The following is a 55,556-nucleotide window of genomic DNA, read 5'->3' on the forward strand; positions in this document are numbered from 1 at the left end:
GTTCAGCGGCAGGGAAGGGATGGGGCCCGAGGCGAAGCCCACCACAAGGTAGCGGCCGCGCCAGGCGATGGAGCGAAAGGCCGGCTCGGTAAAGTCGCCGCCCACGGGGTCGTAGATCACGTCCGGCCCTTTACCGTCAGTGAGCGCCTTGATCTCATCACGCAGGTTTTTTGTGCTGTAGTTGATGGTGGCGTCCGCGCCTATGGAGGCGCAGAGCGCGCATTTTTCGTCGGTCGACGCGGCCGCGATCACGCGGGCGCCGGCAGCCTTGGCAATCTGGATGGCGGCCGTGCCCACGCCGCCTGCCGCGCCGAGCACCAGCACGGTTTCCCCCGCCTTGAGCTGCGCCCTGTCCATCAGGGCGTGCCAGGAGGTGGCGTAAATCATGATGAACGCGGCCGCATCCACATATGAAAAGCCGGGCGGTAGCGGCATGCACAGGGCTGCCGGCGCGATGGTGTGCGTGCCGAAGCCGCCGGTTCCTGAGAGGCACGCCACGTTCTGCCCGGCCTGCAGGTGCTTGACGCCTTCGCCCACCGCCTGGACCACACCTGCGTATTCGGAACCCGGCACAAAGGGCAGGGGCGGCTTGATCTGGTATTTGTTCTGCACGATCAGCAGGTCCGGGAAATTCAGGCTGGCCGCCTTGATTTCAATCAGGACTTCGCCGGCCTTGGGTTGTGGCGTGGGCAGTTCTTTCCAGGTCAGGGCGTCTACGCCGGTGGGGTTTTCACAAAGCCAGGCTTGCATGAGATGTCTCCGATGAGGTGAGGATGTGAGTGCGGCGGCGCGAAAAAGGGCGGAAAGTGGGAGAGGGCGGCGCCTTGACTGCATCATAGGCAAGCCGGCGCCTTTCATGAGACCCAAATACGCCTGGGCTGTCACGGCCGTGACCGTAAAATCATTCCCATGAAAATTCTCATCTGCAACGACGACGGTTACCAGGCTTCCGGCATCATCGCCCTCTACGAAGCACTTAAAACCGTTGCGGATGTCGAGGTGGTGGCGCCCGAGCAGAACAACAGCGCCAAGTCGAACGCGCTGACCCTGCACTCGCCGATGTATGTGCAGACCGCCGCCAACGGCTTTCGCTACATCAACGGCACGCCGGCCGATTGCGTGCACATCGCGCTGACCGGCCTGCTGGGCTATCGGCCCGATCTGGTGGTGTCGGGGATCAACAATGGCGCCAACATGGGCGACGACACGATTTACTCCGGCACGGTGGGGGCGGCCATGGAGGGCTACCTGTTCGGCATCCCGTCCATCGCGTTTTCGCAGACCGAAAAAGGCTGGGCGCATATCGACGTCGCGGCCAAGCGCGCGGCCGAACTGGTGCAGCAGCTGATTCCTTCCCTGGAGACTCTGGCGGAGGGCGCGGAGCCCACGGTGCCGCCATGGCTGCTGAACGTGAATATTCCCAACCTGCCCGACGACGAGATCCTCGGCGTGAAGGTCGCCCGGCTGGGGCGCCGCCACGCGGCCGAGCGCGTCATTGTGCAGACCAGCCCGCGCGGCGAGTCCATGTACTGGATAGGCGGCGCAGGCCCCGCGAAGGAGGCTGGCGAGGGCACCGATTTTTATGCGACCAGCCAGAAGTTCGTCTCCATCACGCCGCTGCAGGTGGATTTGACGGATCACGAGCGCCTGCCTTACTGGGCCCAGACCGCCGCCAGGTTGACCCAGTCGCACTGAAGGCCTGACGCATGAAACCCAGCCTCAAGCCGCCTTTTAATCCCTCTGCCAAGGCACCGAAGGCGTCTGACCCGGTGCCGCGTCCGGCTTTTCCGGTGCGGCTCAAGCCTGATGCGGGTGTTCCGTCTGCGACCAAATTGCCGCTTGCCAAGGCCCGGCCAGTGGTGGCCGCAAGTGCCAACGCCCTGAAGAAGCCAGCGCCCGCCGCTTCGGCGAGGCCTGGCGGTGTCGGGCTGGATTCGCATGCCGTGCGCGCCCGCATGGTGTCAAAGCTCGCGGCGCAGGGTGTCAGCGACGCGCAGGTTCTGGGTGCCATGGGCCAGGTAGAGCGCCACCGTTTCGTCGACTCCGCACTGGTCAACCAGGCCTACGAAGACACCAGCCTGCCCATAGGCTTGGGCCAGACCATCTCCAAGCCCAATGTGGTGGCCCGGATGCTGGAGTTGCTGCGCCATGGCTCAGCCGGTAAAGAGGGCAAATTGGGGCGGGTGCTGGAGATCGGCACCGGTTGCGGCTATCAGGCCGCCGTGCTCAGCCACCTCGCCACGGAGGTCTACAGCATCGAGCGGCTGCGCGGCCTGCACGACAAAGCCAGGGAGAACCTGCGGACTTTAAGGCTGCCCAATGTGCACCTGCTCTTTGGGGATGGCATGATGGGCTATGCCAAGGGCGCGCCTTATGCGGCCATCATCGCGGCGGCGGGCGGCGAAGCTATTCCACCCGCCTGGATCGAGCAACTGGCCATGGGCGGCCGACTGGTAGCGCCCATGCAAACTGCCGGTGGCGCGCAAGCGCTGGTGGTGGTGGACAAAACCCCCCAGGGCGTGCGGCAGACCTTGCTGGAGGCCGTGCACTTTGTGCCTTTAAAATCGGGGACAAGCTAAAGGCCGCGCCCCGCACAGGCCGCGGGCAGGCCTCTACAAGATAAGCCAGATTAACCACACAAACCCAATGGGTCCATGGCCCAGGCCATTCAGTCAAGATTGAAGACGAAGGAAGCAATGAATCAAACCGTACGGTCGAACAGGGTAGTGCCACTGCTTGCCATCCGCGCAGGCCACGGCGCCCGCTCCATGCCCGGCAGGCTGGCCTTGTCCTGCATGCTGGCGGCTGCGCTGCTGGTTGCCGCGGGTTGCGCCTCGCGTTCCCCCACCAATGCGCCTGTGGAAGACCGCGGCACCGGCGTGCTGCGCCCTGTGCCGGGCGCCGTCGATGCCGGCAACGTCAAACAGCTTCCCGGTTTTGAGAACGCCGGCAAGCCGGGTTACTACACCGTCAAGCCCGGTGACACCATGATCCGTATCGGCCTGGAAAACGGCCAGAACTGGCGCGACATCGTGCGCTGGAACAACCTTGAAAATCCCAACATCATTGAAGTGGGGCAAGTGCTGCGCGTTGTGCCGCCGACCAGCGACAACCCCTTGGTGGTGACCCGGCCTGTGACGCCCGGCTCGGCGCCCGCCTCCAGCACGGCGCCCGCGCAGGCCGCCAGCGCCGCGAAGCCCGCATCGGCCCCCGCCGCCGCCAGCCCTGCGCCGGGACCCGCCGCGGCGGGTGAGGACGACATCGCCTGGATCTGGCCTGCACAGGGAACCATGGTGGCGGGGTTTGACGAGGCCAAGAACAAGGGCCTCGATATTTCCGGCAAGGCCGGCGATGCGGTGGTGGCCTCGGCCGACGGGCGCGTGGTGTATGCAGGCGCCGGATTGCGCGGCTACGGCAACCTGATCATCCTCAAGCACAACAACACCTTCCTGACGGCCTATGCGCATAACCAGACGCTGCTGGTGAAAGAAGACCAGAGCGTCAAGAAAGGCCAGAAGATCGCCGAAATGGGCAACAGCGATGCGGACCGCGTGAAGCTGCATTTTGAAATCCGCCGCCAGGGAAAACCGGTGGACCCTGCCAAATACCTGCCCGCCAAGTAAGCGTCTCGCGCATTCATAAAAAAGGAGCCGTCATCGGCTCCTTTTTCTTTGTTCCTCTGTTTTTCTCCTCAATGAGGATGCAGTATTTCGTCGTAGCCGCGGCCCTTGAATTCGAGCACATCCAGTCCGTGGCCGAAAGGGTCGGCCAGTCCGGCGATGCGGCCCCAGACGCGCTCGGTGACCGGCATTTCCAGCGCCGCGCCGTATTGCTGCAGCCGCGCCACGGCGGCGTCGATGTCTTCCACAACGAAATCCAGATGAACAGGCGTCCAGTGGCGCCCATAGTTGCGCACGCTCTCGCTGCCGGGGCCGCTGGCAATCGGCTTTGAGCCGGGCGCATTGAAGAGCAGATCAATCGGGCTGCCGGCGCCCAGGAGTTCCACGAAGTCGCTCTTGAAGCGGCGGCCTACCTGCAGCCCCAGCCCCTGCGTGTAGAACGCGACGGCGCGTTCCATGTCGTCAACGTCGATGCAGATACGAAGTTCCATAGGGTCATTCCTTTGCGGGTGTCCGGAAAATGGTACCCCAGCCTGAGACAATTGGTGCATGACAGAAGAAAGCCTCATCCAGACGCCTCCCGCAGCGACCGACTATCCGCCCGACATACTTGAGGTCGAGTCGCTCGACATCGAAGCCCAGGGCATCGCCCACAGGGCCGACGGCAAGGTGGTGTTCATCGAGGGCGCATTGCCCTTCGAGCAGGTCACGGCCAACGTCTATCGGAAGAAAAGCAGCTTTGAAAAAGCGGTCGTGATGGCGATCCACCGCGAATCGTCCCAGCGCGTGCGCCCGGCATGCCCGCACTTCGGCATGCATACCGGCGCCTGCGGCGGCTGCAAGATGCAGCACCTGCATGTGGGCGCGCAGGTGGCCGTGAAGCAGCGTGTACTGGAAGACAACCTGCGGCACATCGGCAAGCTCAGGGCGGACAACCTGCTGCGTCCGATTGAAGGGCCGGCGTGGGGCTACCGATACCGCGCGCGGCTGTCGGTGCGCTATGTGCGCAAAAAAGGCACGGTGCTGGTGGGTTTTCATGAGCGCAAAAGCAGCTATGTGGCCGACATGAGTGAATGCCACGTGCTGCCCCGCCATGTCAGCGACATGCTGGTACCACTGCGCGAGCTCATAGGTGCCATGGACGCGAAGGAGACCCTGCCGCAGATCGAACTGGCCTGCGGCGATGACGTTACCGCCATGGTGTTGCGCCACATGGAGCCGCTCAGCCAGGGCGACCTGGCGCGCCTGCGTGCCTTTGCCGCGGTGAATCCGGGCCTGCAATGGTGGCTGCAGCCCGGCGGGCTGGAGACGGTGACGTTGCTTGACGACGCCGTGCAGCAACTGAGCTACGGCCTGCCCGAGTTCGGCATCACCATGCCTTTCAAGCCGACCGATTTCACCCAGGTCAACCCGCAGATCAACCAGGTATTGGTCTCGCGCGCCTTGCGCTTGCTCGCCGTGCAGCCGGACGAGCGTGTGATCGACTGGTTTTGCGGCCTGGGCAATTTCACGCTGCCGCTGGCAACACGCGCCCGGGAAGTGCTGGGCATTGAGGGCAGCGAAGTGCTGGTGGCCCGGTCCCGCGAGAACTTTGAGAGAAACAAAACCGCGTCGGCCGCCCGCAGCGCATTGGCCCCGACCCGATTCGTCGCGCGCAACCTGTTTGAGATGACCCCGGCGATGCTGGTGAAAGACGGCGCCGCCGACAAGTGGCTGGTGGACCCGCCGCGCGAAGGGGCGTTCGAGCTGTTCAAATCCCTGGCGGCACTGCAGCAGCAGATTGCGAGCGGTGTTCCCTGCGACGACGGCGATCAGCAGCAAAGCCTGTCCCTGGACGGCTGGACGCCCCCCACACGCATCGTTTACGTGAGCTGCAACCCGGCCACCCTGGCGCGGGATGCGGGCGTACTGGTGGAAAGCGGGGCCTGGCGCTGCACCGCGGCCGGCGTGGTCAACATGTTCCCGCACACGGCCCACGTGGAGTCGATTGCGGTGTTCGAGCGGACATAAAAAAAGGAGCCGGAGGCTCCTTTTTGGTGAGCGCGAACGCTCAGTCTCTTTCGCCGCCAAAGATACCGAGCAGGGCCAGCAGGCTCTGGAAGATGTTGAACAGGTCCAGGTAGATGGCCAGGGTGGCGCTGATGTAATTGGTTTCGCCGCCGTCGATCACCTGCTTGAGGTCATACAGCAGGTAGGCGCTGAACACCGCGATCGCCAGCGTGCTGACCACCGCCATCAACATGGTGGAGCCGACAAACACATTGATGACAGCCGCCACCATGATGACCAGGGCGCCGGCGAACAGCCATTTGCTCATGCCGCTCAGGTCGCGCTTGATGACCGTGGCCAGGCTGGCCATCACGAACATGACGCCTGCCGTACCGGCAAAAGCCGTCATGACCAGCGATGCGCCATTGCTGAAGCCCAGCACCGCGGCGATCATGCGCGAGAGCATCAGGCCCATGAAGAAGGTGAAGCCCAGCAGCACGGGAACGCCAGCGGCCGAGTTTTTGGTCTTCTCAATGGCAAAAATGAAGCCGAATGCACCGCCGAGGAACACGATCAGGCCCAATCCGCCTGACAGTGAGCGGGTGATGCCCGTCGCCACGCCCAGCCAGGCACCCAATACGGTGGGCAGCAGGCTCAGGGCCAGCAACCAATAGGTGTTGCGCAGGACCTTGTTGCGTTGCTCGACGCTTGTGGCAACGCCATAGTCGAGGGTTTGAACATTGTCAGTCATGAGAATCGTCTCCAGGGCGCCAGCAAATGCAGGCAAGATTATTTTAGGGTGCATTGCTGTTTTTCCAGCCCTCACCCCCTACTTTTTGTAAGGGTTCTATAAGCCAATTTGACGGCAATGGATTGGAAGGGCGCTTCCAAATTTGCGTATGCTCGGTATCTTTGCCAACAAATCCGGAAACCCTGAAGACCATGAAATCAAAAGCAGTGCTTGAATTCGCCGACGTCAAAACCATCGCCGCCGCTGCCGAGGCAGAAGCCGCCAAGAACAACTGGGCAGTGACCATTGCCATCGTTGACGACGGAGGCCACCTGTTGCATCTGCAGAGGCTGGACGGCGCTCCGCCGATTTCTTCTCACCTTGCGCCCGCCAAGGCCAATACCGCCGCCATGGGCCGGCGGGACAGCAAGGTATACGAAGACGTGATCAACGGCGGGCGTATGTCCTTTCTGTCGGCGCCGTACCTCCAAGGCATGCTGGAGGGTGGGGTGCCCATCATCAAAGACGGGCAATGCATTGGTGCTGTGGGCGTAAGCGGCGTGAAATCAAGCGAAGATGCGCAAATAGCCCGCGCGGGCATGGCCGCCATCGGTCTCTAACCCGCCAGCCGAGTGCGTGAAAAAGCCGACCACAGGGTCGGCTTTTTTGTCGGCGTGAGCAGTGCATCTGGAAAAAAAGCCTGGCTAAACAACTCCGGGGAGTCTATGGCTGGCTAAAAACGATCTTGGGAGCTTTGTAGCCCCGGATCGCCCCACGATGAAACTCTCAATGAAAAGGGAGCAGGCGCCTGCGTTATTTGGTCAGGATCAATTTGCCCAGACGCGTTGCCTGCAGGCGGTAAGTTGAGCCGTTGTGGTTGATTTCGACAGCCTTTTGCCCGCGCAGGATTTCGGTGCTGTTGACGCTTGCAGCGGAGCTGCCCTGGCCGCTCGAAGCGGTCTCTGCGTGCGCGGGAGCGCGGGCGGGAAGGCTCAAAGTGTTGGAGGCGGGCAATGCAATGGACATGATGATTAAACCTGTTTGGGCTTCGTTGAGTTAATGATAACCATTCTCATTTGAAAGTCAAGCGAATTTGGGCCGCAATGTATTTTTTTACGTCCAACGAAAAAAGCCTGCCGGCGTTGCTGCGGGCAGGCTTTGATCAGTTCTTGGGCTCGGTGATGAAACCGATCTTGCGCAGGCCGGCTTGCTGTGCCGCCGCCATCGCCTGCGCCACGCGTTCGTAGCGCACCGACTTGTCGCCGCGAATATGCAGTTCGGGCTGCGGGTTCTGCGTCGCCGCGGTCTTGAGCTGGGTGACCAGCTCCTCATCGGTGATTTTGGTCTCGTTGAGGAAGTAGCCGCCCTCGGCGTCCACGCTCAGGCGGATCGTTTCCGGTTTGATGTTTTGCGCTTCGTTGGAGGCGCGCGGCAGGTCGATATTGACGGAGTGCTTCATCACGGGGACCGTGATGATGAAGATGATGAGCAGGACCAGCATGATGTCCACCATGGGCGTCATGTTGATCTCGTTCATCACCTCGTCGCTGTCGTCTTGGGTTCCAAAGGCCATGGTGCTTCTCGATCACTGAATAAGGGGCCTCGCCACTTCTGGCGGCGGGGCCGGATGGGGGTAAGGTGTTCAGGCCTTTTTCATGGCAACGACGTTGGCCTGGCCGCCGGCGCTTACGCGTGCGCCGGTCACGAAGTAGGCATGCAGGTCATGTGCGAAACGGTTGAGTTTTTGCAGCACGCCTTTGTTACCGCGCACCAGCGCGTTGTAGCCCAGCACTGCGGGAATCGCCACAGCCAGGCCCAAGGCCGTCATGATCAGCGATTCACCGATGGGGCCGGCCACCTTGTCGATGGTCGCCTGGCCGGCTGCGCCTATCGCCAGCAACGCATGGTAGATACCCCACACGGTGCCAAACAGGCCCACGAACGGCGCGGTGGAGCCGACCGAGGCGAGTATGGCCAGGCCGGACTGCAGCTTGCCCGTGAATTCGTCGATGGTGTTGCGCAACGTGCGCGTAACCCAGTCGCTGACATCCAGGGCGTCATGCAGGTGCGCCTTGGTGTTGCGATGGTGCAGTGTGGCTTCACGGCCTTCAAGGGCCAGTTGGCGGAAGGGATTGGTGGGGTCGCCGCCGAGTTTTGTCAGGCCTGCTGCGAAATCCTCGCTGTGCCAGAAGTCTTCGGCCACGCGCGCGATGCGTTTGTATTTGATCAGGTCCAGCGATTTGATGATGATGACCATCCACGAGGACAGCGACATGATCAGCAGAAGCAGGGCCACTGACTTGGTGACGATGTCGCCCTGGCTCCAGACGTTGGCAAGGCCGAATTGGGAATTCATGAATCAATACTCCAGGTTCAAAAAAAATTCGTTTAGTCTTTCAATGTCCAGTCAATGGGAACAAGGACGGACATCGCTTCGGGAACCCCATTTCGCTTGCCGGGCACATAGCGCCAACTCATGACAGCGTCGTAGGCGGCTTTGTCGAGGCGGGAAAAACCGCTAGAGGTGGCGAGTTCAGCGCGTTGGGGCTTGCCGTCGATGCCAATCCATACTCTGTGCGTCACCTTGCCCTGCTCGTTCATACGCTTGCTTAAGACGGGGTAGGATGGTTTGGGGTTTTGCAGGTAGTCGGCGTCGCTGGAGGGCAATTGCACGGCCGCCGGTGCGGGCGGTGCGGGCGGTGCGACAGGGGCCACGGCCACCGGTGCGGGTGGAAGCGGCGGTGTGACGACGCCAGTCGGGGCGTTCGGTGACGGTGTTGGATCTGTGATAGCCAGGGGTTGCGGCGCCGGTTGCACCGGTGCTTTTGCTACGGCCTTTTTTTGCACGGTCGGCGTCGGCGGAGTAGGCGGTACCGGCTCGACTTTGGGGGCGGGTGGATCGATGAATTGCGCCAGGACTTCAGCGGGAACCACGATTTCGGCCGCACGCATCAGCAAGCCGCTTTGCAGCGCCCATATAAAGCCGACATGCAGGCCCACAACCGCCAAGGCGATCACGGCATTGCGGCTTAAGGGCTGGCGCGGCGCGGGGGCGCGCGGGGCGCTGGAGAAGGCAGGGGCGTTCATCGAAGAATGGAAGAGTGGTGAATGGCCGCGCGCGGGTCGCGGGTTCAATCAGAAGTTTGATCAGGATCAGCGGCGAAAGATCCACCAAACGGAGCCGATCACCAGGATCAGGCTGAAAGGAAGGGCCGCGATCAGGGTTGAGGAGAGTGTTGCGAGATGTTCCATGGGCTGCCTTCCATTGTGCGGGTGGCGAGCTGGATGTTGGCGGTCGGGCAATTGGCGCTGCACTGCGCGACCACGTCGCGGGCGCAACCTTCGCACTGGCCGCATTGCGTGGCCACGCCGAGTTCGAACTGGATCTCGTCAAAGCCCAGGCCTGCACGGGCGTGGCGGGCAATTTCGCGGTCGGAGATTCGGCGGCAGACGCAAACGATCATGGAGTGGCTTGGCTGGTGATTGATTCAATCGGTGTCTGGATTATAAATGCGAATCTATCGCATTTGCAATGGTGAAGATGCTTATTTTCCGCGCTTGACTGCTGGATCGACTTCCAGGCTGGCGGTTTGGGATACGGTAAACCGTTTATGCCCGCCAGATGGGGATTCGGCGCTATTAACTCCATAGCGGTCGCCCGGTGAAAACCGCCGGGGCGGCGGCTTCCGGTATCAAAGACCTCCCAGCCACAGGGGATGATGCTTTAAAGCGCCTAAACCTCAGCCCACATGCGCAGCAGGTTGTGATAACAACCGGTCAGCCGCACCACCTCGGGGGCCTCGGCTGCGCCCTGCGCCGCGCGTTCCAGGTCTTTCTGGCGCAGCGAGGTGATAGCCATGTCCATCTCGTACAGCAGCCGGCGCTGGTCATCGGAGCGGACCATGCTTTCAATCCAGAAAAAGCAGGCCAGGCGCTCGCCGCGCGTGACCGGCTCGACGCGGTGCACTGACGTGCCCGGGTACATCACCAGGTCGCCGGCCTCGAATTTGATGCGCTGCTCGCCGTAGGTGTCCTGCACCACGAGCTCGCCGCCGTCGTAGCTGGCCGGCTCGCTCAGGAACAGTGTGCAGGAAATGTCGGTGCGCACATGGCGCGCCGTGGCGGCGTGAGTGCGCACAGCGTTGTCGATGTGGTTGCCGAAGTTGTTGGCGTCGCCGCCATAGCGATTGAACAGCGGCGGATAGACGGACTTGGGCAGCGCCCCGGTGACGAACATCGGGTTGCGGGCCAACGCCACAGACACGATGTGGCGTGCCTGCTGGGCTGCGGGCAGTTCTTCGGGCAACTGCAGGTTGTTCTTGACGGTGCCGCTCTGGCTGCCGGCCGTGATGCGGCCATCGGCCCAGTCGGCACCCAGAATCAGCTTGCGGACCTGCGCGAGTTCGTCTGGCTGGAGTGCTTGGTGAATGCGAAGCAGCATGGAGAAATTCCCGGAATAGGCGCTGAAACAAAAATGGGCACCCGGAGTATCCCCCAGGCGCCCAAGACCTTGAAAAAACTCTCTTTGTAATCAGAACTTGCTGGTCAGCGTCACACGCACGCTACGCGCATCGCCAGGCGCGACGAAGCCGCGGTACAGGGTGTTGTAGTAGACCTTGTCGAACAGATTGTCGATGTTCAGTTTGATGGTGTTGCCCTCATTGATGCGGTACTCCACCAATGCATCAGCCTTGACATAACCCGGCGCGCGGTTGGTGCTTGTGACGCTGTTGGCAGGCTTGTTCGTGCTGACTGCGGTAAAACCGCCGCCAATGCGCCACTTGTCGCCTATGCGGTAGGTGGTGAACAGGTTGGCCTGGCGGCTTGGGCTCAGGCCTGGATTTTCTCCGACTTCGGCAAGACCCGCGGCATTGGAGCCGGACTTGTCAATCTTCGCTTTCAGGAAGCCAATGCCCGCAAAGACATCCCACTGCGGCGTGATGCGACCAGCCACCTCGAATTCCAGGGCGTCGGTATGGCGCTTTCCGGACAACAGGAAAGAATTGGTGTTCGTGTCGATGTCGGTGTTGCGTTCGTTGTACTTCTCGGTGCGAGCCAGCGCGGTGCGCAGCGACAGGTCGCCGCCGAAGAGTTCCCACTTGGCGCCGATTTCCATATTGCGGCTGCTCTCGGGTGCCGTGTTGGCCGAGTTCGGGTCGAACTGATAAAGGTCTCCAGAAGTGTTGAACGACGTTCCGTAGGCTGCGTAGTAGCTGACCTCGTCGGTCGGCTGGTAGATCACGCCAAGGCGCTTGCTCAACAGGCTGTCGGACCTGGCGAGCGTCCCGTTGTTGGGGGGTACGCCTGTGGGCCGCTGGTAGTCGGCTTTGAAGTTGTCGACACGCAGGCCGGCGACCAGCTTCCAGTAGGGGGTGAGGTCGATCGTGTCCTGCATGTACAGGCCCAGCGTGGTGGCCTTGAATGACGTTTCCAGCCTTTGCGTGTAGTTGCCGCCGATACCGGTGCTGATCGGATTGCCGACGGTGGTGCCCGGCTTCGTCCCCGTCAGGAAAGGGTAGCTGAGACGATCGGAATTTTCCACGGCGTATTCGGCGCCGATCAGCAGGCTGTTTTTGCGGCCAAACCACTGCGTGGTGGTGAGGTAGTCGGTTTGCAGGAAGGTATGGTGCTCGTTGCCCGCCTTGGCATTGCCGGCGCTGGTCGCGCCGCGGCTGACGCCGGTGTTCGCATTCAGGTTGGCCACAGTGGTGCCGGCGGCAAAACTGGCCTGCGTGGCGCGCAGTGTGCGCGAGTAGTAGCCGTCACGCACGGTGGTTTTCAGGCTGCTGCCGTCGGCCCAGCGGTGGGTATGGCTCAAGGTGACGGCGTCGGCCTTGTCGTTCTGGAAGTCGGTGTTCAGCCCGTACCAGTATTTTTCGGTCAGAGGTGCCGGGCGGCTGTTGAACCACGCAAAGCCCCAGTCGGGCTTGTCGTTGTAATGCAGGTGGTAATAGCTGATTTCAAATTCGTTGGCGGTACCGATGCCGAAGCGGTAATCCATTGCCAGGCCGCGGCGGTGGGTGGAGGCGCTGGCGTTGTCACCGCGGCCGTCGCTGTCGGTGGCCATGGCGTTGATGCGGAATGCCGCGTCATCGTCCAGTTTGAAGTTGAAGTCGCCCTGGTAGCGCTGGTAGCCTTTGGTGCCGATGGTGGCGTTCACCTCGTGCTCGGTGATCAGGCGAGGCTGCTTGCTGACCTGGTTGATGACGCCGCCGGTTGAGCCGCGGCCGAACAGCATGGAAGCCGCGCCGCGCAGCACTTCGATGCGCTCGACGTTGAAGGTGTCGCGGTTGTACTGCGCGATGTCGCGCATGCCGTCCTGATAAATGTCGCCGGCCGCGCTGAAGCCGCGCAACCGGATGTTGTCGCCGACCCGGCCGCCCTCGCCAGCCTCAAAGGTGATGCCGATGACGTTTTCGAGGGCGCTCTTGAAGCTGTCCTTGCCTTGGTCGTGCATCAGTTTTTCATTGACCACCGTCAGCGACTGGGGGATATCCTTGGCCGGCACGGGCATCTTGCCAACGCTTGTGATACCGCTCTGGTAGGTCTGGTTCTCGCGATCGCGGGTACCGGTGACAGTCACGGGGGCGAGACTCTTGCCTTCGGTTTGTGTGGTCGCCGTGCCCGTGGCGGCAGGAGCGGGAGTGACGCTTTGCGCCCAGCCGGATACGGAGACCGCCAGCATCAGCGCGCCCAGCGGCAACAGGGCTTTGTCGGACGACATGGATGGAGTTGCCACTGGAGCGGCAAGGGGCGAGAAGCTGTCGGCACCGGCAGTGCGGGACTTTTTGTTGCGCGCGGAATGCGCGGCGCGAGAGGACGGGTGTGCCAAGATGGCCTCCAAGCAGGGTCCGGCCTTGCAGCAGGCGGACCGGGTTCAGAAAAAAGCTTGGCTGGCCCGAAATCACCTGAGGAGACACGAGTTGGCTGGCGCGAAAGTTCGCCCGAAGTTTATATCAAATGATAATGATTCGTAATATCTCGTGTCTGAACGATGAAGAATGGTTGTGTTGGAACTGTTTTCTGTGGCGAAAAAGCAGCAAGCCCGAAGCCGGCAGCGCCAGAGTCCATGTTCAGGAGCATTAAAACGGCAACGGGGCCCGCAGGCCCCGTGTGTCACGCGCAGGGTACTTCACCCTGGGCTGGATTACCAAAAGGCTTAGCTGACTTCGCCCATCTGGCTTTGCAGGTAGTTCTGCAACCCAACCTTGGTAACCAGCTCGATCTGGGTTTCCAGGAAGTCGATGTGTTCTTCGGTGTCGTCCAGGATTTCCTGTAGCAGGTCCCGGGAAACGTAGTCACGCACGCTTTCGCAGTGGGCGATGCCGTCCTTGATCGTCGCCTGAGCGCCGGTTTCGGCTTTGAGGTCACAGTTCAGGGCTTCCGGTACGTCCTCTCCTATCATCAGCTTGCCCAGGTCCTGCAGGTTGGGCAGGCCGTCGAGCATGAAGATGCGGTCCATGAGTTTGTCGGCGTGTTTCATTTCGCCGATGGACTCTTCGTATTCCTTCTTCGCCAGCTTGTCCAGGCCCCAGTGCTTGTACATGCGGTAGTGCAAAAAGTACTGGTTGATGGCCGTCAGTTCGTTCTTCAACTGCGCCTGCAGGTGGACGATGACTTGTGCGTCGCCTTTCATGGAAATTCCTTATCGTTGTAGTGCGGATCGCCCCATTGTCACTGGCCCGGCACCGCAACTCAAGCATTCCCCTGCTAGCGCGGTCTGCTTGCGTGTGATTGTGATAACCGTTCGTATTGAAGTGTGGCCGGTGCTCAGCGTTCGGCGAAGGCGCGTTCCACCACGAAATGGCCGGCGTGTTGCATGTTGCCTTCCTCGAGGCCCTGCGCTTCCAGCATGGCCTTGATGTCGCGCAGCATGTCGGGGCTGCCGCACAGCATCAGGCGGTCGTTTTCCGGCGAGATCGCGGGCAGGCCCAGGTCGCTGTAGAGTTTGCCTGACTGCATGAGCTCGGTGATACGGCCTTCGTTGCGAAAGCGCTCGCGCGTCACCGTCGGGTAGTACAGCAGCCGCCCGCGCACCAGTTCACCGAGGAACTCATGCTCGTGCAGTTCATGCTCGATCAGCCCGCGGTAGGCCAGCTCGGCACTGGTGCGGCAGCCGTGCACCAGCACCACGCGCTCAAACCGCTCATAGGTGTCGGGGTCCTTGATCAGCGAAAGGAATGGCGCAAGGCCTGTGCCGGTGGCCAGCAGCCACAGGGTCTTGCCGGGCAGCAGGTTTTGCAGCAACAGCGTACCGGTGGGCTTGCGGCCTACCAGAATATCGTCGCCGGGCTGCAGGTGCTGCAGCCGCGAGGTCAGCGGGCCGTTGGCCACCTTGATGCTGAAAAACTCCAGCTGGTCCTCATGGTTGGCGCTGGCCACGCTGTAGGCGCGCATCAGCGGCTTGCCGTCCACGGGCAGGCCGATCATGGTGAACTGGCCGTTCACGAAACGAAAGCCCGGGTCGCGTGTGGCGGTGAAGCTGAAGAGCGTATCGGTCCAGTGGTGGACGGAAATAATGCGTTCGGTGTTAAAGGCGCTCATGAGAAAAAAGAAGAAGAAAAGAAGGAAAAGTAATTTGAACGATGCAAGAGGGCAGGAGGCCCGCCGCGCACTCCTTCAGTTCAGCCTTCAGATCGTGCGTGAGCAGCGGCGTATTTTATCGCCTGCGCGGAGCGATGGTTCGCGGCCGCAGGGACGCCATGCCGACGCCAAGGTCACATCGAGGGTTCATGAGCTCACGTTCAGCGCTTGATCTTGTCCTGCATCCACGCGAACCAGGCCATCACCGCTACCGGCACGCCGAGCCCCAGCCAGGCCCACCAATCGCCCCAGCCGTCGGAGACCAGCGCTGTCAGCAGGCCGCTGGCACTCAGCAGTCCCAGCACCAGGGGCCAGCGCCAAAGGCGCCAGAACGCGGAACCCGCAGGCGTGCTCATGCCGCACCGCCTGGCGCTTTGTGGGGAAGGGCACGCGCATCAGGTGCATTCACGTCCCCGGCGGGCTTTACCGCAGCAGCAGGGTTGCGGCGCTTGATCCACAGATAGAGGCCGCTGCCCAGTACCACGATGGTCGCGATGTCCAGCAGCGCCCAGAGGATTTGCATAGGCATGCCGCCGTAGTCGCCGAAATGCAGAGGCTGCGACACCAGCAGCGCCGTGAGGTACCAGGGCAATGGCGGGCTGGCGGTCAGCGCGTTGGTGCCGGCGTCCACCAGCACCGGCTTGAGCAGCCGCGAGTTGAAGGGTTCGTTGCCGCGCAGGAATACCGTGTAGTGGTGCGGGCTGGAAAACGCCGTGCCCGGGAAGGCAATGAAAGCCATCTTCATGTCCGGTGCGAGCGCGGCGGCCGACGATGCCGCCTGCTGCACTGAAGCCAGATGTTCGGGGGGCTTTTGCCCCTGGTAGGGCGCCAGCAGTGCGCTGAGCTGGTCGTACTGCCAGTACTTGATCAGCAGGTCGGCCCAGGTGTTGATCATGCCGGTAGCGCCCACCGTGAACGCCCACACCAGCGTCACGATGCCCAGCAGGTTGTGCAGGTCCAGCCATTTGGCGCGCGGCCGGCTTTGCCGCACGGCGCCGAAGTCCAGCTTGCGCATGAAAGGCGCGTACAGCACCACGCCCGAGACGATGGCCACCAGCAGCAAGAGGCCCATGAAGCCCAGGAAAAGCTTGCCGGCCAGCCCGGCGAACAGGTCGACGTGCAGCTTGAACATGATGTACATAAAGCCTTCGTCGAACTTCGGCTCGGCCAGCACGCCAGCGGTGCGCGCGTCGACCGCGACGGTCTTGTTGCCCACTTCCGACGTCGGCGTGTCGCCCAGCGTGACGTACCAGAAACGGTCGTCGTCGATCTCATGGGAGGCATACATCGGCACTTTGCCGGGGTGCAATGCCTGGGCTGCTTCCATCACGCGGTCCAGGCTGGCACGCGGCGTGGCTTTGGGCAGGTCGGGCGCCTCCACTTCCGTGCCCAGCAGGTGGCCGATCTCGTGATGAAAGATCAGCGGCAGCCCTGTCAGGCACAGCAGCAGCATGAAGAGGGTGCAGATAAGGCTGCTCCATTTGTGGACCCAGGTCCAGGCCTTGACCTTGCGGCTGTTCATCGTGTTTTCCCTTTAAATTGCTAGAAGCGATAAGTGGCGCTGGCCACCACGTTGCGCCGCGCGCCGTACCAGCAGTCGCCGCGTGCCAGGCAGGTGCTGAAGTAGGTCTTGTCGGTCGCGTTGTTGATGTTGACGGCGTAGCGCCAGTGCGCGGTGTCGTAGGCGAACATCACATCCAGCAGCGCTGCGCTGGGGATTTGCGGGCCGTTGCCGCCGCCCTGCTGGTCGTTGAAGGCGCCCATCCAGCGCACGCCGGCGCCGGCAGAGAAACCGTTCACACCGGCGATAGAGAAGCGGTACTTGGCCCAGGCGCTGGCCTGGTGCCTGGGCAGGCCTTCGAGCTGCTTGTCCAGCTCTGTGTAGTTGTAGTGCGCGACCAGTTCCAGGTTGGGCGTGAGGGGGCCCTTGACTTCCAGTTCGAGTCCCTTGGTGCGCGTGGCGCCGACCTGGGTATAGACATCGGGCAGCGGCGAGGCGATCTGGTTCTTCTCACGCAGGTCGTAGAGCGCGGCACTGAAAGCCAGTGCGCGATCAGCCGGCTCGTACTTCAGGCCCAGCTCCCACTGTTCGCCGCGCAGGGGCTTGAACAGCTGGCCCTTGATCGCCGCTTGCGGCGTGAAGGATTCGCTGTAGCTCACGTAAGGCGACCAGCCCGAAGGGAAGGCATACAACAGGCCCAGGCGCTTGGTGGTCGCCGTGCTTTCCTGGTCGGGACTGCCATCGGCGCCCGCGACGGCATTGTCGTGGCGCAGGCCCGCCGTGACGATCCATTGGTCCAGCCTGATCTGGTCCTACACATACAAACCGGTCTGCCGCTGCGTGGTCCGCGGAAGCGCGGTGCGGTCCGGGATCAGCAGGTTGCTGTAGACGGGTGCATAGGCGTCGATCTCGCTGTAAGTCGAGCCCGATGAAACGTTCTCGCGGTTTCGTGCGAAGTCCACGCCGAACAGCAAGGTGTGCTGCAGGGCGCCGGTGCTGAAATGGCCTTCGGCGTGGTTGTCCAGCGCGGTGATGCGGCTGCGCGTCAGCGAACTGTCGTTGACCCGGCCCAGGCGCCGCTTGTTCACAGGGTCGGATCCCCAACTGCCTGGGCTGCTGAAGAAGTCGCCGTAGTGGTAGCGGTTGTCGTTCTCGTTGCTGGAGACGCGGAAGTTCTGCCGCACCGTCCAGCTGTCGTTGAACTTGTGTTCGAACAGCCAGCCCAGGCTCTTGCGCTCGGAGTTGTAATAATCGCCCGGCTCGCCGATGAAGCGGCTGGTCGGCAGGCGGCCGTTGGGGTTGGGCAGCAAGGTGCCTTCCCACGGGAAGAATTGCGAGGTCGAGCCGCTCTTGTCTTTCTGCCACAGCGCCTGCAGCGTCAGCGAGGTGGCAGCACTGGGCCGCCACGTCAGGGAGGGCGAGACCAGGCTGCGGTCGTCGGGCACGAAGTCCACCTGCGTGTCCGAGTTGCGTTTGAGCGCGACCAGCCGGTACAGCCATTCGCCGTCCTGTGTCAGCGGGCCCGTCAGGTCAAGCTGGAACCGCTTGCGGCCGTAGCTGCCGTACTGCACGCCGACTTCGCGCTGGGTCTCGGCCTGCGGTCTCTTGCTGACCATGTTGATCACGCCGGCGGCCGTGCCCGCGCCGAACAGCATGCCCGAGGGGCCACGCAGCACCTCCAGGCGCTCCAGCGTGTAAGGATCGGCGCGGGTGCGGCTGGTGTAGTAGCCGTAGGCCTCGCGCAGGCCGTCCAGGTAGTTGTCGGGATTGCTGCCGCGCACGCGCACCGAGTCGGTCCGCGAGTCCAGCCCGTAGGCGTCGGAACGCACGCCGGCGGCATAGCCCAGGGCGTCCTGCAGGTTGGTGGCGCCCTGGTCGGTCATCTGCTGGTTGGTGACGACGGTGACGGCCTGCGGCGTTTCGGAGAGCAGCGTGTCGGTCTTGGTCGCGGTGGACGCTCTTTTGGCGCGGTAGCCGATCACCGGGCCGGTGGCGGTTTCTTTCTCCTGTTCGGAGCGCACCTGCACTTCGCGCAGCGTGGTCTCAGTGACGGTGGTCTGAGCCGCAGTCTGGGCATATACGCCTTGAAGCGCGGCAAACAGGGTGAGTACAGTGAATGTGGCCGGACGGCATCTGGTGCGCCCAGCGCGCGGCAAGTGCAAGGTGAGCAAGGTCAAAACTCCTGGAAGGACCGCCAGGAAACTGGCGTGCGCACGACAGCCCGATCAGCCACGGCATGTGGCGGAATTTCAGGGGCTGGTGGGCGGGTTGTTGGCTTGCTAAGCCTGGCAGCGCGTAGAGGCTGCTTGCGGCATTCGGCTAGCGAAAGAGTGCAGGCGACAATATAGCATTGATGAGAACCATTCTCATCTGAAGAGCCCTTACGGGCGTCTGGTTTCTCTGCGGGTTTCCCGAGCGACACGCAAAAAAGGCCGCCCGGTCAGGGCGGCCTTTTGGGGCTTCAGTGCATTACGCGGCGACAGGACTGCGGATCAGGTAGTCAAACGCGCTGAGCGCCGCCTTCGCGCCCTCGCCGGCGGCAATGATGATCTGCTTGAAGGGCACGGTCGTCACGTCGCCCGCCGCGAACACCCCGGGCACCGAGGTCTGCCCCTTGGCGTCAACGATGATCTCTCCGTGCTTGGACAGATCAACGACGCCTTTGAGCCAGTCGGTGTTGGGCACCAGGCCGATCTGGATGAACACGCCCTCGAGTTCCACGGTTTTCAGTTCGCCGCTCGCGCGGTCTTTATAGACCAGGCCGTTGACTTTCTGATCGCCGGTGATTTCGGTCGTCTGCGCGTTGGTGATGACCGTGACGTTCTTCAGGCTGTTCAGCTTGCGCTGCAACACGGCATCGGCGCGCAAGGCGATGTCGAACTCGATCAGTGTCACATGGCCGACGAGGCCGGCCAGGTCGATGGCCGCCTCGACACCCGAGTTGCCGCCGCCTATCACCGCCACCCGCTTGCCCTTGAAGAGCGGGCCGTCGCAATGCGGGCAGTAGGCCACGCCTTTGTTCTTGAACTCGTGCTCGCCGGGCACGTTGATGTTGCGCCAGCGCGCGCCGGTCGAGATCACGATGGACTTGCTCTTGAGCGAAGCGCCGCTTTCAAGCTGGATTTCGATCAGGTTTTTGTCCGGCCCGCTGTTGGGGATCAACGCCTTGGCGCGCTGCAGGTTCATGATGTCCACGTCGTAGTTGCGCACGTGCTCTTCCAGCGCGTGGGCAAATTTGGGCCCTTCGGTTTCCTTGATGGAGATGAAGTTCTCGATGCCCATGGTGTCCAGCACCTGGCCGCCGAAGCGTTCCGAGGCCACGCCGGTGCGTATACCCTTGCGCGCGGCATATACCGCCGCGGCGGCGCCGGCCGGGCCGCCACCGACGATCAACACGTCGAAGGCTTCCTTGCCGTCAATATTTTTCGCTTCACGTTCGACGCCGCTGGTGTCGATCTTCGCGAGGATTTCTTCCAGGCTCATGCGGCCCTGGCCGAACTCGGTGCCGTTGAGGAACACCGTTGGCACAGCCATGATCTGGCGTTCCTTGATTTCGTCCTGGAACATGCCGCCTTCAATCATCGTGGCGCGGATGCGCGGGTTCTGCACCGCCATCAGGTTCAGCGCCTGAACCACGTCGGGGCAGTTGTGGCAGGTGAGCGAGACATAGATCTCGAACTCGAAGTCGCCGTCGAGCGCGCGGATTTGATCCAGCACGGCTTGCTCGACCTTGGGCGGGTAGCCGCCGATCTGCAGTAACGCCAGGATCAGCGAAGTGAACTCATGCCCCATGGGCAGGCCGGCAAAACGCGGGCCGTGGTTTTCGCTGGGGCGGTTGATGGAGAACGAAGGCTTGCGGTGACTGTCGTCGCGGCTTTCGGTCAGCTTGACCAGCGGCGATGCCTCTGCGACGTCCTTCAGCAATGACAGCATTTCGCCGGAGCCTTCGCTGTCGTCCAGTGACGCGACGATTTCGATGGGCGCGGTGGCGCGTTCGAGGTAGCTTTTCAGTTGGGCTTTGGTTGCGTCGTCGAGCATGAGGGACTCACTTTCAATTTCATTGGGGAACAAAAAAGCCCGGGACGGTGCACATACAGGTGCACCGGGGCCCGGGCCTTCGTCAGGAAGGCAGCAGGGCGCTTAGATCTTGCCGACGAGGTCGATGGACGGGGCGATCGTCTTGGCGCCGTCGTTCCACTTGGCAGGGCAGACTTCGCCGGGGTGGGCCGCGGTGTACTGGGCTGCCTTCAGCTTGCGCAGGGTTTCCTTGACGTCGCGTGCGATCTCGTTGGAGTGCACTTCAGCCGTCTTGATGACGCCTTCGGGGTTGATCACGAAGGTGCCGCGCAATGCCAGGCCTTCTTCGGGGATGAACACGTCAAAGGCTTTTGTCAGCGTGTGGGTCGGGTCGCCCACCAGAGGGAACTTGGCCTTGCCGACTGCCGGCGAGGTTTCATGCCACACCTTGTGGGAAAAATGGGTGTCGGTGGTCACGATGTAGACCTCAGCACCGGCCTTCTGGAATTCTGCGTAGTTGTCGGCAGCATCTTCAACTTCCGTGGGGCAGTTGAAGGTGAATGCGGCCGGCATGAAGATCAGGACCGACCATTTGCCCTTCAGCGATTCGTCTGAAACTTCGACGAACTTGCCATTGAGAAAGGCTTGGGTCTTGAAAGGCTGGACTTGGGTATTGATCAGGGACATCTAGATGGCTTTCTGTAGTTGATGAAAAAAGGCTAAAACTTGCCGGCGAATCGATAGTATAACTCTTATAAATATCTATGTTCGATAGATATTAACTATTCAATGAATAGGCGTCGATAGGCGTGCCGGCCACATCCGGGTTTCATCCTCGTCGCCCGCCGTGACCAGGACGTGACTGATGGATAGCAGGGTTTGCAGAGGGTGAAACCGGTGCGGACGTCATCCCAAAAGCTTATTTGCATCCAAATGTTGCGAATGAGAACAATTCGCATATACTTCGAATCTCTCCAGAGCCAGCCACGAGCGACCGGGAGCCGACAGGCTCACCCGTTGCAGCAGCAAGCCCTCCAAACCTTCTACTTTTGGGCTTGCACGTGACCTCCATCCATCCTCATTCCCGTCTCGATTCCCGTTTCGCGCTGCGCGAAATCTCCCTTGTCGTCGCCATGGCCTGCAGCGCCGGCCTTGCCGCGCACGCTCAACCGGTGGCCCCTGCCTCTGTGCAGGTTGCCGCCCTGAAGGAAGTCGTCGTCAGCGGCTCGCGCAACGAGCAGTCTGTCGAAGACATTCCGCAAACCATCGACGTGATCAATGCCGCCGACATCGAGCAGGGGCAGATCAGGGACATCCGCGATGCGGCCAAAAACATTCCCAACGTTTCGGTGCGCCGTGCGCCTGCGCGTTTCGGCCTGGCGCAAGGCGATACCGGCCGCGAAGGCAATGCGGGCTTCAACATCCGCGGCCTCGAAGGCAATCGCGTGCTGATGATGGTGGACGGCATCCGCATTCCGCGCAGCTACGCCTTCACCCCCAACTCCTTCGGGCGCGACAGCGTGTCCATCGACCTCATCAAGCGCATTGAAATCGTCAAGGGCCCGGCCTCCGCGCTGTATGGCTCCGACGGCATTGCCGGCCTGGTCAACTTCATCACCAACGAGCCGGATGATTACCTCAAAGACGGCAAGTCGCTGGGTGGCCGCGCATCCATCGGCTACAGCGGCGACAACAGCGAAACCGCAGTCAGCGGCACCATTGCCGGCCGTGCCAATGAAGCGCTGGCCTGGCAGCTGAGCGTAGCCACCAGCAGCGGCAAGGAGCTGAAAAACAAAGGTGAAACCGGCGGCACCGGCCTTACCCGGACGGAACCGAACCCGCAAACGGACAAGGCCAACTCTTTGCTGGCCAAAGTCGTGCTCAACCCGACCTCTTCGCAAAAACACGTCATCACCTTCGAGCACGTCGACAAGAAGAACGAATACAACCTGCTCACCGCGCGTTCGGCCACGGTGCTCGATTCGTACTCGACCGGAAAGATGGACCGTGACCGCCTGACCTGGGACGCGAAGTACAAGGTGGACACCATGTTGACCGACAACATCCAGACCGTGCTCAGCTACCAGGATGCGAAGTCCAACGACTACACCTATGAGCGGCGCACGGCCCTGCCGCAGGAACGCGTGCGCGATACGACCTACAGCGAGCGCACGCTGCAGGCCAGCATCCAGGCCGACAAGACCGTCCGCATGAGCGGCAATTCGGCGCAGAAGATCACCTACGGCCTGGATTACATCAGTGCGGACATCGAAAACCTGCAGACCGGCCTGGTGCCGCCCGCGGGCGAAACCTTCCCGCTCAAACGCTTTCCCGACACCAGGGAAAGTTCCACGGCGTTGTACGTGCAGGACGAATTCATCATGGGCGACTGGAGTGTGACGCCCGGCGTGCGTGCGGACAGCTTCAAGATCGACGCGGCGCAGGCCGGCTTCCCGGTGCCCGCCGTGTCGCTGTCGGGCTCGGCCGTGTCACCCAAGGTCGGCGTGATCTACCGCGCCTCGCCGCAGTGGAGCGTGTTCGGCAACTACGCCAGCGGTTTCCGCGCCCCCAATGCCGGCCAGGTCAACGGCTTTTTCCAGAACCTTGCCGGCGGCTACCGCACCGTGCCCAACCCCAACCTCAAGCCTGAAAAGAGCCGTAATGTCGAATTCGGCGTTCGCGGGCGGCTGGACCAGCTGAGCTTCGACACGGCCGTCTTCTATGGCCGCTTCAAAGACCTGATCCAGGACGGCGCCACGGTCAGCGGCGCCTTCGGCAATCCGGCCAACCCCGCCGTGATCCAGTCGATCAACATCGACAACGCCACCATCAGCGGTTTTGAGATCAAGGGAGCGATGAACTGGGGCAAGGTCGGCAACGGCCAGCTCAGCACGCCGTTTGCGTATGGGTACACCCGCGGCACCGTGAAGAACACCGGCAAGCCGCTGGACACGATAGACCCGTCCAAGCTCGTCGTCGGTGTGAAGTATGAAACCGCGGCCTGGGACGTGCGCCTGGATGCCAGCCACCATTCCGCCAAAAAGTTCAGCGACATCAGCGCGCAGACCATTGCCGCATCGCCGCCGGCCGTTCCCGTGGCTTCCCCGCAATTCGCCGTGCCGTCCGCGACCACGCTGGACCTGACCGGCCAGTGGCGCATCAGCAAGACCCTGCGCGTGAACGCCGGGATCATCAACCTGACGGACAAGAAGTACTGGAACTGGTCGGATGTGCGGGGTGTGGCGGCCAACTCCTCCTTCCGCGATGCCTACAGCCAGCCGGGCCGTTATTTCAACGTCTCGCTGGTCGCCGATTTCTGATGCTGTCGTGACTTCTTTGAAAAAGGAAAGCGCATGAGCCAGTTCCCCGACCACGGTGTCAACGACGGCGACGCCGGCGCGGCCGACGCGCAGGGCCTGCCCCCGGCGGAAGCCCTGCTGGCCGGGACGCTGGCCCTGATGACCGGCCATGCCCAGGCCTGCTGCGACGGGCAGCGTGCCTTGCTGGCCAAAAAAATCATCGCCAACCTGTTCATGCTGTCGCGCCATCCCGGCGCACCGCCGAATTTCAGGGCCATTGCCGCCAACCTGCACCCCTTGTGGGTGCGGCTGCTGCAGCCGGGCCCTGAGCAGCCACAGCAGGGGCTTTTGCCTGCGGACCATTCTGATACCCATCGCGTGCTTTGGCACACAACACCGGAGACCCTTCAATGAGCGCAGTCCTTCCAACCCAGACGCGGCCCGATACCGCAAACCAGGCAACGGCCAGTGCTTCCCTGAACCCTGCCGCGCTGCGCGAGAGCTTCGCCGCCGCGCGCAGCAGCGGCAAGCGCGCGAAAGATGCCGCCGAAAGCATAGGCGTCACCGAAGGCCAGGCTATCGCGGCCCACGCCGGCGCGCACGAGTTGTCCCTCAAGGCCACACCGCTCAAAGGCCCCTGGGTCGAAATCCTGCAGGCGCTGGAACTGTGCGGTCCCGTCATGGCGCTTACGCGCAATGAATCCACCGTGCACGAAAAAACCGGTGTCTACCGCAATATCACGGCACAGGGCCATATGGGCCTGGCGTTGGGCGAGGAAATCGACCTGCGAATTTTCTTCAGCCGCTGGCATGCCGGCTTTTACGTCTTTGAACCGGCCAACGACCCGAAGAACCCGGCGTCGGAAAGCCTGCAGTTCTTTGATGCGCACGGCGTGGCCGTGCACAAGGTGTTTGCACGGCCCGAGACCGATCGCGAAGCCTTCCGCGATGTCGCCAACCAGTTCAGCGACGCCGGCAAGGCTTACACCTTTACGCCGGCCGACCCCAAGGCCGCGCCCAAGCCCGACGCGGACATCGACGCTGCCGCACTGGCCCAGGGCTGGAGCGAGATGAAGGACACGCACGAATTTTTCGGCCTGATCGGCAAGGCCGGCGCGGAGCGCCAGCAGGCCTTCCGCCTGGTCGAAGGCCGCTTCACCCAGAAAGCCGACCTGACCGTCGTCCGCAAGCTGCTTGATGAGGCATCGATCGACGGCACGTCCATCATGGTGTTCGTGGGCAGCCTGGGCTGCATCCAGATCCACACCGGGCCGGTCAAGCGCATCGAACCCATGGTCACGCCTACCGCGCAGTGGATCAACGTGCTGGATGCGGGCTTCAATCTGCACCTGCGCGAAGACCTGATCAAGAGCGCCTGGATCGTCGAGAAGCCAACGTCCGACGGCGTGGTCACTTCGGTCGAGGTGTTTGACGGCGCGGGCGAACTGATGGCGATGTTCTTCGGCGCGCGCAAACCCGGCAACCCTGAACTGCAGCCCTGGCGCGACATCGTGGCGCGGCTGCCCCGGCTCAAGGAAGCTGCATGAGCGCTGCATGACAGCGCTTCTTCGCGGCATTTCCCCACCTAAGGGCCACCATGAAAACACCTCCACTTCAACTCCGCCGGCGCGACGCCTTGCGGTATTTTTCACTGCCGGCGGTGACCGCCGTCTCCAGCGTTTGCGGCCTGCCTGCGACTGCAGCGCTGGCCCAGGCGCCGGCGAAGATGCCGCGCATCGTCTCGGTGAGCGGTGCGACCACGGAAATCGTCTACGCGCTGGGCGCTGAAAAGCAGCTGGTCGGCACCGACACCACCAGCCTCTTTCCGGCCGCAGCGCTGCAAACGCCCAAGGTCGGCTATATGCGCGCGCTCTCCGCCGAAGGGCTCCTGTCGCTCAAGCCCGATGCCGTGATCGGCACCACCGAGGCCGGTCCTGGCGTGGTGATGGACCAGTTGCGCACCGCCGGCGTCAAGGTCGAACTGGTCGAGGCCGACCACACCTGGGGCGAGGTGCAGCGCAAGGTCGCCGCCGTCGGCCGCGCCACCTCGCGCGTCGCGCAAGCCGCCGCCCTGCAGGCCAAACTCGATGCCCAATGGGCCGAGGTGCTGGCCGCGGTGGCCCGCAAGACCGGCCGCAAGCCGCGCGCCGTGTTCATCCTCACGCATTCCGGCTCGCCGCAAGTTGCCGGCGAGAAGACCGCCGCGCAGGCGATGTTCACTTTCGCGGGGTTGGACAATGCCTTGATCACGCCCGGCGGCAGCAGCAATTTCGCCGGCTACCGCGCCATGACGCCGGAGGCCCTGGTGACGGCGGCGCCCGACGTGATCGTGACGACCACGCAGGGCGTCGAAGCCAGCGGCGGGCTGGAGAAATTCTGGCAGCGCCCTGGCCTGGAGCTCACGCCTGCCTACAAACGCCGCGCACTGGTGGCGCTCGACGCGCTCTACCTGATCGGCTTCGGCCCGCGCCTGCCGCAGGCGGTGGCCGAGTTGCACCAGGCCAGCCTGAAAGCGGGCGCATGAGCGACACACCCATGAAAGCCGCCATGACCGAAGTCCTCTGCGCGCGCACGCCGGCCGTGCTGCACTGCGCCGACCTGCGCCAGGTGACGGCTTTTTACCGCGACCAATGGGGCTTTGCCGTCCAGCACAGCGTGCCCGGCGTCATCGCCGTGCTCACGCGTGAATCGGTGACGGTGCAACTCTGGCAGCGCCGCGCCGACATGGCGCCGCAGCACTTTGCCTGCCGCCTGCTGGTCGACAACATCGGGCAGTGGCACATGTCCCTGCAGTCCGCGCCCGGCCAGGCGATGCACGCGCTGGTGGAGCAGGACTGGGGCACCGAATGGGGCGTCAGCGACTGCGAAGGCAACCGGTTGTTGCTGGTGCAGTCTGCCCCGCACGTCGCCAGGCGCCGGGCCAGCGCATGAAAGCCGCCGCGTTGCACGGCGACCACCGGCGCTGGCCGGCGCCGCTGGTGCTGGGGGCGGGCGTCTTGCTGCTGGCCTTGAGTTTTGTCATCGGCAGCGCGCGCGGCGCCTATGCCATCAGCCCGTCGCAGCTCTGGCAAGTGCTGCTCGACATGCTGGGCGGCAGCGGCCAGCCTTCACCCGAGCACCTGGTCTTCATGAACATCCGCCTGCCGCGGCTGCTGCTGGGCGTGGCCGCCGGCGCGGCGCTGGGCATGTCGGGGGCGCTGATGCAAGGCCTGTTCCGCAACCCCCTTGCTGACCCCGGCCTGATCGGCGTCAGCAGCGGCGCCGCGCTGGCCGCCGGCATGACCATCGTGCTGGGCAGTATGTGGTTTCCCGACATGCCGCGCACGCTGGGCAGCTGGACGCTGGTGCTCATGGCCTTCCTGGGCAGCCTGTTCGTGACGGTGCTGGTGTATGCGCTGTCGCAGCAGGACGGCACGACGCGGGTCGGCATCATGCTGCTGGCCGGCGTTGCCGTCAATGCACTGGCCGGCGCGGGCCTGGGCTACCTGACCTTTCTGGCCACCGACGAGCAACTGCGCAACATCCAGTTCTGGCTGCTCGGCAGCCTGGGCGGCGCGCGCTGGAGCGCCGTGGCACTGGTGTTTTCCATCGTGCTGGCCGCGCTGGGCGCGGGCCTGACCCTGGCCAGGCCGCTCAATGCCATCGCGCTGGGCGAGACGCAAGCGGCCTTGCTGGGCGTGCCGGTCGAGCGCGTCAAGCGTTTTGCCGTGCTGGTGACGGCGCTGGCCGTGGGGGCCGTCACGGCCACCACCGGCATCATCGGTTTTATCGGCCTGGTGGCGCCGCACTGCGTGCGCCTGGTGGCCGGACCCAACCATCGCATCGTGCTGCCGGGCTCGGCGCTACTGGGCGCGGCCCTGGTGCTGGCCGCCGACAGCGTGGCCCGGACCATGGTCAAACCCGCCGAGCTGCCGCTGGGCGTGCTGACGGCCTTTGTCGGCGTGCCCTTCTTTTTGCTGCTGCTGCGCCATTTCAAAAATCGGCTCTGACCCATGAACGCACGCAACATGCATGATTTTTCGCTGATCGCCAGCCTGCTCGAAGTGGTGGGCGTTGGCGTGCAGGTGCCCGGCCGGGCGCTGCTGCAGTCCGCTTCGGCGCAGTTCCCGGCCGGGCAGGTTACCGCCGTGCTGGGCCCCAACGGCGCGGGCAAGTCCACGCTGATGTCGCTATTGACCGGCCAGCGCCAGCCCACAGTCGGCAGCGTCTTCCTTGCCGGCAAGGCATTGACGGCCTATGCACCGGCCGAACTCGCCCGCGTGCGCGCCTCGGTGGCGCAGGAAACCCAGGTAGCCTTTGAATTCACCGTGCGCGAAGTGGTAGAGCTGGGACGTTATCCGCACCGCAACCGGCCGGGCAGGGCGGATGCGGACATCCCGCTGCAGGCCATGCAGGCGACGGCGGTCGAGCACCTTCAGCACCGCGTGCTCAACACGCTCTCAGGCGGCGAGAAAGCCCGCGTCCACATGGCGCGCGCGCTGGCGCAGGTGTGGGAGCCTGCCGCGGATACGGCTGGCGCCCAGCCCACACGCTGGCTGCTGCTGGACGAACCGACGGCCGCGCTCGATCTGCAGCACCAGCACCGCATGCTGCAACTGGTGCGCGCCTGGGCCACCGCGCAGGGTGTGGGCGTGGTGGCCGTGCTGCACGACCTGAACCTGGCCCTGCGCTACAGCGACCGCTGCGTGGTGCTGCAAGGCGGGCAGGTGGTGGGCAGCGGCGCTACCGCCGAAGTGCTTACGCCTTTGTGCATCCAGAAGGTGTGGGGCGTGGTCGCGCATCCGGTGGCGCCGCAGGGCGGAGAGCCGGGGCCGCGCCAGTACCTTTTTGAGGCACCTGTTTAAAACCGGGTCGCCGGGGCAATCACGACGGCGGCTCATTGGTCAGGGTCAGGTCCAAGGCCGGGGGCCGGAATGACGCGCACGGATACGCACGCAAAACCTTCGGCCTTTTATAATCCGCCTCGAAGCCAGCCAAGGGGCGCGCCCGCCGCGCCCAGCCAGCCAACCGAGTTCTTCAACTTGTCTGCTGGCTTATGCAACTTCACTCCCAACTTCCTTGCTCCCGTTCCGCTTCCCGTTTTTCCCTCGCGCCGCTGGCCGCCGCGATCGCCTTGCTGGGCGCCACGTCCGTCCATGCGCAAAATGCACCGGCGGAGGCTGTGACCGGCGGCTCGTTGAGCACCGTCACCGTCAGCAGTGAACGCCAGGGCAGCTTCACCTCCAACACCGTGCAGGTCGGCACTTTCCGCGACCAGAGCCCGCTGGACGTGCCGCTCACCACCAACGTCATCACCCGCGAGGTGCTCGACGCGCAGGGTGCGCGCACGTTGTTCGGCGCGTTGCGCAACACCGCCGGCGTCACGCGCTCGCAGCTCAACGGCTCGACCTACGACAACATCGCGATCCGCGGCATCCTCGTGGAAAACCGTGGAAACTACCGCCTCAACGGCTCGCTGCCCATCATCAACCTGGTTGATGTGCCGCTGGAGAACAAGGAGCGCGTCGAGGTGCTCAAGGGCGCTTCCTCGCTGTACTACGGTTTTGTCCCGCCGTCCGGCATCGTCAACTTCGTCACCAAGCGTGCCGGAGCGACGCCGGTGACCAGCATCGCCACCTCGGTGAACCAGTACGGCGCCGCCGACGTGCACCTGGACATCGGCCGCCGGTTCGGGCCGGACAACGCTGTCGGCCTGCGCGTCAATGCGGTCAAGGGCCGCGAGGACATCGGCATCGACAACTTCGCGGGCAAGCGCGAACTGCTGTCGGCCGCGATCGACTACAAGCTTTCGCCCTCGGTCAGCTTCAAGCTCGACATCGAGCATTACAAAAAAGACGTTTCGGAGCAGGCGGCCATCGTCCTGCCGACGGCCGTCGGCGGCGTCATCACCTTGCCGCGCCTGACCAGCAACAAACTCAACCTGGCCGGCGAATGGCAGCGTTATGTGGCCGACGCGACGAATGTGCTGGCGCGCGCCGACGTGGCGCTCAACGACAACTGGTCGGCGATCTTCGAGCTCGGCCAGGCCAAAAACACGCGCACCCGGCGTTTCTCCCAGTTCACCTTGAACAATGCGGTCACCGGCGCCGGCAACCTGGCCGTGAGCCAGCAGGACGGCCAGGAGTATGAAAACAACAACCTGCGCGTGGAACTCGGCGGCCGGGTGATGACTGGCGCCATCGCCAACGAGCTCTCTATCGGATACACCGAGAACGAGCGCAAGCAGGAAAGCCGCCTGGGCGGCACCACGCTCAACTTCGCGCAAAACTATTACAACCCCGTGCCGATTCCATACACCCCGCGCATAGGCCCCAACGGCAGCGCGCCGACGACGATCACCGACAAGGGTCTCTACCTCTTTGATCGCATCGTGCTGTCGGAACAGTGGCAGATCATGGGTGGACTGCGCCACTCCGACTACAAGACCTCTGCCGGTTTTTCCGCGAAGAAAACCAGTCCCAGCGTTTCGGCGATGTTCAAGCCCAATGAGAAAACCTCGGTGTATGCAAGCTATATCGAAGGGCTTGAAGAGTCGGGCACCGCACCGGCCAGCGCCGCCAATGCCGGCGAAGTGTTGCCAGCCGTGCTCAACAAGCAGATTGAAGTCGGAGTCAAAGCCGAGGTCGCCGAGGGCTTGTTGCTGCAGGTCGCCTATTTCGACATCAAGCGCCCGTCGACCGCGACCGTGGCCAACCGGTTCATCCTGGCCGGCGAGGCCACATACAAGGGCCTGGAATTCGCGGCCACGGGCGAGATCAACAAGCAGTGGTCGGTGGTGGCGTCCGCGCTGCTGATGGACCCGAAGATCGTCAAATCCTCCGTCGCCAACGAGGTCGGCAAGACCCCTGAAAACGCGGCCAAGGTGACCTACAGCGTGTTCGGCGAATACCGCGTGCCCAGCGTGCCCGGCCTGGCGCTCAACGCGGGCTGGTACTTCACCGGCAAGCGCCCCGTCAACAATGCCAACCAGGCGTACATAGACGGCGGCGGCACGCTGTCGCTGGGCGCGCGCTATCGCACCAAGCTGTTCGGCGCCAACGCCACGCTGCAGGCCAACCTGGACAACGCCACCGACAAGGTCTACTGGAGCACCGCCGGCAACGGCCTGCTGGGCGTGGGCGCGCCGCGCACGCTGCGCGTCGCCGCGAAGTTCGACTTCTGATGGGGCTGCGCAAGTGGCGGCCGGTGCTGCTCAAGGTGCATCGCTGGCTGGGCCTGACGGCCGGCCTGCTGCTGATGCTCAACGCCTTCACCGGCTCGCTGATGCTGGGCGCGCGGCCGCTGGACCGTGTGCTCAACGCACAGCTCTTTGAAGTCAAGCCGGCCGGCCAGCCCGTGCCGCTGGAGACGATTCGCCAGGCGCTGGTGGCCGAGTACGGCGGCAAGGCGCGTTTCACCATCCGCCCGCCGCGCGAGCCTGAAGAGTCCGTCCTGGTCTACGTGACCAGCGACAGCTGGCAGGGCCAGGCGCATTACGACCCGTACAGCGGCCGCAAGCTGGGCGCGCGCGAGGAGCACGAAGGCTTTGCCAACGCGCTGTTCGAATTTCATTCGGCGCTGCTGGCCGGCGACACGGGCAAGACCGTGCTCGCCTTCAACACGGTCACCATGCTGGCCATGCTGGTCACCGGCGTGCTGCTGTGGTGGCCGGCCAGGAGCTGGCGCGGCGCGTTTTCCGTGAACTTCAAGGGCGGGCTGCTGCGCAGCCTGTTCGACCTTCACCGGGTAGGCGGCGTGGTGCTGGGGGGCTGGGTATTGGTCTGCGTGCTGACCGGCACCTGGATGGCCTGGCGCCCGGTGTCGCAGTGGGTGACGCAAGCCGCCGGGCAGAAGCAGGTGCTGCCGCCGGCCGTGAAGGCCGTAGCGCCGCAGAGGCACGTCGCCACGGCCGACGACATGATAGCCACCGCCAACGCCGCTATGCCGGGTGGCGTGGTGGGCTACCTGGGATTGCCGGCCAAGCCCACAACGCCTGTGCGCATACGCAAAAAGCTGGACGACGATCCGCATCCCAACGGCCTGTCCTCGGTGTGGCTGCATCCGGTCACGGGCGAGGTGATTCGCGTGGACCGCTGGAGCGACCTGGACATTGGCACGCGCTCGTATGCCTGGATCTACCCATTGCACTCGGGCAAGCTGGCCGGAGTGATCGGGGTGATCGCGACGGCGGCCGGGGGTTTTCTGCTGTTCGGCTTCGGCGTCAGCGGCACCTGGCTGTGGTGGCTGCGCCGGCGCATGCGGGCGGGCTAGTACTCCAGCCGTTCCGGCCGGATTTCCTGCAGGATGGTGGTCGAAATCTCTTCGATGGACTTGGTGGTGGTCGAGAGCCAGCGTATGCCTTCGCGCCGCATCATGGCTTCGGCTTCGTGGATCTCTTCGCGGCAGTTTTCAAGGCTGGCGTATTTCGAGTTGGGCCGGCGTTCGTTGCGTATCTGCGCCAGCCGTTCGGGCGCGATGGTCAGGCCGAAGATCTTTTTGCGGTGCGGCACCAGCGCCGGTGGCAGCTGGCGGCGCTCAAAGTCTTCAGGGATCAGCGGGTAGTTGGAAGCCTTCAGGCCGTACTGCATCGCCAGGTAGAGCGAGGTCGGCGTCTTGCCGCTGCGGCTCACGCCCACCAGGATCACGTCCGAGCCGGCCAGGTCGCGGTTGCTCTGGCCGTCGTCGTGCGCCAGCGAGAAGTTGATGGCCTCAATGCGGTCGTCGTATTCCTTGCTTTTGGAGGCGTCCGAAAAGCGGCCCACGCGGTGGTTGGACTTGATGCCCAGCTCGCCTTCCAGCGGCGCCACGAACATGCCGAACATGTCCAGCAGCATGCCGTTGCAGTGGGTTTTGATGACGGCCAGGATTTCCATGTTGACCAGCGTGGTGAAGACGATGGGGCGCTTGCCCTCGACTTCGGCCGTGTGGTTGATCTGCCGTATCGCCTGGTGCGCCTTGTCCACGCTGTCGATAAAGGGCAGGCGGACGTGGCGCGGCTTGAACTCAAACTGCGCCAGGATCGCGTTACCAAAGGTTTCCGCGGTGATGCCGGTGCCGTCGGAGATGAAAAACACGGTGCGTTGGGACATGGTGGGCGATTGGCTGATTGAAAGCTGGGTGAAAGGCTGACGCGGCACATCCGGCGGCACGCCCCTACAATTGGGTCAATTATCCAGTTTGTCACGCCATGCCCCGCCACAACCCCCTCGAACAACAACAAGGTTGCCTGCCGCGCATGGTGAATTCCCCGGTTTTTAAACCTCCCGGAGTATTTTCATGTCCAATCTGTTTGAGGCGACCGCCCTGGTCGTACCGTTTGAAAACCTGAGGATGACGGACGTCGAGGCCGTAGGCGGCAAGAACGCCAGCCTCGGCGAGATGATCTCGCAACTGCCCACCGGCCCCCAGGGGGTGCGGGTGCCCACCGGATTCGCCACCACGGCCCACGCTTTCCGCGTGTTCCTGGCCCACGACGGGCTGGACAAAAAAATCAACGGCGTGCTGGACACGCTCAACACCGACGATGTGCGCGCGCTGGCGGAGGCGGGCGCCAAAATCCGCGCGCTGGTCGAAGCCCAGCCTTTCCCGGCTGACCTGGAAAATGCCGTGCGCGAGAGCTTTGCCGCTTTAAGCGCCGGCAACACCCAGGCCAGCTTCGCGGTGCGCTCCTCAGCCACGGCCGAGGATTTGCCAGATGCGTCCTTCGCGGGCCAGCAGGAAACCTTTCTGAATGTGGTCGGCATCGAGGACGTGCTGCACAAGATGAAAGAGGTGTTCGCCTCGCTCTACAACGACCGCGCCATCAGCTACCGCGTGCACCAGGGTTTTGCCCATTCCGACGTGGCGCTGTCCGCCGGCATCCAGCGCATGGTGCGCAGCGACAAGGGCGCGGCCGGCGTGATGTTCACCATAGACACCGAAAGCGGCTTTGAGGACGTGGTCTTCATCACCTCCAGCTACGGCCTCGGTGAAACCGTGGTGCAGGGCGCCGTCAATCCCGACGAGTTCTACGTGCACAAGCCCATGCTCAAGGCTGGCAAGCGCGCAGTGATTCGCCGCAACCTGGGCAGCAAGCTGCTGCAAATGGAATTCACCACGCCGGAAGAGAAAAAATCCGGCGGCAAGCTGGTCAAGACCACCGACGTGCCGACCGAACTGCGCAACCGCTATTCGCTGAACGACGACGACGTCGAACAGCTCGCGCGTTACGCCCTCATCATTGAAGCGCATTACGGCCGCCCCATGGACATCGAATGGGGCAAGGACGGCACCGACGGCCAGCTCTACATCCTGCAGGCGCGTCCCGAGACGGTGAAAAGCCAGTCCAAGGGCAAGGCCGAGCAGCGCTACAAGCTCAAGGGCACCGGCACGGTGCTGGCCGAGGGCAGGGCGATCGGCCAGAAGATAGGCACCGGCCCGGTCCGCATCGTGCACGACATCAAGGACATGGACCAGGTGCAGGCCGGCGACATCCTGGTCACCGACATGACGGACCCGAATTGGGAACCGGTGATGAAGCGCGCCAGCGCCATCGTCACCAACCGCGGCGGGCGCACCTGCCATGCGGCCATCATCGCGCGCGAGCTGGGCATCCCGGCGGTGGTCGGTTGCGGCGACGCGACCGAGACGCTCAAGGACGGCATGCTGGTGACAGTGAGCTGCGCTGAAGGCGACACCGGCAACATCTACGACGGCCTGCTTGAGACCGAGGTCACCGAGGTGCAGCGCGGCGAGATGCCGCCCATAGACCTCAAGATCATGATGAACGTGGGCAACCCGCAGCTGGCCTTCGACTTCTGCCAGGTGCCCAACCACGGCGTGGGCCTGGCGCGGCTGGAGTTCGTCATCAACAACAACATCGGCGTGCATCCCAAGGCCATCCTGGACTACCCGAACATCGACGCCGACCTGAAAAAAGCTGTTGAAAGCGTGGCCCGCGGCCATGCCTCGCCGCGCGCTTTCTACGTCGACAAGGTGTCCGAAGGGATTGCCACGATTGGCGCGGCCTTCTGGCCCAAGCCGGTGATCGTGCGCCTGTCGGACTTCAAGTCCAATGAGTACCGCAAGCTGATCGGCGGTTCACGCTACGAGCCCGAGGAGGAAAACCCGATGCTGGGGTTCCGCGGCGCGGCGCGCTACCTGAGCCCCGACTTCGCCGAGGCCTTCGCCATGGAATGCGAGGCGCTCAAGCGCGTGCGCAACGACATGGGCCTGGTCAACGTCGAGGTGATGGTGCCTTTCGTGCGCACGCTGGGCCAGGCCAAGGCCGTGACCGAGCTGCTGGCCAAACACGGCCTCAAGCGCGGCGAGCAGGGCCTGAAGATCATCATGATGTGCGAGGTGCCGAGCAACGCGGTGCTGGCCGACCAGTTCCTCGAATACTTCGACGGTTTCTCCATCGGCTCCAACGACCTGACCCAGCTCACGCTGGGCCTGGACCGCGACTCGGGCCTGGAGATTCTGGCCAAGGACTTTGACGAACGCGACCCGGCTGTCAAGGCGCTGCTGAGCCAGGCCATCGCCGCCTGTAAGCGTGCCAACAAATACGTCGGCATCTGCGGCCAGGGCCCCAGCGATCATCCTGACTTTGCGCTGTGGCTCAAGGAGCAGGGCATAGGCTCGATCTCGCTGAACCCGGACACGGTCATCGACACCTGGAAACAGCTGGCCGGCTGAACAAGCCGGCGGCCGGCCTGACCGAGGGAAAACCCCCGGTGGTCGGCACCCTCACGGTAAGCAATTGGCAAGTCCTCCGATGACAATCGGAGGCACTGCCTTTCCTTGTCTGCCCTGAGCCATGCTTGCCGCCGCCACCACCGCCAAACTGCTTGCTGAAATTGCGTTGCTTGCGTTGGCCGGCCAATGGGTGGTGGGTTTGCTGGCCGGCGCGGGCCGCGACAGCAATCCGTTTTACCGCGTGCTGCAGCTGCTGGGCCGGCCCTGGGTGAAGGCCGCGCGCTGGATTTCCCCGCCCGTGGTGCTGGAGCGCCACCTGCCGCTGGTGGCTTTCCTGGTGCTGGCGCTGGTCTGGGTGGCGGCGGCTGTCACGAAAATCCGCATCTGCCTGGACATCGGGGTGGCGCTGTGCAAATGAAAATGAGTTTGCCGCTGGCGCCCTCCCTGCATTACCTCTTCCTGAAGGCGCAGGCCTTGCTGCTGCTCGCGGCAGGCAAGCGCGCGGCCGCCTTGCCGAAGTTTGCACGGATGCTGCGCCTGCGACCGGCCGATCCTTATGCCCTGGCCAGCCGCAGTCACGTCGAAGCGCAACTGCATCTCACGCAGGAGGCCATCGCCAGCCTGCGGCAACTCACCGCCGCCTGGCCGCAACAGGCCGCGGGCTGGTTCAACCTGGGCTATGTGTTGCAGCAGGCCGGGTGCCATGACGAGGCCGGCCCGGCTTTCGAGCGCGCGCTGGCGCTGGATCCGCGGCTGGATCGCGCCTGGTACGGCCTGGCGCTGGTACGGATGGAGCAGCAGCGCTTCGAGGAAGCCTCCGAGGCGCTGCAGCGCAATACCGCGCTGCAGCCGTTAGGCCCTTATGGCTGGTACCGGCTTGCCCAAGTCTGGCTGGCGCTGGGTGAGGTGGGCAAGGCGCGCAAGGTCGTTGCCCACCTGCGCCGCTTTGAGCCGCGTGTCGCTGCCCAATTGGAGCGCGAGAATGCCGCGGCGCTGCAGGCGGGCAGGGCGTCCATGAGCGAGGCGGACCATGCAGCCGGCTGACAGCCACCGCCGCTACTGGCGCAAAAACCTGGCCGTGACGGCTGCGCTGCTGATGGTCTGGTTTATCGTGACCTTCGGCGTGAGCTACTTTGCGCGCGCGCTGAACTTCCGGTTTTTCGGCTGGCCCTTCAGCTTCTGGATGGGGGCACAGGGCGCCTTGCTGGTGTATTGCCTGATCGTCGGCTTTTATGCCTGGTACATGAACCGGCTCGACATCGAGCACGACGTGGCGGACGGGGACTAGATGGCCGGCTTCTTCGGTTCTCGCGACGGGGTGATGCTGTCCAGCCAGCAGTTCAAGCGGCAGCTCAATCGCGTCTACCGCTGGTACACCGTGGGCCTAGTGGTGTTTGTGCTCATCCTCGCGGGCCTGGAGCGCATGGGCCTGCCGCGCCTCTGGATAGGCACGGCTTTCCTGCTGGCCACCATTGGCCTCTACGCGGGCATAGGCATCATGAGCCGCACCACCGACGCGGGCGAATACTACGTGGCGGGCCGGCGCGTGCCGGCGGTCTACAACGGCATGGCCACCGGCGCCGACTGGATGTCGGCCGCCTCCTTCATCGGCCTGGCGGGCACGCTCTACCTCACGGGCTACAGCGGCCTGGCTTTCATCATGGGATGGACCGGCGGCTACTGCCTGGTCGCGCTGGTGCTGGCGCCTTACCTGCGCAAGTTCGGCCAGTTCACGATTCCCGACTTCCTGGGCGAGCGCTACGGCGGCAAGCTACCCCGCCTCATCGGCGTGGCCGCCGCCATTTTGTGTTCCTTCACCTACCTGGTCGCGCAGATTTACGGCGTGGGCTTGATCACGTCCTACCTCACCGGAATTGCCTTCGAGCTGGGCATCTTCCTGGGCCTGGGCGGCATCCTGGTGTGCTCCTTCCTGGGCGGCATGCGCGCCGTGACCTGGACGCAGGTGGCGCAGTACATCATCCTGGTGGTGGCTTATTTGATTCCGGTGGTGTGGCTGTCGATCAAGCAGACAGGCGTTCCGGTGCCGCAACTGGTTTACGGTCTACAACTCGAAAAAGTCACCGCCAAGGAAAAAGAGCTGGCCGCGGACCCCAAGGAACTGCAGGTGCGCGAGCTGTTCAGGCAGCGCTCCGAGGCGCTGTCCGGCAAACTGGCGCGCCCGGCCGAGGCGCTGGCCGCCGACAAGCTGGCCGCCGGCAAACGCATGGAGCAGCTCAAGGGCGGCAATGCCTCGGTGTCTGAAATTTCCTCGGCGGCCAAGGCTCTGGCCGCCATGCCCAGGGACGAGGCGGCAGCCGTCAAGACCTGGACGGCGGCCAAGGCCGCCGCCGACGTCAAGACGCAGCCTCTCAACGGCATGCCTGCCCATGCGGCCCAGTTCTCGGGCGACCCGGACGGCACGCCCAAGGAGCAGGAGGCTTACGACACTTCGCGCCGCAACTTCCTGGCGCTGGTGTTCTGCCTTATGGTGGGCACGGCCGCCTTGCCGCACATCCTGATGCGCTATTACACGGTGCCCAGCGTGCGCGAGGCGCGCCAGTCGGTCACCTGGTCCCTGTTTTTCATTTTTTTGCTGTATTTCACGGCGCCGGCGCTGGCCGTGCTGGTGAAGTATGAAATCTTCACCATGGTGGTGGGCCTGCCGTTTGACCAGTTGCCGGCCTGGGTCAACGCCTGGAGCCGCGTGGATCCGACGCTGTTGTCGGTGACTGACGTCAACCGCGACAACATCCTGCAGCTCAATGAAATGACCATAGGCGGCGACATCATCGTGCTGCTCACGCCCGAACTGGCGGGGCTGCCCTATGTGGTTTCAGGCCTGGTGGCGGCGGGTGGCTTGGCTGCCGCACTTTCAACCGCCGACGGCCTGCTGCTGACGATTGCCAACGCGCTTGGCCACGATCTCTACTACAAGATGATCGACCCCAACGCCTCCACCGTGAGCCGGGTGACGGTCTCCAAGATTTTGCTGCTCATCGTGGCCCTGCTGGCAGCCTACGTGGCGGCGCAAAAGCCTGCCGACATCCTGTTCCTGGTGTCGGCGGCGTTCTCCTTCGCCGCCGCCTCCTTCTTCCCGGCGCTCAGCCTGGGGATTTTCTGGAAGCGCGCCAACGGCATAGGCGCCGTGCTGGGCATGATCTCGGGCCTGGGCGTGACCTCGTATTACATGTTCACCAACCAGCCCTGGCTGCGCGCCACCTTCGGCATCACCTCGCCGGTGCAGCTGTGGTGGGGCATAGACCCGATTTCGGCCGGCCTGTTCGGCGTGCCGGTCGGCTTTGCCGTGATCGTGCTGGTGAGCCTGGTCACCCCGGCGCCCAGCCGGAAAATCCAGGACCTGGTCGAATACATCCGCTATCCGGACCTCAAACGGCTCTAGAACCGCCGGTTGGGGCACGGCACATGTAACAAAACGGGCGCATTCCCTTGCCAGCATGAGCCGCGGAACCGGCTTTGCCGGGCCGCAGGCGGGCGGGCCCCCTTTGTGATGAAGGGGCAGGGAGGAAGGCCACAGGCCACACGAAGTGAGCGACCGTGGGGGCGTGCTATACTCTTGGGCTTCGCCTTGCTGCACCCTTAACGACGCTGGGGCAGCTTCAATCAACCACAAGGAGAGTTTATGCGTCACTATGAGATCGTCTTGCTGATCCACCCGGATCAAAGCGAGCAAGTCCCAGCCATGCTGGAACGTTACAAGGGCATGATCACCGCCGGCGGCGGAAAAGTGCATCGTGTTGAAGATTGGGGCCGCCGCCAGCTGGTGTACCTGATCCAGAAACTCGCCAAAGCCCACTACCTCTGCATCAACATCGAAGCCAGCCAGGCCGTGATGGAAGAAATTGAACACGCGTTCAAGTTCAACGATGCCGTGCTGCGCCACCTCACCGTGGTCAAGAAGAAGGCCGAAACCGGCCCATCCCTCATGATGCGCAACGTCGAGAGGGAAGAAGCCCGTAAAGCCCAACAGCAGGAGTATGCGGCTTAATAGCCACCATGCTGTTGAACGCCTCGCTGCCGCGCAACTGCCATTGAGCAAAAGCCCGCAGTGAACCACGTTGAACTGACCGCCTGTATCGCCGAGGCAAGTCCTCTTCGCTACACGCCCGCTGGAATCCCCGCCGCCAATTTCGTCCTCGAACACGAGTCCGAAGTCGTCGAAGCAGGAGTTACCAGACAGGTCAAGTTAACGGTCAGGGCGGTTGCCTTCGGAACGCTGGCTGAGCAATCAGCCAGGTCCCCCTTAGGCCAACCCTTCAGGTTCACCGGTTTCCTGATCAATGCGCGCACCAGCAAAGGTGTTGTTTTTCATATCCAGGCTCTGCACAAGGTAGAGCAAGTACCGAACCCCATTTAAGGAGTCCATCATGGCCGGACCAAAACGTTTCAACAAAGACAAGCGCCCCAAGCGCAATACCCAATCCCTGCTGTTCAAGCGCAAGCGCTTTTGCCGCTTCACCGCCGCCGGCGTTGAAGAAATCGACTACAAGGACATCGACACCTTGCGCGATTTCGTCGCCGAAAACGGAAAAATCATCCCCGCACGCCTGACCGGCACGCGCGCGATTTTCCAGCGCCAGATCAACACCGCCGTCAAGCGCGCTCGCTTCCTCGCGATGCTGCCTTACAGCGACCAGCACCGTAGCCTGTAAGGAGCGCGACCATGCAAATCATTCTGCTCGACAAAGTCGTGAACCTCGGCAACCTCGGCGAAATCGTCAAGGTCAAAGACGGCTATGCACGCAACTTCCTGATCCCTTCGGGCCGCGCACGCCGTGCCACCGAAGCCAACAAGGCCGAATTCGAAGCCAAGCGCGCCGAACTCGAAAAGGCTGCGGCCGCCAAGCTGGCTGAAATGCAAGCCCAAGGCGAAAAGCTCGGCGGCACCACCGTCAAGCTCACGCAAAAAGCCGGTGTTGACGGCCGCCTGTTCGGCTCCGTCACCAACCACGACATTTCGGCCGAGCTGACCAAGCAGGGATTCCCCGTGCTGAAGTCGCAAATCCGCATGCCTAACGGCCCGCTGAAGATTGTTGGCGACCACGCCGTGACCGTGGCTCTGCACACCGACGTGGCAGTGGACATCACCGTGACCGTGTACGGCGAAACCGCTTAAGCGTTTTCTCCTCCCGCAAAAAAGCCGCTCGCCGAGCGGCTTTTTTCATGGGCGGGCGAAGCCGCCGGCTACGCACAGGTTCCGGGTGTATTTACACCGAATTTCCAACGCTTATTCACAACTTTGTCCACAGCCGTTTTACGTAGCGGGCTTAGTATTTCAGTCTCCCAAGGAAACCCATGTCCGCCGTACTTTCCACCTATGACGATCCCGGCTACAGCCCCGACCGCCAGATCGCCCAGCTGCGAATTCCGCCGCATTCCATCGAGGGTGAATCCAGCGTCCTGGGCGGCTTGCTGCTCGACAACGGCGCCTGGGACCGGGTGGGCGATCTGCTGGTCGACGAAGACTTCTACCGCGCCGAACACAAGCTGATTTACGCCGCCATAGGCGCGCTTATCAACGCCACCAAGCCGGCCGACATCATCACCGTCTTTGAATACCTGCAGAACCAGGGCAAGTCCGACGAAACGGGGGGGCTGAGTTACCTCAATTCGCTCGCGCAGTACGTGCCCAGCGCCGCCAACATCCGCCGCTATGCGGAAATCGTGCGCGAGCGCTCCATCCTGCGCAAGCTGGTGTCCGCTTCCGACGAAATTTCCACCAACGCCTTCAATCCGCAGGGCAAGGACGTCGCGACCATCCTCGACGAGGCCGAGCAAAAAATCTTCAAGATCGGCGAGCAGGGCTCGCGCATGAAGGAAGGCTTCCAGAGCATGGACACGCTGGTAGTCAGCCTGCTGGATCGCGTGACTGAAATGGCCGAGAACCCGCAGGATGTCACCGGCGTGGCCACCGGCTTCAGGGACCTTGACCAGATGACCTCCGGCTTCCAGGCCGGCGACCTGGTCATCCTGGCGGCCCGCCCCTCCATGGGCAAGACCGCATTGGCCATCAACATCGCCGAACACGTCGCGCTCAACGAAGGCCTGCCCGTGGCCGTGTTTTCCATGGAAATGGGCGCGTCCCAGCTTGCCGTGCGTATCGTCGGCTCCATAGGCCGCATCGACCAGACCCATCTGCGCACCGGCGGCCTGACCGACGAGGAATGGCCGCGCCTGACCGAAGCGATTGAAAAGCTGCGCACCGTCTCGCTGCACATCGACGAAACGCCGGGCCTGACCGTGAGTGAACTTCGCGCCAACGCGCGCCGCCTGGCCCGCCAGTGCGGCAAGCTCGGCCTCATCGTGGTCGACTATTTGCAGCTCATGAGTGTCTCCGGCGGCATGGCCGATGAGAACCGCGCCACCGCCGTCGGCGAAATTTCACGAGGCCTGAAGATGCTGGCCAAAGAGCTGCAGTGCCCGGTGATCGCGCTGTCGCAGCTCAGCCGCGGTGTCGAGTCCCGCACCGACAAGCGCCCCATGATGAGCGACTTGCGCGAATCCGGCGCCATCGAGCAGGACGCCGACATTATCATGTTCATCTACCGCGATGAGTACTACACCAAGGAAGCCTGCAAGGAACCCGGTGTGGCCGAGGTCATCATCAGCAAGCAGCGGAACGGCCCCACCGGCACGGTGAAGCTGGCTTTTATCAATCGCATCACCAAGTTCGAGAGCCTGGCGCACGGCAGCAGCGGGGATTTTTAAGGCGATCCTGCGGGCATCAGCGCGATACCCGCATCGGCCGGGATGCGCCTTCTCTTGCGAATCACCATCACCGCTCCTGCGGGTTGCTCCATTGCCGTGGCGTCCACGGGTCTGGCGGCCGGAAAGTGCGAAATGCTGCCGATGGCGGCATCGACGTCCTCGCGGTTAAGCGGCTGCACCACGGAGCCGTTGATCTGCAGGTAGCCGCCGTTGCGCGCAACAGCCAGGAAACCAAACTCCATTCCGCGGTGCACGGTCCCTATCACCCGGTAACGTTCCCCCGGGGGGACGGCCCAAGGCGCCCTCAGTATCTTGTGCAGCCGCACCGTCAGGCGCTCATCCATTCCCTCGGTCGTGGTTCCTTGCATTGCTCTCGCCTTCCCTCGAAGCCCTTTGCCGATGGCTTACCGAGCAATGCTCGCGGCCGTCTCACAGTGGGTAATTTGGATTGTTCGCAGCTCCAGCTGTTGCTCGTCAGGTGATTTGCCGGGCAATTTTTCTGGAGACGTTGAACGGTATGCGAGTTCGTCAAAAAGTTGGGGATTGATTGTCCGTATGCGGTAAATCTTTGTCGGATTTATCGAGCACGATCAAACATCGTGATTCGCAAAGAGGGATGGATGCCCATCCGCGCTGTCTCGTCGCGCGGACGCACAGGAGGGGCGCTTGATGGCCGGCGCGCGAGCGCACGCCGCCGCGACAGGCCAAGGGCTGGGAAATGAAGAGCGGGTGTCTGGTCGGCTCAGCGCACGCACTCAAAGCCATACTGGCCTTCGGCCGGCTTGCTGATCATTCGCGCATGCTGGCGGCCGCGCTTCTGGCATTCGGCTTCGGCGATGTCGGTGACCTCCAGGGTCTGCGAGGGGCGGCCCTTGACGATGATCAGTTTGTCGCCGGCGCTCAGCAACTCGGCAGCACAGCCGGAGAGCAGGACGCCGCCAAGCAGCAGGGATGACAGCAATGGCAATTTTTTCATGAAGGCTTTCTTGAGAGGGTTACTGTAATCGGTGGCGTCGGCATGCCATGTCGTGGCGCGATATGCATTTCTGGATAATGCCTACCCAAACACTCAAGGGAGGGCACGATGCCGCGTTTGATTTTGCTGGTTTTGGGGATTTTAGGGGCGGGGTTGTGCAGCCCGGCGTGGGCCGGCGAAAACATTCGCGCGTTTGCATCCGAACTGCTGGCCTTTGAAAGCCGGCAAGTGTTGCTCCCGGAGCCACCCCCCAAGTATTCGGACTCCGAAAACGGGGCCAATTTGCGCAAACTGCTGGATCCTGTGCGCGCGTCAAACATCGTCGACGAGTATTTCGACGGGCTGGCGAAGAACGCCGCCGAACCCGAGGTCCCGAAACTGATACAGCCCTTGCTGGCGCGTTATGAAAAAGCGTTTGCCGCCAATCCTCGCGCCTACGAGGAAGAGTACCTGGATGCGCTCAATTGGAGCGTGCTCGTCGTGGAGCGCGGTGTCCGGACAAGCGCCCTGGCAAGCGCCCAGGCACCCCCGTCCGCATCCGTCGCTTCAAAGGAGGAGCAGGCGGCAATCCAGAAGCTTGCCGAAAGCCTGAGGGGCTTGTCGAACTCCATACTGGGACTGCTTGCTGGAAGCATACGGGACAAAGTGGCCAAGGGAGTGTTCAGCGATGCGGGCGCAAAACGCGCGCTGGAGATGGCCGACCGGCTCAGCCCGACGGTCGCGGGTGTTGCCGCCGCGATGCCCGAAGTCCCGGCGCAGACGCGCACCCGTCAGGTCGCCAGCGGCGAGGAGGTTTATCGCGCGCAATGCATCGCCTGCCATGCCACCGGCGTAGCGGGCTCGCCAAAGCAGGGCGACGTAGAGGCCTGGGCGCCGCGCATCCGTTCGGGTTTGGCGTCCATGCTTCAGTCCACCATCAAGGGCAAGGGGGTGATGCCTTCCCAGGCGGGAGGTGACTTTCAGGAGCTTGAACTGGCCAGGGCGGTGGCCTATCTGGCCAACACGGCAGGGGGCAAATTCGCGGAGCCGCCTTTGCCCGCCGGGCATCCCGGCACGGTCACCGTCAAGATCCGTCCTCCTCCGGCTCCCCGACCTCCTGCCCTTCCTTATGCAGCGATGAATGCCAATCAGAAAATGGTTCTCGGAGAGCGAACCTATCAAGCGAACTGTGCCGCCTGCCACCAGGCGAATGGCCGGGGCGCCGGGCCTATCCCCGACTTGCACAAAGCTTCTACGTTTGCCAAAACCGATTCCGTCATCGGCGTGGTGTTGCATGGATCAAAAAATAGCGCCATGCCCGCTTGGCGGGCGCTGCAAGATGAAGAGATTGCCGAGGTCATCAACTATGTGCGGTTCAAGTTCAGCAGTGAGCTGGTGGAGTTTGTGACGCCCGAAGAGGTTCGCAGCCGCCGGAGGTAGTGTTGTTCCATGCCGTTGGCGGCCGGTACATTGCCATGCGGGGTTGGGTGAAAAGTGCCCGGAACGCGCATGAAACGTTCGCAAGTCGCCCCTGAGTCACTGGTAGAGCCTGCTGCGGCCCCCCGCGTTCACCCCAACCCCAGCGCCTTGTACACCCGCAGCGCCCCGTACGCATCGTTGGCTGCGTAGACAATCTGCGCTTCCGTGAGCCGCTCATTGGCCCAGTTGGAGGTCGCGGCTTTTTTGGATTTCAGGAAGCGCTTGTTGAACATCACCGCGACGGCGCCGCGCACGCCCATGTCCTTGCGGTAGCCGCGTTCGCGGAAGACGATGTTCAGGTCCAGCACACCCTGCAGGTCCGTGCCCAGCTTGCGGATGATGCGGCGCTGGTCGTCGCCCAGGCCGAAGCCCGCCTTGATCACGGCGGGCGAGCTGAGCACCAGGCCCACGGCGCGGCGGCATTCGGCGTCTTCGAGCTGGAAAATCCAGGCCTTGTCCAGCGCCGAAAGCTGCACGATGTGCGGGCCTTCTGAAGCCTCATTCTTGGCGAAGGTGGGTTTGGATTCGGTGTCAAAGCCCAGGACCGTGGCGCCCGTCAGTTCCTTGAGTGCCTGGGCCGCCTGGGCCGGCGTGGACACGAGCTGGATCTGGTCGAGGCCCAGGCGTTCGAAGGGCTCCAGCAGGGCGATTTCTTCCTTATCGGGGGTGGGATGGCGCTCGGTCATAGGGTTCCATGCGGGAGGGAAGGGCAAAAAAAACAGGGAATGGCAGGGATAGAGCTTACAGTCCAAGGTAGCGCATTACACCGGACCGCCCGCATCCCCCCACACCATGGCAGCAGCACAAAGCATCACCACCGAGCATTACAAGCTCTTTCCCTCGCCGCGCAACCGGCACCGGACGATTTTCCTGCACCAGGTGTTTGTGCCGCATTCCTTCATGCTGATCGACATGGAGAGTTACCCGCTCAAGGGCAAGTACAGCCTGTTCGGCGCCTGCCGGCTGGCCGACATGCGCATGGGGCAACTGGTCACGCTGGAACTGCCCGAAGACGAGGCGACTTTCAAGGCGAAGTTTGTGCCGGACTGAGGCTGGTCCGATCCGGCTCTTACAATCAGCGCCGGCACCTCGCCGCCGCCCACCCTCACGTCCATGACTTTCGAATACTTCATCGAGCACGCCGTCTATACGGCCTACCGCCTGGGCGCCTACGCATTGCTTAACTGGGCCGACGACCCGGCCCTGCTCGCGATCGTATTCTGCTAACCCTTCAGCTGCCGCGCCAGCAGCACCGCCACGTGAATCGCCTCGCGCTGCGCACCGTCCTTGATCTGGTGGCGGCAGCTGGTGCCGTCGGCCACCACGATCGCGTCGGGCTGCTTGCGCACCGCGGGCAGCAAACTCAACTCCGCCATCTGCATGGACACCTCGTAGTGCCCGGCTTCGTAGCCGAAGCTGCCGGCCATGCCGCAGCAGCTTGATTCGATCAGTTCGGGCTGGGCACCGGGTATCAGCTTCAGAACATCCAGGATGGGGCTCACCGCACCAAAGGCCTTCTGGTGGCAGTGGCCGTGCAGCAGGATGGGCTGGGCGGCTGGCTTGAGGCGGCCCTTGAGCATTTCGAGCTTGCCGTCCGCCGCCTCGCGCGCCAAAAATTCTTCCAGCAGCAGCGCATGGCGGCTGATGGTCTGCGCCGCCTCGCCCAGGCCCATTACCAGCATTTCGTCGCGCAGCGTCAGCAGGCAGGACGGCTCCAGGCCGACGATGGCGATGCCTTGCTCGGCAAAGGGCAGCAGGGCGCCCACCACCTCGCGCGCCTTGGCCTTGGCCTTGTCGACCATTCCGCCGGCCAGGTAGGTGCGGCCGCAGCACAGGCTTTTGCCGTCGGGCGTGGTCTTGGCGGCCACGTGCACCGTGTAGCCGGCGGCCTGTAGCACCGTGAGCGCGGCCAGCGCGTTCTCCGATTCGAAATAGCCGTTGAAGGTGTCGACGAAGAGCACCACCGGCCGCGTGGCTACCAGCACTTCCTCGCGGCTGGCGGTGTGGATGCGGCCCTGCGGCGCAGAGCCGGGCTCGCCCGATGCACCCAGGCGCTTCCAGAAGGTGTCGCTGCTCCATTGCGGCAGCGTGCGGCGTGCCGAGAGGCCCAGCAGTTTTTCGCTCAACGCGGCCATACCCGGCACCTTGTCGCGCAGGTTGAGCAGTGGCGCGAAACGGCTGGCCCAGTGGGCGTAGTCGGGCAGGTGGGCGACCAGCCGGTCCTTCAGCGTGTAGCCGTGTCTGGCCTTGTAGTGGTGCAAAAACTCCACCTTCATCTTTGCCATGTCCACGCCGGTGGGGCAGTCGCGCTTGCAGCCCTTGCAGCCCACGCACAAGTCCATGGCCTGCTGCACGGCCTCGCTGGTAAAAGCGTCTTCCGCTTTCAAGCCGTCAAGCTGGCCCGACAGCGCCAGGCGCAAGGTATTGGCGCGTCCGCGCGTCAGATGTTTTTCGTCGCGCGTGGCGCGGTAGCTGGGGCACATGGTGCCGGCGTCGAACTTTCTGCAGTGGCCGTTGTTGTTGCACATCTCCACGGCCTTGGCAAAGCCCTGGGCCGGGTCGCCGCCCGTGCCCGGCTCGCTGGTCTGCTCGGTCACCGGGTCGTTCTGCACGTTCCAGGCGCTCCAGTCCAGCGCGGTCTTGATCGGGATGACCTTGTAGCTGGGCGGAAAACGCATCAGCCGCGCGTCGTCCATCTTCGGTGGGTTGATGATGCGGTTCGGGCTGAGCAGGTTCAGCGGGTCCAGGTACGTCTTGATCTGCGCAAAGGCCTCGTTGATCTTTGGGCCGAACTGCCATTCGATCCACTCGCCGCGGCACAGGCCGTCGCCGTGCTCGCCGCTGTAGGCACCCTTGTAGTGGCGCACCAGGGCCGAGGCATCTTCGGCGATCGCGCGCATCTTGGCGCCGCCTTCGCGCCGCATGTCCAGGATGGGCCGCACGTGCAGCGTGCCGACGGATGCATGGGCATACCAGGTGCCCTTGCTGCCGTATTTGCGGAAGACCTGCGTCAGCGCGTCGGTGTACTCGGCCAGATGCTCCAGCGGCACGGCGCAGTCTTCGATGAAACTGACCGGCTTGCCGTCGCCCTTGAGGCTCATCATGATGTTCAGGCCCGCCTTGCGCACTTCCCACAGGTTTTTCTGCGGCGCGTCCTCGACCATCTCCACCACCGAGCCGGGCAGGCCCAGGTCGCCCATCAACTCGACCAGCTGGCGCATCTTGGGCACGAGTTCGGCCTTGGACTTGCCTGAAAACTCCACCAGCAAAATCGCGTCCGGCCGGCCAATCAGGGCGGTGCGCACCGTGGGCGCAAAGGCCGGGTTCTGCAGCGAGAGCTCGATCATGGTGCGGTCCACCAGCTCGACCGCGCTCAGCGTGCCGTCGCCGCCCAGCTGCACGATGTGCTGGGCCGTGTCCATGGCCTTGTAGAAGGTCGGGAAGTTCACCACGCCCAGCACCTTGGTGCGCGGCAGTTCGGCCAGCCGCAGCTTCAGCGATTTCGTCAGCGCCAGCGTGCCTTCGCTGCCTACCAGCAGGTGCGCCAGGTTGACCGAGCCGTCTTTGGTGTAGGGCTTTTCGTTCTGGTTGTTGAAGATGTCCAGGTTGTAGCCGGCCACGCGGCGCAGCACCTTGGGCCAGTGCGCCTCCAGTTCGGGCCGCAGCTGGTCGGACAGCGCCTTGACGTAATCGCCCAGTTCGCGCGCGGCGCCGCCGGCCGTGTCGTAGCGGCCGAGTTCCAGCAGGCTGCCGTCCGAGCGCCAGGCGGTGGCGCCCAGCACGTTGTGAACCATGTTGCCGTAGGCGATGCTGCGGCTGCCGCAGGAGTTGTTGCCCGCCATGCCGCCCAGCGTGGCCTGTGCGCTGGTCGACACATCCACCGGGTACCACAGGCCGTGCTGTTTCAGCGAAGCGTTCAGGTGGTCCAGCACGATGCCCGGCTGCACCTCGGCCGTTCGCTCGCCCAGGTCCACGTCCAGGATGCTCCGCAGGTGCTTGGCGTGGTCGATGACCAGGCCCGCGCCCACGGTCTGCCCGCACTGGCTGGTACCGCCGCCGCGCGGGACTATGGGCACCTGCAGGTCGCGGCAAATGTCGAGAGCGGTTTTGACGTCCTCGTCGGTGCGCGGCACGAACACGCCCACCGGCGTGACCTGGTAGATGGACGCGTCGGTGGCATAGCGACCGCGGTCGGCCGGCGAGAACAACACCTCGCCCTGCGTCTCGGCGGCCAGGCGCGCGGCCAGCCGGCCGGCGACTTCATTGCTCACGCGGGCCACGTCGTCGTAGGCCTGGGCCGAAGCCTCGCGGGTGATCTTGAGGGGGAGGGGAGCGTTCATCGCGGCTCTTTGTGTGTGGGGCTGTTGTGGGGAATCAGGCCGGATTTCGGGGCCGGCCGGCAAAGCTCAGGCTTTGGCCTGGCTTTCAAGGCCGGCGGCGCGCAGCTGCTGCACCACCACGTCGCGCTTGTTGGCCAGGTGGCCCAGCAGCACGCGGCGCATGGCGGGGGCGTCGCGCGCCGTCAGGGCTTCAATCATCTGCTCGTGTTCCTTCACGGCCGACTTCCATTTTTCCTCGTCCTGGTTGGAGCGAAAGCGCAGCGCCTGCAGGCGGGCGTTGACCTGCGCGTAGGTGGTGGTCAGCACCGGGTTCTTGGCCGCCGCGTTGATGGCGTTGTGGATCGCGGCATTGAGCCGGTAGTAATTGGGCAGGTCGCGGCGCGTGTAGGCGGCCAGCATTTCAAAGTGCATGGCCTTGACCTCGGCGAGCTCGGCATCGGTGATGCGCTCGGCCGCCAGTTCGCCCGATTGGGCTTCGAGCCCCGCCATCACCTCGAAGGTGTTGAGCACGTCCGCCTCGCTAAGCGCCACCGCGATGGCGCCGCGGTTCGGCAGCAGCTCCACCAGGCCTTCGGCGGCCAGCATCTTGATGGCCTCGCGCAGCGGGGTGCGCGAGACGTTGAGCACCTCGCTGAGCTCGCGTTCATTGAGCTTGGCGCCGGGCAGGATGCGGTTTTCGACCAGCATCTGGCGCAGCCGGTGCGCGACCTGCTCGTGCAGGGCGGCGCGGGGAATGGGGATGATTTCAGCGGCCATGGGGAAATTTTGTATGCAAAAAATACCCCTGTCAAATCATTTGTAAGCCTTTGACCTTATTGACAAATGAATTTTGTATGCAAAAAATAGCGTATTACTTCAGGAGCCCTTCGCCATGTTGACGCTTGACTTTCACCCCACGGGACGCCACTTCTTGCAGATTCCCGGCCCGTCGCCGGTGCCGGACCGCATCCTGCGGGCCATGAGCCTGCCCACCATAGACCACCGCGGCCCCGAGTTCGCCGCGCTGGGCCTGAAGGTGCTGGCCGACATCAAGAAGATCTTCCAGACCAAGCAGTCCGTCATCATTTACCCGGCCTCAGGCACCGGCGCCTGGGAAGCGGCGCTGTCGAACACGCTGAACCCCGGCGACCACGTGCTGATGTACGAAACCGGCCACTTCGCCGCGCTGTGGCAAAAGCTGGCCACACGCCTGGGCCTGAAGACCGAGGTCATCAGCTACCCCGGTGCCGACGTCTGGCGCCACGGCGTGCAGGCCTCGCTCATCGAAGAGCGCCTCAAAGCCGACACCCAGCACAGCATCAAGGCCGTCTGTGTGGTGCACAACGAAACTTCCACCGGCGTCACCAGCAACATCGCCGCCGTGCGCAAGGCGATGGACGCGGCCAAACACCCGGCGCTGCTGCTGGTCGACACGATCTCCGGCCTGGCCTCGGCCGACTACCGCCACGACGAATGGGGCGTGGACGTCAGCATCAGCGGCTCGCAAAAAGGCCTGATGCTGCCGCCCGGCATCAGCTTCAACGCGGTCTCGGCCAAGGCCATCGAAGCCAGCAAAAAGGCCACGCTGCCCAAAGCCTTCTGGGCCTGGGACGAGATCATCGAGATGAACAAGACCGGCTACTGGCCGTCCACGCCCAACACCAACCTGCTGTACGCGCTCAGCGAAGCCTGCGACATGCTGCTCGAGCACGGCCTGGAAACCGTGTTCGCGCGCCACCAGCGCTGGGCTGTGGGCGTGCGCGCGGGGGTCAAGGCCTGGGGCCTGCAGATCCAGTGCGCCGACGCGGCCGTCTATTCGCCGGTGCTGACCGGCGTGATGACACCCGAAGGCGTGGACGCCGACGCGGTGCGCAAGATCATTTACGAGCGCTTCGACTGCTCGCTGGGCACGGGCCTGGGCAAGGTCAAGGGCCGCATGTTCCGCATCGGCCACCTGGGCGACTGCAACGACCTCACGCTGATGGCCGCCCTGAGCGGCTGTGAGATGGGGCTGAAGCTGGCCGGCGTCAAGCTCGCCGGCTCGGGCGTGCAGGCCGCGATGGACCATTTTTCCAGCCATGCGGCCGTGGTGCCGCAGCGCAAGGCGGCCTGACAGGAACCTGAAAAAGGCGCGCGCGTACAACGGCAATATTCACGTCGCGCCAATTCGCCCAACCGTCACCGGGCTTTTCTACATTAGCAATCAGGAAGGGATCCCATGCAACGCAGAACGTTTATCAGCGCAACGGCGGCCACGGCCGCCATGGTGGCATCGCCGATGCTCAGGGCGCAGACTCTCCCGTCCGGCCCGGTCCGCATCGTCGTGGGTTTCCCGCCCGGCGGCGGCACCGACGCGCTGGCGCGGGTGGTCGGGCAAAAGCTCTCCACCATGTGGAACACCTCGGTGGTGATTGAAAACAAGGGCGGCGCCGCCGGCGTGATCGCCGCCGACTACGTGGCCAAGCAGCCCGGTGACGGCAATACCCTGCTCATGGCGCACATCAACAGCCATGCGCTGGCGCCGGCGCTGGGCCTCAAGCTGGGCTACAACCCCGAGCGCGACTACGTGCCCATCAGCATGGTCGGCGTCACGCCCAACATGCTGATCTGCAACGCCGACCAGCCGGCCAAGACGGTGAAGGACCTGGTCGCACTGTGCAAGGAAAAACCGGGCCAGATCAGCTTCGCCTCGGCCGGCGGCGGCTCGGCCCAGCACTTCGCGCTGGAAATGTTCAAGCTGCAGGCGAAGATTTTCGCGCTGCACATTCCCTACCGCGGCTCGGGCCCGGCGCTGGTCGACCTGATAGGCGGGCAGGTGAACTACTGCTTTGAGACCATGACCTCGGCCACGCCGCACGTCAAAAGCGGCAAGGCCATCGCGCTGGCGCAGACGCGCCTGAAGCGCGCCAAGGGCCACCCCACCGTGCCCACCATGGCCGAGTCGGGCTTCCCCGGCTTCGAGGCCACCGTCTGGTACGGCCTCATGGGCCCCTCCAAAATGCCGCCTGCGATGGTGCAGCGCATGAACGAGGACGTCAACAAGGTGCTGGCCATGCCCGACGTGCAGGAAAAAATGGAGCTGTACGGCGCCGAAGACGGCGGCGGCAGCACCGAAAAATTCGCGGCTTTCATCAAGGCCGAACAAAAGAAGTGGGCGCAGGTCGCCCAGCAAGCCAAGGTTAAGGTTGACGCCTGATACTTGATATTGCGACTCGGGGACGAAACCGGCCCAGTGCCGGTTTTTTTATGAACAGCAAGTTTTTTCAACAATAAGGCTAGGGATCGTTTCATGACAGTTGTGAATTTTTCAAAGGCAGGCCGCCTGCTGGCCGTCGTTTTCCTGTGCGCCGCCGGCGCGGGCGCTTCGGCCGACATCATCCTGGGCCATTCGGGCGACCTTTCGGGCAATACCGCCGCGCTCACCACCGACTACGTGCGCGGCATGAACGCCTACTTTGACGACGTCAACAAAAAAGGCGGCATACGCGGCGAGAAAATCAAGCTCGTCAGCCTGGACGACGGCTTCAACCCCGACAAGACCGCCGAGAACACCAAGGCGCTGATCGACCAGAACGCGGTGGCCCTGGTGGGCTTTCGCGGCACGGCCAACATGCTGAAGATCGTGCCCATCGTGCAGGCCGCCGGCATCGCCCAGATCGGCAACACCAGCGGCGCCAAGTCGCTGCGCGATCCTTTTGTGCCCAACCTGTTCCACGTGCGCGCCAGCACCACCGACGAGATCGAGGCGGCCGTCAACCACGCCTGGACCATAGGCATCAAGAAGATCGCCGTCGCCTACCAGGACGACGCCTTCGGCAAGGAAGGCCTGGATGCGCTCAACGCCGCCATGCAAAAACGCGGCGCCACGCCGGCCGCCGTGGCCCCCGTGCCGCGCGGTACCGTCGACGTGGCCAAGGCGGTGGATGTGATCGCCGCTGCCCAGCCGCAGGCCGTGATGCTGATCGCCCAGGCCAAGCCCAACGCCGCCTTCGTCAAGGCCTACAAAGCCAAGGGCGCGAGCGCGCAGTTCCTGGTGCTCAGCGTGTCTTCGGGCCTGCATGCCGAACTCAAAGAGCCGGCGGCCGGCGTCATCGTCTCGCAGGTCGTGCCTTACCCCTTCACCGAACTGGGCAACGCCGCCGTGAAGGAATACCAGTCCGTGATCTCCGGCACCGCCGACAAGAAGTACAGCTACAACAGCATGGAGGGTTTCCTCAACGCCAAGCTGGTGGTGCGCGCCTTGCAGAAAACGCCGGCGCCCATCACGCGCGCCAAGCTCATCAGCACGCTGGAAGGCTTCACCAGTGAAGACCTGGGCGGTTATGCAATCACCTACAGCAAGCAGAGCAACCTCGGCTCGCGCTTCGTCAACCTGACGATGATTCGCGCCGACGGCACCTTCGCCCGATAAGGACGGTTCCCGTCAAGCCGCAGGCGGTGGCGTCTTCGGTTCGAAATCGCAAAAGGGCGCCACCGCACACTGCCAGCACAGGGGCTTGCGCGCGATGCACACATAGCGCCCGTGCAGGATCAGCCAGTGGTGCGCGTCCACCAGGTATTCGGCGGGCACGCGCTTGAGCAGGCCCATTTCCACTTCCAGCGGGTTCCTGCCGGGCGCCAGGCCGGTGCGGTTGCTCACGCGGAAGATGTGCGTGTCCACCGCCATCACCGCTTCGCCGAAAGCCGAGTTCAGCACCACGTTGGCGGTCTTGCGGCCGACACCGGGCAGGGCTTCCAGCGCCTCGCGCGTGCGCGGCACCCGGCCGCCGTGCTGGTTCACCAATATCTCGCAGGTCGCCAGCAGGTTTTTGGCCTTGGTGTGGTACAGCCCTATGGTGCGGATGTAAGACTCCAGGCCTTCCAGTCCCAGGTCGAGGATGGCCTGCGGCGTGTTGGCCACCGGGTAGAGCTTGCGTGTGGCCTTGTTCACGCTCACGTCCGTGGCCTGCGCGCTCAGCAGCACCGCGGCCAGCAGCTCGAACACGCTGGTGTATTCGAGTTCCGTCACCGGCATCGGGTTGGCGGCTTTCAGCGTGGCAAAGAACGGGGCGATGTCTTCTTTTTTCATGCCCCGCAGTGTATCGGCCGCACGCCGCCGGGGTCTCGTGCAGGCGGTGGGCGAGCTTTCAGGCCGCCCTGAGCGGGACGTCCCACACCGCGCCTGGCGGCTCACCGGCGCGTTGGAGTTGATCGCGCACTATTTGCCAGATGGCCGGGCAGTCGTCCGGCCGGGCGATGCCCGCGGCCGCATAAACCAGAAGAGCCCTGCGTGCCATGTCCTGCATACGCTGCTGCGTTTGGGCGTCGGGCGCGATGCCCACCAGGGTGGGCGTGGCCGGCAGGCCTTCGCAGGCGGCAATCATGCGGGCCATCAGGGCGTCGTCGAATTCGGCAATGCCGCCAAACAGCATCACAAAATGCGGCCATTCCGGCAGGAAAGCGCGCCGCACGCCGTGGGCCAGGCCATTGCGCGCGACCGCGATCATGCGGCAGGGATGCCGACCCTCCATGAACTCGACGTATTCGCTGCTGCCGTCCATGTCTTGTTCGCCGGCGAATCGCCTCTTGGCCACGGCGCTGCCGTAGCGCTGCGCCAGCCACTCGACCATGTCGAAAGCCTGGTTGCCGCCGGCGGCGCAAATGCCGAGCCGGTGACAGGCCTCGGGGTCGGGCAAGCCTTGCGCCTGGGGCAACTGCATGGGCGAGCAAAGGCGGCGCAGCACGGAGGAGGGCGCGTACTGCGTGCCTTGTTCAAATTGCTCGCGCAGTGCCTTCACACGGTCGCCGAAGTACACCGGCGGCTCGGTGGTCTGCGACATCATCATGGACCAGGGTGTGGGCAGCAAGCGCGGGCCCCGGCTGCTGTGCACGGTGTGCGGTGAATGGTGGCGGGGGTCTTTGGCGAGGCGCCGCAGCAGGCCGCGCACCGCGGGTGCCGGGCCTTCGGCCCAGTGCAGAAACCAGCCGCTCTGGTACAGCAGTACCGCATGGATGCCGTGCACGGGATTGAGCCGCAGCGAGTCCGCGCGTATGTTTTCCATCTGCGCGTAGATGCCTTCCTTCATGTGACAGATACTCGCCGTCACCACGCGCTCGACTTCGGGATATGCCGGGGCTGCACCATAGGGCAAGAGGCTGTTCACCATGGGGCCATCCTGCCCCAGAAGCAAAATCGCCGTCAATCCCAGTCCCCGAACAGTGCCTGTGAATCGTGGCAAAAAAGCGTCTTCGCGGAGGGCGGTAATACTTTCTTGCAACTTTCCGAAGGCCTGTGCGGGCCGGGCTTAAGCTGAAAGCTCAATGCGCCACGCCAATAAAGATGTGCCTTGCGCGGGTGATTACGGGTGCCGCAGCGGCGCGAACTCCCTTAGCATCGCAGCCATGAACGCTCACACTCTTTTACGTCGGACGACCGCTTTTTGTTCCGCTCTGTTGGCCGCTGCGCTGCTCGCCGGCTGCGCCGCGCCGGATAGCCCGGCAGCTAGCGCGCCGCGTCCCAAACTGGTGGTCTTCCTCGTCGTCGACGGCCTGCCGCAGCGCCAGGTGCTGGACTACCGCGACCAGCTTGCGCCCGACGGCTTCGCGCGCTTCCTCGATCGCGGCGCCTGGTTTGCCAACGCCCATTACGGCCATGCCTTCACCGTCACCGCGGCCGGCCATGCCACCATGCTCACCGGCGCCTA

At 63.6% G+C, this 55,556-nt stretch carries 54 protein-coding genes and 1 pseudogene (2 of these 55 cut by a window edge); 30 read left to right on the forward strand and 25 right to left on the reverse strand.

The features are described from left to right. On the reverse strand, positions 1–750 hold the 5' portion of the coding sequence (locus ACLV74_RS05315) for an NADPH:quinone oxidoreductase family protein (RefSeq protein ID WP_411878336.1). It extends 225 nt beyond the left edge of the window; only the first 750 of its 975 coding nucleotides appear in the window; it begins with the start codon at positions 748–750; its stop codon lies beyond the left edge, outside the window. A 159-nt stretch (positions 751–909) separates the two neighbouring features. Here ACLV74_RS05315 and surE point away from each other — a divergent pair, with 159 nt between their 5' ends. The 3 genes from surE (at position 910) to ACLV74_RS05330 (ending at position 3,623) form a co-directional block, all read left to right on the forward strand. After that, on the forward strand, positions 910–1,695 hold the full coding sequence (gene surE / locus ACLV74_RS05320; protein ID WP_411878337.1) for a 5'/3'-nucleotidase SurE: 786 nt from the start codon (positions 910–912) through the stop codon (positions 1,693–1,695). A gap of 11 nt (positions 1,696–1,706) precedes the next feature. Further along, on the forward strand, positions 1,707–2,579 hold the full coding sequence (locus tag ACLV74_RS05325; RefSeq protein ID WP_411878338.1) for a protein-L-isoaspartate(D-aspartate) O-methyltransferase: 873 nt from the start codon (positions 1,707–1,709) through the stop codon (positions 2,577–2,579). Positions 2,580–2,768: 189 nt separating this feature from the next. Beyond that, positions 2,769–3,623 carry a peptidoglycan DD-metalloendopeptidase family protein gene (locus ACLV74_RS05330; RefSeq protein WP_411878418.1) on the forward strand — a complete coding sequence of 285 codons (855 nt, stop codon included), beginning with the start codon at positions 2,769–2,771 and terminating at the stop codon, positions 3,621–3,623. Between the two features lie 68 nt (positions 3,624–3,691). On the opposite strand, the gene ACLV74_RS05335 is transcribed toward ACLV74_RS05330, so the two are convergent. Then, entirely contained in the window at positions 3,692–4,111 is a 420-nt protein-coding gene (locus tag ACLV74_RS05335; protein WP_411878339.1) for a VOC family protein, read from the reverse strand. A gap of 58 nt (positions 4,112–4,169) precedes the next feature. On the opposite strand from ACLV74_RS05335, the gene rlmD reads away from it, so the two are divergent. Then, positions 4,170–5,630: a 23S rRNA (uracil(1939)-C(5))-methyltransferase RlmD gene (gene rlmD, locus ACLV74_RS05340; protein WP_411878340.1), complete on the forward strand. Its 1,461-nt coding sequence runs from the start codon at positions 4,170–4,172 to the stop codon at positions 5,628–5,630. 40 nt (positions 5,631–5,670) lie between these two features. On the opposite strand, the gene ACLV74_RS05345 is transcribed toward rlmD, so the two are convergent. Further along, the gene (locus ACLV74_RS05345; protein ID WP_411878341.1) at positions 5,671–6,360 is read right to left on the reverse strand and encodes a Bax inhibitor-1/YccA family protein; all 690 of its coding nucleotides are present in this window, start codon (positions 6,358–6,360) and stop codon (positions 5,671–5,673) included. Positions 6,361–6,551: 191 nt separating this feature from the next. Here ACLV74_RS05345 and ACLV74_RS05350 point away from each other — a divergent pair, with 191 nt between their 5' ends. Beyond that, entirely contained in the window at positions 6,552–6,959 is a 408-nt protein-coding gene (locus ACLV74_RS05350) for a GlcG/HbpS family heme-binding protein (RefSeq protein ID WP_411878342.1), read from the forward strand. Positions 6,960–7,152: 193 nt separating this feature from the next. On the opposite strand, the gene ACLV74_RS05355 is transcribed toward ACLV74_RS05350, so the two are convergent. The 14 genes and pseudogenes from ACLV74_RS05355 to ahpC all read right to left on the reverse strand — a co-directional run bounded on the left by ACLV74_RS05355 (position 7,153) and on the right by ahpC (position 21,127). Next, on the reverse strand, positions 7,153–7,365 hold the full coding sequence (locus tag ACLV74_RS05355; protein WP_411878343.1) for a hemin uptake protein HemP: 213 nt from the start codon (positions 7,363–7,365) through the stop codon (positions 7,153–7,155). Between the two features lie 136 nt (positions 7,366–7,501). Further along, positions 7,502–7,912 carry an ExbD/TolR family protein gene (locus tag ACLV74_RS05360; protein WP_411878344.1) on the reverse strand — a complete coding sequence of 137 codons (411 nt, stop codon included), beginning with the start codon at positions 7,910–7,912 and terminating at the stop codon, positions 7,502–7,504. Between the two features lie 69 nt (positions 7,913–7,981). Beyond that, positions 7,982–8,695 (reverse strand): MotA/TolQ/ExbB proton channel family protein, encoded by a 714-nt coding sequence (locus ACLV74_RS05365; RefSeq protein ID WP_411878345.1) that lies wholly within the window; start codon positions 8,693–8,695, stop codon positions 7,982–7,984. 32 nt (positions 8,696–8,727) lie between these two features. Further along, complete coding sequence (locus ACLV74_RS05370) at positions 8,728–9,426, reverse strand: energy transducer TonB (protein ID WP_411878346.1); 699 nt, start codon at positions 9,424–9,426, stop codon at positions 8,728–8,730. Positions 9,427–9,557: 131 nt separating this feature from the next. Further along, positions 9,558–9,803: a bacterioferritin-associated ferredoxin gene (locus ACLV74_RS05375; protein WP_411878347.1), complete on the reverse strand. Its 246-nt coding sequence runs from the start codon at positions 9,801–9,803 to the stop codon at positions 9,558–9,560. A gap of 269 nt (positions 9,804–10,072) precedes the next feature. Beyond that, entirely contained in the window at positions 10,073–10,780 is a 708-nt protein-coding gene (locus ACLV74_RS05380; RefSeq protein WP_411878348.1) for a Fe2+-dependent dioxygenase, read from the reverse strand. A gap of 90 nt (positions 10,781–10,870) precedes the next feature. Further along, positions 10,871–13,063 carry a TonB-dependent receptor gene (locus ACLV74_RS05385; RefSeq protein ID WP_411878349.1) on the reverse strand — a complete coding sequence of 731 codons (2,193 nt, stop codon included), beginning with the start codon at positions 13,061–13,063 and terminating at the stop codon, positions 10,871–10,873. A 435-nt stretch (positions 13,064–13,498) separates the two neighbouring features. Next, positions 13,499–13,975 carry a bacterioferritin gene (bfr, locus tag ACLV74_RS05390; RefSeq protein ID WP_411878350.1) on the reverse strand — a complete coding sequence of 159 codons (477 nt, stop codon included), beginning with the start codon at positions 13,973–13,975 and terminating at the stop codon, positions 13,499–13,501. 134 nt (positions 13,976–14,109) lie between these two features. Next, on the reverse strand, positions 14,110–14,883 hold the full coding sequence (locus ACLV74_RS05395; RefSeq protein WP_411878351.1) for a ferredoxin--NADP reductase: 774 nt from the start codon (positions 14,881–14,883) through the stop codon (positions 14,110–14,112). A 200-nt stretch (positions 14,884–15,083) separates the two neighbouring features. Next, on the reverse strand, positions 15,084–15,278 hold the full coding sequence (locus ACLV74_RS05400; protein WP_411878352.1) for a hypothetical protein: 195 nt from the start codon (positions 15,276–15,278) through the stop codon (positions 15,084–15,086). After that, complete coding sequence (locus ACLV74_RS05405; protein WP_411878353.1) at positions 15,275–16,444, reverse strand: PepSY-associated TM helix domain-containing protein; 1,170 nt, start codon at positions 16,442–16,444, stop codon at positions 15,275–15,277. Before ACLV74_RS05405 ends, ACLV74_RS05400 begins: the two co-directional genes overlap by 4 nt. Positions 16,445–16,464: 20 nt before the next feature. Beyond that, positions 16,465–18,594, reverse strand: a pseudogene (locus ACLV74_RS05410) (TonB-dependent siderophore receptor). A 298-nt stretch (positions 18,595–18,892) separates the two neighbouring features. Then, on the reverse strand, positions 18,893–20,461 hold the full coding sequence (gene ahpF / locus ACLV74_RS05415; RefSeq protein ID WP_411878354.1) for an alkyl hydroperoxide reductase subunit F: 1,569 nt from the start codon (positions 20,459–20,461) through the stop codon (positions 18,893–18,895). A 102-nt stretch (positions 20,462–20,563) separates the two neighbouring features. Then, positions 20,564–21,127 (reverse strand): alkyl hydroperoxide reductase subunit C, encoded by a 564-nt coding sequence (gene ahpC / locus ACLV74_RS05420; protein WP_411878355.1) that lies wholly within the window; start codon positions 21,125–21,127, stop codon positions 20,564–20,566. Between the two features lie 374 nt (positions 21,128–21,501). Here ahpC and ACLV74_RS05425 point away from each other — a divergent pair, with 374 nt between their 5' ends. From ACLV74_RS05425 to ACLV74_RS05465, 9 genes are all read left to right on the forward strand, one after another. Then, entirely contained in the window at positions 21,502–23,760 is a 2,259-nt protein-coding gene (locus ACLV74_RS05425; RefSeq protein WP_411878356.1) for a TonB-dependent hemoglobin/transferrin/lactoferrin family receptor, read from the forward strand. 33 nt (positions 23,761–23,793) lie between these two features. Continuing rightward, positions 23,794–24,153 (forward strand): hypothetical protein, encoded by a 360-nt coding sequence (locus ACLV74_RS05430; protein WP_411878357.1) that lies wholly within the window; start codon positions 23,794–23,796, stop codon positions 24,151–24,153. Then, entirely contained in the window at positions 24,150–25,286 is a 1,137-nt protein-coding gene (locus ACLV74_RS05435; protein ID WP_411878358.1) for a hemin-degrading factor, read from the forward strand. The genes ACLV74_RS05430 and ACLV74_RS05435 overlap by 4 nt, the downstream gene beginning before the upstream one ends. A 50-nt stretch (positions 25,287–25,336) precedes the next feature. After that, complete coding sequence (locus tag ACLV74_RS05440) at positions 25,337–26,263, forward strand: hemin ABC transporter substrate-binding protein (protein ID WP_411878359.1); 927 nt, start codon at positions 25,337–25,339, stop codon at positions 26,261–26,263. Continuing rightward, positions 26,260–26,670 carry a hypothetical protein gene (locus ACLV74_RS05445; RefSeq protein WP_411878360.1) on the forward strand — a complete coding sequence of 137 codons (411 nt, stop codon included), beginning with the start codon at positions 26,260–26,262 and terminating at the stop codon, positions 26,668–26,670. Before ACLV74_RS05440 ends, ACLV74_RS05445 begins: the two co-directional genes overlap by 4 nt. Further along, positions 26,667–27,728: a FecCD family ABC transporter permease gene (locus ACLV74_RS05450; RefSeq protein ID WP_411878361.1), complete on the forward strand. Its 1,062-nt coding sequence runs from the start codon at positions 26,667–26,669 to the stop codon at positions 27,726–27,728. The genes ACLV74_RS05445 and ACLV74_RS05450 overlap by 4 nt, the downstream gene beginning before the upstream one ends. A 3-nt stretch (positions 27,729–27,731) precedes the next feature. Beyond that, entirely contained in the window at positions 27,732–28,583 is an 852-nt protein-coding gene (locus ACLV74_RS05455) for a heme ABC transporter ATP-binding protein (protein WP_411878362.1), read from the forward strand. Positions 28,584–28,774: 191 nt separating this feature from the next. Then, positions 28,775–30,901, forward strand: coding sequence for a TonB-dependent siderophore receptor (locus ACLV74_RS05460; RefSeq protein ID WP_411878363.1), 2,127 nt, complete (start codon positions 28,775–28,777; stop codon positions 30,899–30,901). After that, a complete protein-coding gene (locus ACLV74_RS05465; RefSeq protein WP_411878364.1) occupies positions 30,901–31,989 on the forward strand; it encodes a PepSY-associated TM helix domain-containing protein in 1,089 nt (362 codons plus the stop codon). The genes ACLV74_RS05460 and ACLV74_RS05465 overlap by 1 nt, the downstream gene beginning before the upstream one ends. Here the strand turns inward: ACLV74_RS05465 and ACLV74_RS05470 are convergent. Next, positions 31,986–32,807: a pyruvate, water dikinase regulatory protein gene (locus ACLV74_RS05470; protein ID WP_092126396.1), complete on the reverse strand. Its 822-nt coding sequence runs from the start codon at positions 32,805–32,807 to the stop codon at positions 31,986–31,988. The genes ACLV74_RS05465 and ACLV74_RS05470 overlap by 4 nt on opposite strands. A 187-nt stretch (positions 32,808–32,994) precedes the next feature. On the opposite strand from ACLV74_RS05470, the gene ppsA reads away from it, so the two are divergent. From ppsA to dnaB, 10 genes are all read left to right on the forward strand, one after another. Then, on the forward strand, positions 32,995–35,394 hold the full coding sequence (gene ppsA / locus ACLV74_RS05475; RefSeq protein ID WP_411878365.1) for a phosphoenolpyruvate synthase: 2,400 nt from the start codon (positions 32,995–32,997) through the stop codon (positions 35,392–35,394). 121 nt (positions 35,395–35,515) lie between these two features. After that, positions 35,516–35,812, forward strand: coding sequence for a hypothetical protein (locus ACLV74_RS05480; RefSeq protein ID WP_411878366.1), 297 nt, complete (start codon positions 35,516–35,518; stop codon positions 35,810–35,812). Continuing rightward, entirely contained in the window at positions 35,809–36,438 is a 630-nt protein-coding gene (locus ACLV74_RS05485) for a tetratricopeptide repeat protein (protein WP_411878367.1), read from the forward strand. Before ACLV74_RS05480 ends, ACLV74_RS05485 begins: the two co-directional genes overlap by 4 nt. Further along, positions 36,425–36,682, forward strand: a complete 258-nt coding sequence (locus ACLV74_RS05490) for a DUF4212 domain-containing protein (RefSeq protein WP_411878368.1) — start codon at positions 36,425–36,427, stop codon at positions 36,680–36,682. Before ACLV74_RS05485 ends, ACLV74_RS05490 begins: the two co-directional genes overlap by 14 nt. After that, the gene (locus ACLV74_RS05495) at positions 36,683–38,794 is read left to right on the forward strand and encodes a sodium:solute symporter family protein (RefSeq protein ID WP_411878369.1); all 2,112 of its coding nucleotides are present in this window, start codon (positions 36,683–36,685) and stop codon (positions 38,792–38,794) included. Between the two features lie 240 nt (positions 38,795–39,034). Further along, entirely contained in the window at positions 39,035–39,400 is a 366-nt protein-coding gene (gene rpsF / locus ACLV74_RS05500; RefSeq protein ID WP_007871089.1) for a 30S ribosomal protein S6, read from the forward strand. A 60-nt stretch (positions 39,401–39,460) separates the two neighbouring features. Next, the gene (gene priB, locus ACLV74_RS05505) at positions 39,461–39,769 is read left to right on the forward strand and encodes a primosomal replication protein N (RefSeq protein ID WP_411878370.1); all 309 of its coding nucleotides are present in this window, start codon (positions 39,461–39,463) and stop codon (positions 39,767–39,769) included. Positions 39,770–39,779: 10 nt separating this feature from the next. Next, positions 39,780–40,064 (forward strand): 30S ribosomal protein S18, encoded by a 285-nt coding sequence (gene rpsR / locus ACLV74_RS05510; RefSeq protein WP_011483947.1) that lies wholly within the window; start codon positions 39,780–39,782, stop codon positions 40,062–40,064. A gap of 11 nt (positions 40,065–40,075) precedes the next feature. After that, a complete protein-coding gene (rplI, locus tag ACLV74_RS05515; protein ID WP_411878371.1) occupies positions 40,076–40,528 on the forward strand; it encodes a 50S ribosomal protein L9 in 453 nt (150 codons plus the stop codon). Between the two features lie 179 nt (positions 40,529–40,707). Next, positions 40,708–42,120 (forward strand): replicative DNA helicase, encoded by a 1,413-nt coding sequence (gene dnaB, locus ACLV74_RS05520; protein WP_411878372.1) that lies wholly within the window; start codon positions 40,708–40,710, stop codon positions 42,118–42,120. Here the strand turns inward: dnaB and ACLV74_RS05525 are convergent. Both ACLV74_RS05525 and ACLV74_RS05530 read right to left on the reverse strand, forming a co-directional pair. Further along, entirely contained in the window at positions 42,117–42,488 is a 372-nt protein-coding gene (locus ACLV74_RS05525) for a hypothetical protein (protein ID WP_411878373.1), read from the reverse strand. The genes dnaB and ACLV74_RS05525 overlap by 4 nt on opposite strands. 374 nt (positions 42,489–42,862) lie before the next feature. After that, a complete protein-coding gene (locus ACLV74_RS05530) occupies positions 42,863–43,096 on the reverse strand; it encodes a hypothetical protein (RefSeq protein WP_411878374.1) in 234 nt (77 codons plus the stop codon). A gap of 108 nt (positions 43,097–43,204) precedes the next feature. Between ACLV74_RS05530 and ACLV74_RS05535 the strand changes: the two genes are divergently transcribed. Continuing rightward, positions 43,205–44,515, forward strand: a complete 1,311-nt coding sequence (locus ACLV74_RS05535) for a c-type cytochrome (protein WP_411878375.1) — start codon at positions 43,205–43,207, stop codon at positions 44,513–44,515. A 128-nt stretch (positions 44,516–44,643) separates the two neighbouring features. Here the strand turns inward: ACLV74_RS05535 and ACLV74_RS05540 are convergent, their stop codons facing one another. Then, on the reverse strand, positions 44,644–45,240 hold the full coding sequence (locus ACLV74_RS05540) for a 3'-5' exonuclease (protein WP_411878376.1): 597 nt from the start codon (positions 45,238–45,240) through the stop codon (positions 44,644–44,646). 106 nt (positions 45,241–45,346) lie between these two features. On the opposite strand from ACLV74_RS05540, the gene ACLV74_RS05545 reads away from it, so the two are divergent. Beyond that, positions 45,347–45,604, forward strand: coding sequence for a hypothetical protein (locus tag ACLV74_RS05545; protein ID WP_411878377.1), 258 nt, complete (start codon positions 45,347–45,349; stop codon positions 45,602–45,604). Between the two features lie 173 nt (positions 45,605–45,777). On the opposite strand, the gene ACLV74_RS05550 is transcribed toward ACLV74_RS05545, so the two are convergent. Both ACLV74_RS05550 and ACLV74_RS05555 read right to left on the reverse strand, forming a co-directional pair. After that, complete coding sequence (locus ACLV74_RS05550) at positions 45,778–48,894, reverse strand: FAD-binding and (Fe-S)-binding domain-containing protein (RefSeq protein WP_411878378.1); 3,117 nt, start codon at positions 48,892–48,894, stop codon at positions 45,778–45,780. Between the two features lie 66 nt (positions 48,895–48,960). After that, positions 48,961–49,650 carry a GntR family transcriptional regulator gene (locus ACLV74_RS05555; RefSeq protein WP_411878379.1) on the reverse strand — a complete coding sequence of 230 codons (690 nt, stop codon included), beginning with the start codon at positions 49,648–49,650 and terminating at the stop codon, positions 48,961–48,963. Positions 49,651–49,765: 115 nt separating this feature from the next. Here ACLV74_RS05555 and ACLV74_RS05560 point away from each other — a divergent pair, with 115 nt between their 5' ends. The 3 genes from ACLV74_RS05560 (at position 49,766) to ACLV74_RS05570 (ending at position 53,284) form a co-directional block, all read left to right on the forward strand. Next, positions 49,766–50,986 (forward strand): pyridoxal-phosphate-dependent aminotransferase family protein, encoded by a 1,221-nt coding sequence (locus tag ACLV74_RS05560; protein ID WP_411878380.1) that lies wholly within the window; start codon positions 49,766–49,768, stop codon positions 50,984–50,986. A gap of 105 nt (positions 50,987–51,091) precedes the next feature. Next, positions 51,092–52,069: a Bug family tripartite tricarboxylate transporter substrate binding protein gene (locus ACLV74_RS05565; RefSeq protein WP_411878381.1), complete on the forward strand. Its 978-nt coding sequence runs from the start codon at positions 51,092–51,094 to the stop codon at positions 52,067–52,069. 93 nt (positions 52,070–52,162) lie between these two features. Further along, positions 52,163–53,284, forward strand: coding sequence for an ABC transporter substrate-binding protein (locus tag ACLV74_RS05570; protein ID WP_411878382.1), 1,122 nt, complete (start codon positions 52,163–52,165; stop codon positions 53,282–53,284). A 12-nt stretch (positions 53,285–53,296) separates the two neighbouring features. Here the strand turns inward: ACLV74_RS05570 and nth are convergent, their stop codons facing one another. Together nth and ACLV74_RS05580 are read right to left on the reverse strand one after the other, a co-directional pair. After that, positions 53,297–53,941: an endonuclease III gene (gene nth, locus ACLV74_RS05575; RefSeq protein ID WP_411878383.1), complete on the reverse strand. Its 645-nt coding sequence runs from the start codon at positions 53,939–53,941 to the stop codon at positions 53,297–53,299. Between the two features lie 58 nt (positions 53,942–53,999). Beyond that, the gene (locus ACLV74_RS05580; RefSeq protein WP_411878384.1) at positions 54,000–55,019 is read right to left on the reverse strand and encodes a BLUF domain-containing protein; all 1,020 of its coding nucleotides are present in this window, start codon (positions 55,017–55,019) and stop codon (positions 54,000–54,002) included. 286 nt (positions 55,020–55,305) lie between these two features. On the opposite strand from ACLV74_RS05580, the gene ACLV74_RS05585 reads away from it, so the two are divergent. Beyond that, positions 55,306–55,556, forward strand: partial view of an alkaline phosphatase family protein gene (locus ACLV74_RS05585; RefSeq protein ID WP_411878385.1) — the 5' end (the start) only. 1,363 nt of this gene lie beyond the right edge of the window; only the first 251 of its 1,614 coding nucleotides appear in the window; the start codon lies at positions 55,306–55,308; its stop codon lies beyond the right edge, outside the window.

Source organism: Polaromonas sp. YR568 (assembly GCF_943369415.1).
GTDB lineage: Bacteria > Pseudomonadota > Gammaproteobacteria > Burkholderiales > Burkholderiaceae_C > Polaromonas.

Bases quoted from the DNA above. Each gene is read 5' to 3' on its own strand.
- surE (WP_411878337.1), top strand. From the start codon at position 910: ATGAAAATTCTCATCTGCAACGACGACGGTTACCAGGCTTCCGGCATC.
- ACLV74_RS05325 (WP_411878338.1), top strand. From the start codon at position 1,707: ATGAAACCCAGCCTCAAGCCGCCTTTTAATCCCTCTGCCAAGGCACCG.
- ACLV74_RS05330 (WP_411878418.1), top strand. From the start codon at position 2,769: ATGCCCGGCAGGCTGGCCTTGTCCTGCATGCTGGCGGCTGCGCTGCTG.
- ACLV74_RS05335 (WP_411878339.1), bottom strand. From the start codon at position 4,111: ATGGAACTTCGTATCTGCATCGACGTTGACGACATGGAACGCGCCGTC.
- rlmD (WP_411878340.1), top strand. From the start codon at position 4,170: ATGACAGAAGAAAGCCTCATCCAGACGCCTCCCGCAGCGACCGACTAT.
- ACLV74_RS05345 (WP_411878341.1), bottom strand. From the start codon at position 6,360: ATGACTGACAATGTTCAAACCCTCGACTATGGCGTTGCCACAAGCGTC.
- ACLV74_RS05350 (WP_411878342.1), top strand. From the start codon at position 6,552: ATGAAATCAAAAGCAGTGCTTGAATTCGCCGACGTCAAAACCATCGCC.
- ACLV74_RS05355 (WP_411878343.1), bottom strand. From the start codon at position 7,365: ATGTCCATTGCATTGCCCGCCTCCAACACTTTGAGCCTTCCCGCCCGC.
- ACLV74_RS05360 (WP_411878344.1), bottom strand. From the start codon at position 7,912: ATGGCCTTTGGAACCCAAGACGACAGCGACGAGGTGATGAACGAGATC.
- ACLV74_RS05365 (WP_411878345.1), bottom strand. From the start codon at position 8,695: ATGAATTCCCAATTCGGCCTTGCCAACGTCTGGAGCCAGGGCGACATC.
- ACLV74_RS05370 (WP_411878346.1), bottom strand. From the start codon at position 9,426: ATGAACGCCCCTGCCTTCTCCAGCGCCCCGCGCGCCCCCGCGCCGCGC.
- ACLV74_RS05375 (WP_411878347.1), bottom strand. From the start codon at position 9,803: ATGATCGTTTGCGTCTGCCGCCGAATCTCCGACCGCGAAATTGCCCGC.
- ACLV74_RS05380 (WP_411878348.1), bottom strand. From the start codon at position 10,780: ATGCTGCTTCGCATTCACCAAGCACTCCAGCCAGACGAACTCGCGCAG.
- ACLV74_RS05385 (WP_411878349.1), bottom strand. From the start codon at position 13,063: ATGTCGTCCGACAAAGCCCTGTTGCCGCTGGGCGCGCTGATGCTGGCG.
- bfr (WP_411878350.1), bottom strand. From the start codon at position 13,975: ATGAAAGGCGACGCACAAGTCATCGTCCACCTGCAGGCGCAGTTGAAG.
- ACLV74_RS05395 (WP_411878351.1), bottom strand. From the start codon at position 14,883: ATGAGCGCCTTTAACACCGAACGCATTATTTCCGTCCACCACTGGACC.
- ACLV74_RS05400 (WP_411878352.1), bottom strand. From the start codon at position 15,278: ATGAGCACGCCTGCGGGTTCCGCGTTCTGGCGCCTTTGGCGCTGGCCC.
- ACLV74_RS05405 (WP_411878353.1), bottom strand. From the start codon at position 16,444: ATGAACAGCCGCAAGGTCAAGGCCTGGACCTGGGTCCACAAATGGAGC.
- ahpF (WP_411878354.1), bottom strand. From the start codon at position 20,461: ATGCTCGACGACGCAACCAAAGCCCAACTGAAAAGCTACCTCGAACGC.
- ahpC (WP_411878355.1), bottom strand. From the start codon at position 21,127: ATGTCCCTGATCAATACCCAAGTCCAGCCTTTCAAGACCCAAGCCTTT.
- ACLV74_RS05430 (WP_411878357.1), top strand. From the start codon at position 23,794: ATGAGCCAGTTCCCCGACCACGGTGTCAACGACGGCGACGCCGGCGCG.
- ACLV74_RS05435 (WP_411878358.1), top strand. From the start codon at position 24,150: ATGAGCGCAGTCCTTCCAACCCAGACGCGGCCCGATACCGCAAACCAG.
- ACLV74_RS05440 (WP_411878359.1), top strand. From the start codon at position 25,337: ATGAAAACACCTCCACTTCAACTCCGCCGGCGCGACGCCTTGCGGTAT.
- ACLV74_RS05445 (WP_411878360.1), top strand. From the start codon at position 26,260: ATGAGCGACACACCCATGAAAGCCGCCATGACCGAAGTCCTCTGCGCG.
- ACLV74_RS05450 (WP_411878361.1), top strand. From the start codon at position 26,667: ATGAAAGCCGCCGCGTTGCACGGCGACCACCGGCGCTGGCCGGCGCCG.
- ACLV74_RS05455 (WP_411878362.1), top strand. From the start codon at position 27,732: ATGAACGCACGCAACATGCATGATTTTTCGCTGATCGCCAGCCTGCTC.
- ACLV74_RS05460 (WP_411878363.1), top strand. From the start codon at position 28,775: ATGCAACTTCACTCCCAACTTCCTTGCTCCCGTTCCGCTTCCCGTTTT.
- ACLV74_RS05465 (WP_411878364.1), top strand. From the start codon at position 30,901: ATGGGGCTGCGCAAGTGGCGGCCGGTGCTGCTCAAGGTGCATCGCTGG.
- ACLV74_RS05470 (WP_092126396.1), bottom strand. From the start codon at position 32,807: ATGTCCCAACGCACCGTGTTTTTCATCTCCGACGGCACCGGCATCACC.
- ppsA (WP_411878365.1), top strand. From the start codon at position 32,995: ATGTCCAATCTGTTTGAGGCGACCGCCCTGGTCGTACCGTTTGAAAAC.
- ACLV74_RS05480 (WP_411878366.1), top strand. From the start codon at position 35,516: ATGCTTGCCGCCGCCACCACCGCCAAACTGCTTGCTGAAATTGCGTTG.
- ACLV74_RS05485 (WP_411878367.1), top strand. From the start codon at position 35,809: ATGAAAATGAGTTTGCCGCTGGCGCCCTCCCTGCATTACCTCTTCCTG.
- ACLV74_RS05490 (WP_411878368.1), top strand. From the start codon at position 36,425: ATGCAGCCGGCTGACAGCCACCGCCGCTACTGGCGCAAAAACCTGGCC.
- ACLV74_RS05495 (WP_411878369.1), top strand. From the start codon at position 36,683: ATGGCCGGCTTCTTCGGTTCTCGCGACGGGGTGATGCTGTCCAGCCAG.
- rpsF (WP_007871089.1), top strand. From the start codon at position 39,035: ATGCGTCACTATGAGATCGTCTTGCTGATCCACCCGGATCAAAGCGAG.
- rpsR (WP_011483947.1), top strand. From the start codon at position 39,780: ATGGCCGGACCAAAACGTTTCAACAAAGACAAGCGCCCCAAGCGCAAT.
- rplI (WP_411878371.1), top strand. From the start codon at position 40,076: ATGCAAATCATTCTGCTCGACAAAGTCGTGAACCTCGGCAACCTCGGC.
- dnaB (WP_411878372.1), top strand. From the start codon at position 40,708: ATGTCCGCCGTACTTTCCACCTATGACGATCCCGGCTACAGCCCCGAC.
- ACLV74_RS05525 (WP_411878373.1), bottom strand. From the start codon at position 42,488: ATGCAAGGAACCACGACCGAGGGAATGGATGAGCGCCTGACGGTGCGG.
- ACLV74_RS05530 (WP_411878374.1), bottom strand. From the start codon at position 43,096: ATGAAAAAATTGCCATTGCTGTCATCCCTGCTGCTTGGCGGCGTCCTG.
- ACLV74_RS05535 (WP_411878375.1), top strand. From the start codon at position 43,205: ATGCCGCGTTTGATTTTGCTGGTTTTGGGGATTTTAGGGGCGGGGTTG.
- ACLV74_RS05540 (WP_411878376.1), bottom strand. From the start codon at position 45,240: ATGACCGAGCGCCATCCCACCCCCGATAAGGAAGAAATCGCCCTGCTG.
- ACLV74_RS05545 (WP_411878377.1), top strand. From the start codon at position 45,347: ATGGCAGCAGCACAAAGCATCACCACCGAGCATTACAAGCTCTTTCCC.
- ACLV74_RS05550 (WP_411878378.1), bottom strand. From the start codon at position 48,894: ATGAACGCTCCCCTCCCCCTCAAGATCACCCGCGAGGCTTCGGCCCAG.
- ACLV74_RS05555 (WP_411878379.1), bottom strand. From the start codon at position 49,650: ATGGCCGCTGAAATCATCCCCATTCCCCGCGCCGCCCTGCACGAGCAG.
- ACLV74_RS05560 (WP_411878380.1), top strand. From the start codon at position 49,766: ATGTTGACGCTTGACTTTCACCCCACGGGACGCCACTTCTTGCAGATT.
- ACLV74_RS05565 (WP_411878381.1), top strand. From the start codon at position 51,092: ATGCAACGCAGAACGTTTATCAGCGCAACGGCGGCCACGGCCGCCATG.
- ACLV74_RS05570 (WP_411878382.1), top strand. From the start codon at position 52,163: ATGACAGTTGTGAATTTTTCAAAGGCAGGCCGCCTGCTGGCCGTCGTT.
- nth (WP_411878383.1), bottom strand. From the start codon at position 53,941: ATGAAAAAAGAAGACATCGCCCCGTTCTTTGCCACGCTGAAAGCCGCC.
- ACLV74_RS05580 (WP_411878384.1), bottom strand. From the start codon at position 55,019: ATGGTGAACAGCCTCTTGCCCTATGGTGCAGCCCCGGCATATCCCGAA.